The following is a 55,507-nucleotide window of genomic DNA, read 5'->3' on the forward strand; positions in this document are numbered from 1 at the left end:
GCATGCGCTGAAGACGCTCTGGGCCGAGGGGACGGCAAGGACGCTGGAGCTCTATCTCGAGGATGCTCTGGTCAGATAACGGGGTGAGGGTGGTGGAAGCAATGCGGCCGCTGGTGATTTTCGATTGCGATGGGGTGCTGGTCGACAGCGAGCCTCTTTCGGTTCAGGTCCTGGTGGAGGCGCTCAGCCGCCGCGGCGTCGTCGTCAGTGAGGACGAGGCCTATGAACGGTTCCTCGGCCGAAGCCTATCGACGGTGGCGCAGATCCTGCACGACGATTTCGACCACAGTATCGATGCGGCCTTCCTCGAGGATCTTCGCCATCACCTTTACGAACGCTTTCGCCGTGAGCTGCAGCCGGTGGCGGGTATCGCCGATGTGCTGGACGCCCTTGACTGCGAAAAATGCGTGGCATCCTCCAGCCAGCCCGAGCGCATTCGGCTTTCGCTTTCGCTGACGGGGCTCCTGCAGCGGTTCGAGCCGCACATCTTCAGCGCCTCGATGGTGGCACAGGGCAAGCCGGCACCGGACCTTTTCCTGCATGCGGCCAGTTCGATGGGGGTGGATCCTTCCTCCTGTATCGTGATCGAGGACAGTCCTGCCGGCATCGAGGCGGCGCAGCGGGCCGGCATGGCCGTCTTCGCCTTTGTCGGCGGATCGCATGCCACAGCCCCAGGGTACAGCGAGCGCGTGACGGCGCTTGCACCGGACGTCGTATTTGACGCCATGCCGGAATTGCTCCACCTTGTCCGCAAACACAGAGAGGGGTCCAAAGGGCGCCGTGCCCATCGCGCCGTGTGAGGCGGGCGGGAACGGTCACAAGGGCACCAGGCGGGCAGGGGAAACACGTCCTGATGCGAGATCACGTCGTTGCGGTCGATATCGGCACGGCCAGCGCCCGCGCCGGCGTGTTTGACCGCAGCGGTCGGCTTCTTGCGCGTGCCAAGCACTCGATCGTAATGCAGAGGCCGGCGACGAACCATGCGGAGCATGACTCGGAAGACATCTGGCGCTCGGCCTGCCAGGCCGTCCGTGAGGCGCGCTCGGATGCAGGGATCGCGGCGGAGCAGGTGGCTGCCATCGGCTTCGACGCCACCTGTTCCTTGGTTGCACGCGACCGGGAAGGGCGGCAGCTGACCGTCTCGACCACCGGTGAAGATCGCTTCGATACGGTGGTGTGGCTGGACCATCGTGCGATTGCCGAGGCCGGGGAGCTTTCGGCGCACGGACATCCTGTACTGGACTTCTCCGGTGGCTCGCTCTCTCCGGAAATGGAGATGCCGAAGCTGATGTGGCTGAAGCGCCACCTGCCGCAGACATGGGCGCGCGCCGGCTACTTCTTCGATCTTGCGGATTTCATGACCTGGAAGGCCACCGGCTCGTCCGCCCGCTCCCGCTGCACTGTGACCGCCAAATGGAATTATCTGGCGCATGAGACGCCGGGCTGGCGACCGGATTACCTGGCACAGGCAGGGCTCGAAGACCTGCTGGAGCGGGCAAGCCTGCCTGCCGGCACAATCAATGCCGGCGACAGCATCGGGACGCTCTCGCTGGAGGCGGCGCGTGACCTCGGCCTGGATACCGAGTGCCGGGTGTCCGCCGGACTCATTGATGCCTATGCCGGTGCCTTCGGCGTTCTGGCCGGCGCCGGCGAGGGTAAGTCTCTGGAGCGCTCCGTTGCTCTGATCGGCGGCACCTCCAGCTGCATTGTCTCCTTTTCGTCGGAGGCAAAATCCGGCCGAAGCCTCTGGGGACCGTATTATGAGGCCGTTCTCCCAGGACACTGGCTCGTCGAGGGCGGTCAGTCCGCGACGGGTGCACTTCTCGATTACATCGTCCGGATGCATGCGGCGGGCGGTGAGCCCTCCGCCGAGCTGCTCGCACGTGTCGTCAAGCGTGTTCAGGAGTTGCGGGCGCAGCATGGCCCGAACCCGGCGTCCGACCTGCTCATCCTGCCGGATTTCCATGGCAACCGCTCACCGCTTGCCGATCCTCATGCCATGGGCGTTGTCAGCGGCCTGACGCTCGATACCTCCTTCGACGGTCTCTGCCGCCTTTACTGGCGCACCTGCGTCGCCATCGCGCTCGGCATCCGGCATATCCTGGAGACCATGAGCGGCTACGGCTATCGCTTCGAGGCGCTGCACCTGACCGGCGGGCATGTGCACAATCCACTGCTCGTCGAGCTCTATGCCGACGTGACCGGCTGCACGGTGGTGATCCCCGAAACGGAAGACGCCGTGCTGCTCGGCACGGCGATGACCGCTGCCGCCGCCGGCGGGCTCTACGATAGCGTCGCTGCTGCCGGCGAGGGAATGGCGGCGAGTGACCGCGGGAGACAGCCCGATGCCGAGGCCGCTAAGCTCTATGAGCGGGATTACCGCCGCTTCCTTGCGATGATCCGCCATCGTGCAGAGCTGCAGGCGATCTGCTAGCGCTTGTTCCATCCGGTTCCTGCCCCTACATCCTGCCCGCCCACCAGGAGACGTCTATGATCATCGAGGCCGCACGGCTTTCGCTTCTCAACCTTTTCGCCGCTGAAACGCGGGCCGTGTTCTGGAAGGTCTTAGGATTGACGATCCTGGTGCTCGTCGGTCTGTGGCTGGCGCTGCGCCAGACCTTCGTCTCGGTCATCTGGCCCTGGTTCGCTATCTATCTGCCGGACGTGCCGGACTGGGCGGGGTGGCTGACCTTCCTTACGGCGATCCTGGCGGGCGTGGGGCTGGCACTGGCGCTTGCGCTGCTGATTGCGCCCATCACGGCACTTATTGCCGGACTCTTCCTCGACGATGTCGCCGAGGTGGTGGAAAAGCGCGATTACCCGAACGAGACGCCGGGCAGGGCGATGCCGCTTGGCCAGGCGATCATTGGCTCTCTGCAGTTCCTCGGCGTCGTTATCGTCGGCAACATCGTTGCGCTGCTGCTCCTCTTCATTCCCGGCATCAACCTCGTCGCCTTCTTCCTGGTGAATGGTTATCTCCTCGGGCGAGAATTCTTCGAGTTCGCCGCCATGCGGTTCCGCCCGCCGCCGGAGGCGCGCGCCTTTCGCGCCAAGCACCGCTCGACGGTGTTTCTCGCTGGCCTGCTGATTGCCGGCTTCCTGGCGATCCCGATCGTCAACCTGCTGACGCCGCTCTTTGCCGCCGGGCTGATGGTGCACCTGCACAAGTTGATCTCAAGGCGCGACCCGGCTTTCGCCTCGATGCGGTGAAGGCGCGGTAGCCGAGGGGCGATGATCTGTTGATGCCGGGCGCTGCGGCTCCCGGAATAGCGTTGCATGGGGTATGGATGCGGATCGCTCCGCTTAGAAAGAGACCTATGCCTTCATTCACCAACACCACCGCGGCCCTGTTTGACGGTGAGCGGCCGAAGGATCCGCGAGCGGTCCTGAAGCAGGTGTATGGCTATGATGGCTTCCGCGGAAAACAGGCCGCCGTGGTCGAGCGTGTCGTTGCCGGTGGCGATGCGGTTGTTCTCTTTCCCACGGGCGCCGGCAAGTCTCTTTGCTATCAAATCCCGGCACTTTGCCGCGACGGCGTCGGTATCGTCGTTTCGCCGCTTATTGCGCTGATGCGCGACCAGGTGGAGGCCTTGAAGCAGCTCGGGGTGCAGGCTGCGGCGCTGAACTCTTCGCTGTCGACCGAGGAGTTCGCCGAGGTCCGTCAGTCGCTTCGGCAGGGCACCCTCGATCTTCTCTATGTGACGCCGGAGCGCATCGTGACGCCGGGCTTCCGGGAGCTGATTGGTGGGGTAAAGATCGCGTTGTTCGCCATCGACGAAGCGCACTGCGTCAGCCAGTGGGGTCATGACTTCCGCCCTGAATACCGGGAGCTTGGCCGGCTGGCGGAGCTTTATCCCGGCGTGCCGCGCATGGCGCTGACGGCGACGGCCGATCCGCACACCCGCGACGACATCATCGACCGGCTGGGACTGCATTCGGCCGAGGCGTTCACCACCTCCTTCGACCGGCCGAACATCGCCTACGAGATCGTCGAGCGTGACCAGCCGCGCCAGCAGCTGCTGCGGTTTCTCTCCCGTCACAAGGGGTCGAGCGGCATAGTCTACTGCCTGTCGCGCGCCAAGGTGGAGGAAACTGCGGAGTGGCTGGATGCCCAAGGCATACGAGCGCTCGCCTATCATGCCGGCATGGATCGCGCCGTCCGCGATGCCAACCAGGATGCCTTCCTGAAAGAGGAGGGTCTCTGCCTCGTGGCCACCGTGGCGTTCGGCATGGGCATCGACAAGCCGAACGTCCGTTACGTCGCTCACCTCGACCTCCCGGGTTCCGTCGAGGCCTATTACCAGGAGACGGGACGGGCGGGGCGCGACGGCCTGCCGTCAGAAGTCTGGATGGCCTATGGGATGACCGACGTCATCCAGCGCGGGCGAATGATCGATGGCGGCCAGTCGAGTGAGGAGGTGAAGCGCGTCGAGCGCGCGAAGCTGAATGCGCTCCTCGGCATCTGCGAAACCGCCGGCTGCCGGCGGCAGGCGATCCTCTCGCATTTCGGCGAGGCGCATCCCGGCAACTGCGGCAATTGCGACACCTGTCTGAAGCCGGTGGAGACGTGGGATGGAACGGAAGCGGCGATCAAAGCGCTCGCCGCGATCTATCGCACCGGCGAGCGGTTCGGCACCGGCCACCTGATCGACGTGCTGACCGGCAACGAAAACGAGAAGACCATCCGCTTCAGCCATGTCGACATGCCGGTGTTCGGCGCGGGCAAAGACCATCCGCCGAAGACATGGCAGTCCGTTTATCGGCAGTTGCTGGCGGCCGGCCTCGTCAGCGTTGACCACGAGGCCTTCGGCGCGTTGAAGCTCGGGCCGGATGCGCGATCGGTGTTCCGGCGCGAGCGGGAGGTTCGCTTTCGCAAGGATCGGCCCAAGGCGAGCAAGTCATCAAGAGGGGCGTCTTCCTCTGCCGGCGCAAGTCGCTCTGCATTGGAGGGGGCGGACGCGGAGCTTTTCGAGGCACTGCGGCGGACGCGGCTGGAGATTGCGAAGTCCCTGGAGGTTCCGCCCTACGTGGTCTTTCCCGACACCACGCTCGTGGCCTTCGCCACCAGCCGGCCGACATCCCGCGACGCACTGCTCGGCATCTCCGGCGTCGGGCAGTCGAAGCTCGAGCGCTATGGCGACGATTTTCTCGAGGTCATCCGCTCATTTGAGCGGTAACCGGCGGGACTGCTATTCGGCGGCATCGCCAATCCGCTGCGGCGGTAGTTCAACCAGCGGCGCTGGTACGTCGCAGGTCTTCTCCGGTGATTTACACAGGTCGGCGATGACGCAGTGCTCGCATTCAGGCTTGCGCGCCTTGCAGGTGTAGCGGCCGTGCAGGATCAGCCAGTGATGCGCATGGAAGAGGTAGGGCTTCGGAATGACCTTCAGGAACCGCTCCTCCACCTCGTCCGGCGTCTTGCCTGGCGCCATCAGAAGGCGGTTGCCGATACGGAAGACGTGGGTGTCGACGGCAAGCGTCGGGATGCCGAAGGCCATGGACATTACCACGTTGGCCGTCTTGCGCCCCACACCCGGCAGCGTCACCAGTTCCTCTCGCGTCTTCGGAACCTCGCCGCCGAAATCGGAGATCAGCTTCTCCGACAGGGCGATGACGTTTTTTGCCTTGTTGCGGTAGAGCCCGATTGTCTTGATGTATTGCGTGACCCCTTCCTCGCCGAGCGCCAGCATCTTCTCCGGCGTATCGGCGATCTTGAACAGCGCCCGGGTCGCCTTGTTGACGCCGGCATCGGTTGCCTGGGCCGAAAGCGCCACGGCAACAAGCAGGGTGAAGGGATTGCTGTGCTCCAGTTCCCCCTTCGGCTCCGGCCGCTGGGCAGAAAAGCGGCGGAAGATCCCCTCCATTTCCGCCTTCGAATAGCGGCTGCGGATATGCCTGCGGGCGCGGCTTCCCGCCGCATTTGACTTTTGTGAAGAAGCGGTGCTGGATTTGCTTTTCGGAATGGCCATATGGCTTCTATAGCCAGCCCCTGCCAAGGAAAGCAACGTGGAGATGTCCGAGGATCAGACGGTCTTTGCGGCCGAGCTCACACCTTATCGTTCGCTTGGACGGAAGGGCTTTCATGTTCTGCTGGCGCTTTCCGGCGCCGTTTGCCTCCTCTACGGCATCTTCTTCATAGCCACCGGCGCTTGGCCGGTGGGCTTCTTCTTCGGGCTGGATTTCCTGCTGCTCTATATCGCCTTCCGCGTAAGCTACCGCTCCGGCCGTGCACGGGAAGAGGTGACCGTTTCGCGCACCCGACTCTCCATCCGCAAATTCTCCCCGGCGGGGCGGATGGTGGAGCACCGCTTCAACCCCTTCTGGGCCCGCTTCCGGGTCAACTGGCACGACGAGTTCGGCATCACGGCAATGTATGTGACCGGCGAGGGGCGCTTTACCGATATCGGCTCGTTCCTCAACCCCGATGATCGCGAAAGCTTTGCCAAGGCATTCCGCAGTGCTCTCGCGACGGTCACTCAAAGGCTTTGACGGCTGCAAGAAACGGGTGGCGCGGCGGGCTTCTCCGTATCATTCTCCCGGGCAAAGGAGAGACGCGATGAACGCACTTGCCCAGATCGCAGAACCTGCACTCGATGTAACGCCGGAAGGCAGCGATTACGAGATCGTGCGCCAGGTGATCGAGCTCATCACGCTCGACTACCGTGCGCAGCCGTCGCTGGAAAGCATCGCGGCCGAACTCGGTCGGTCGCCGACACAGTTGCAGAAGGTCTTCACCCGGTGGGCGGGACTGTCGCCCAAGGCGTTCCTGCAGGCGGTCACCATCGACCATGCTAAGCGGCTACTGCTCAAGGAAGGCCTCCCGCTACTCGAGGCGTCTTATGAAGTCGGTCTCTCTGGTCCCGGACGACTGCACGATCTTTTCGTAACCCATGAAGCCATGTCGCCCGGTGAATGGAAGGCCCGTGGCGGCGGGCTCACCATCCGTTACGGCTTCCACCCATCGCCCTTCGGGATTGCGCTGGTGATGGCGACGGATAGAGGGCTCGCCGGTCTCGCCTTCTCGGATCTTGGCGGCGAACGTGCCGCCCTTGACGACATGACCTGCCGCTGGCCAAATGCCGCCTATGTTGAGGATCTTGAAGCCACCGCACCCTATGTCCGCCGTATCTTCGATCGTGCCCAATGGTCGTCTGAGCAGCCGCTGAAGGTCGTGCTCATCGGCTCGGACTTCCAGGTGCGCGTCTGGCAGAGCCTGTTGAAGATCCCCTTCGGCAAGGCGGTGACTTACTCCGACGTCGCCCGCGAGATTGGTCAGCCAACTGCCAGCCGCGCCGTCGGCGCCGCCATCGGCCGCAACCCCATCTCCTTCGTTGTCCCCTGCCACCGGGCGCTCGGCAAGAGCGGCGCACTGACGGGTTACCATTGGGGGCTGACGCGCAAGCGGGCGATACTGGGGTGGGAGTCGGGGGCGGCTGAGATGCGCTAGCGGCGCTTACCCCTTTGTGCCAAGATGAGATCATGAAAAGCAGCTTCGATCTTTCTGACGATTTGGCGCGCCGTATCGACCTCTTGGCCGAGCGGACGCGGCTGACTCGCGGGCAGATCATAGAAGAAGCGCTGTCCCATGGCCGCTCGCTTGCTTGGCAGGAAAAGTGGATCAGCGGTGTACGAGTTGGGGTCTCTGACGCCGATGGCCGCAATTTTGCCACGGATGAGGATATCGCTGCGGTGCTGAACAAATATAGTCCTGGATAGTTTCGGTGCAGGTTCTCTGGACCCGCCGCTATCTCGAAGAGCTTGAAGCTATCGGCGACTATACCGCTGAACGAAATCCCAGTGCGGCTGGTCGCATCGTGAGGGAGATCCACTCAAAGACAGCTTCACTCCTTGCGGGTCCATTGGAAGACCGGGCGACATCGATGGAACGCACGAACTTGTTGTGCCCGGCACAACTTACGTCGTTGCGTATCGGGTCGTTGATGATCGTGTCGAAGTCCTGTTTGTTCAGCATGGCGCTCGGCTGTGGGCAGATGAAATCTAGCCAGCCATCCGCAGCAATTCCCGCGCCGCCGTCTCGTCCGTGATTAGCGTGTTGCAGCCGATGCGGCGGATGGTGGCGCGGATTGCAACGGCCCGGTGGGCGCCACCGGAGGAGAGCACGATGTGCTTTGCCTTCTTCAGCGTGTCCAGGTCGACGGACATGACGCGCTCGTTGATCGGGTGGCGTACGGAGCAGCCCTCTGTGTCCAGGAAGTTGAACATCGTATCGCAGACGCAGCCGGCGGCGGTCAATTCATCCAGTTCCGTCTTCGAAATGAACCCCTCTGATAGGGATGTAGACTGCGGGCCGATGTCGCCGCAGCTCACCACGGCAAGATCCATGGCTTCGGCCAGTTCATAGATGGTTTTCAGGCCGCATTCCTCGATCAGCGCCCGTTTCGTCTTGACGGAGTCCACCAGCAGCGGTGCCAGGAACATGTAGCACTCGGCGCCGAACTGGCTTGCCAGCCGCCAGGTGTAGTCGATGGGGTTCGTCTGGTGCACGGCGACGATCCCGCCCAACAGCGAGACCACCTTGCAGCCCTGGCGTCGCGGCGGACGGAAACTGGAAAGAGACGCGGTCATCGTCCGTCCCCAGCCAACGCCGATCGTCATGTTGTCCTGAATCACCTCTGACAGGAATTTGCCCAGCGCCAGCCCGACAGCGCCGGCAAGCGCTTCGGCACTCGTGTCGCGCGCTTCCGGCACCACGATCGCCTCGTCCAGCCCGTAAGCCTCTTCCAGTTGCGTCGCGAGCGCCAGGCAATCGTCGACGCCGGCATCGATCCAGATTTGCACCTCTGAGCGCTTCACCGCCTCGTCGAGCATGCGGATGACGGTCGAGCGGCTGATGCCTAGTCGTTCCGCCACATCCTTCTGCGTCAGGCCCTGATTGTAATAAAGCCACGCCGCCCGCAGGCGGAGCGAGGAGGCTTCGGAAATGCTCGGACGAGTCTCGCGTCTCAGTTTTGCCAATTGGATCTCGGGGTTGCGCCATGCGATGGTCGATATGATACTTATGTCGACCCAAATGCGCAAATGTCTTGACTTTGCCATGATCGGCTGCTGATAGTCGATCATCGTTGAACTCCCGTTCCGCGCATGGGCGTTGAACACTCACCACACCACTCTCTCAAGGGAAATGCCGGGATGACCTCCAAACTCGAACAGCTCCGTTCCATGACCACGGTCGTCGCCGATACCGGCGATATCGACGCGGTGACCCGCTTGAAGCCTGTGGATTGCACAACCAACCCCACGATCGTCCTGAAGGCGCTCGGAACGCCGATGTTCGCGGATGCGGTCAAGGAAGCTATCACCTGGGGCAAGACGCAGAATGGCGGGTCTGATGCGGTCATCGCGGCTGTCGCGGATCGTCTGGCGATCTCCGTCGGTGCGGCGCTTGCCAACATCGTTCCGGGTCGCGTTTCGACCGAAGTCGATGCCGACCTCTCTTTTGATACGGAAGCCTCCATCGCCAAAGCACGCGGCATCATCGCAGCCTACAAGGAGCGGGGCATCGATCGCGAGCGCATCTTGATCAAGCTCGCGTCCACGTGGGAAGGCATCAAGGCCGCGGAAGTTCTGCAGACGGAAGGCATCGACTGCAACCTGACGCTGCTCTTCTCCAAGGCACAGGCGATTGCCTGTGCGGATGCAAAGGTCTTCCTGATCTCGCCCTTCGTCGGCCGCATCCTCGACTGGTACAAGAAGTCGACCGGGCAGGAGTACACCGCCGAAACGGATCCGGGCGTCGTTTCGGTTCGCCAGATCTACAACTACTACAAGGCCAATGGCATCGATACGATCGTCATGGGCGCCTCCTTCCGCAATGCCGGTGAAATCGAAGCGCTCGCCGGCTGCGACCGCCTGACGATCAGCCCGGCGCTGCTTGACGAACTGGACAAGGATCAGGGGACGCTGGAGCGGAAGCTTTCGCCGGACAACATCACCGAAGACGCCTTCCAGCCGATCGACGAGAAGAAGTTCCGCTGGATGCTGAACGAGGATGCCATGGCAACGGAAAAGCTCGCCGAAGGCATCCGCTCCTTCGCCAAGGATCTCGTGGCGCTGCGCGAGATGGTGAAGAAGGAATTGGCTACCGCCTGATCCCTCAGGTCCAGCAGATTCAAAACGGCTCGTCATCCGGCGGGTCGTTTTTCGTTTCTGGGATCAAGTTGCGGCTGGCTTGCCGCGGCTTTCCAGCATGGTCTTGACGAAGGCGAAGATGAAGAGCGCCGTCATCAGAAGCACGATGGTCGGTGCCGGGGCACTGTCGAGGAAGAAACTGATGTAGATGCCGAGGACAGAGCTTCCTGCCGCCACTGCGACGGCGACCACGAGCATCGGCCCAAACCTCCGCGTCAGGAGAAAGGCGATTGCGCCCGGCGCCACAACCATCGCCACCGAGAGGATGATGCCAACGGCCTTCAGCGCCCCCACCACCGTCAGCGACAGCACCGTCAGCAGGCCGTAATGCAGCAGCCGCGTCGGCAGGCCGATCGCCTTGGCGTGCTGCTCGTCAAAGGCCTGGACCAGCAGATCCCTGCGCCAGCCGACAAGGAATAGCGTGGCGAAGAGAGCGAGCAACGCTGTCTCGATCAGGTCGCGCGGCATGATGCCGAGCATGTCTCCGAACAGGATGTGGTCGAGATGAACGTCGCTCTGCACTTTGACGTAGAGCACCAGCCCCAAGCCGAACATGCCGGAAAAGACGATGCCGAGGACGGTGTCCTCCTTGATCCGGCTGTTCTCCTTCAGAAACCCTGTCGCGACAGCACAGAACATGCCGGCGGCGAAGGCGCCGATCGCCAGTGGAATTGAGAAGATGTAGGCTAGCACGATGCCGGGAAAGACGGCGTGGGATACGGCATCCCCCATCAGCGACCACCCCTTCAGCACGAGGAAGCAGGAGAGGATCGCCATCGGGATCGCGATCAGCAGCGTGACGATGAACGCGCGCTGCATGAAGTCGATCTGGAAAGGGAACGTCGCGAGATCAACGAAATCGAGAAAACCGCTCATGCTGTTTCCTCCAGGTTCTGCCGCAGGCGGTGGCGAGAGGCCAGCATGCCGTGCTTGGGCGCGAAAACGAACGCTACGAGGAAGATCAGCGTCTGCAGCACGACGATGATGCCGCCGGTTGCGCCATCGAGGAAATAGCTGAGGTAGGCGCCGATGAAGCTCGTCCCGGCCCCGATGACGAGGCCAAGCAGGATCACCCGCTGGAAGCGGTCCGTCAGCAGGTAGCCGGTGGCACCTGGCGTTACGACCATGGCGATCACGAGAAAGGCACCGACGGTTTGCAGTGCTGCAACCGTGGACGCGGCAAGCAGGGTGAAGAACAGCACCTTCAGGCGATCGGGCTTCAGCCCGATCGAACGGGCGTGGTTCTCGTCGAAGAAGGCGACCATCAGGTCCTTCCACTTGGCGGTAAGAATTGCGAGGCTGACGCCGCCGATGATCACCAGCTGCAGCGTGTCTTCCGGCGTAATAGCGAGGATGTTGCCGAGCACGATGGTCTGGATGTTCACCGAGGTCGGCGACAGCGACACCATGAAGAGTCCGAGGCCAAAAAAGGAGGTGAAGATCAGCCCGATGATGGCGTCCTCGCGCAGCCGCGTGCGCTGGTTGAGGAACAGCATGGCACCGGCCGCAAGCCCCCCTGAGATGAAGGCGCCGAGGGCGAAGGGCAGGCCCAGCATGTAGGCGCCGGCAACGCCCGGCACGATGGAATGGGAGAGCGCGTCGCCGATCAGCGACCAGCCCTTCAGCATCAAGTAAGAGGACAGGAAGCCGCAGACGCCGCCGACCAGCGCGCTCACCCAGATCGCGTTCAGCATATAGTCGTAGGTGAACGGCTCAAGAAGCGTCTGGAGCACCGATCGTCTCCTTCTTCTTCTGTGCGCCGTTGCCATAGGTCACGTAAGGCCGCTCGTCGTCGGTGATGACGCGGACATGGCGTGCGTCTTCATCGTCGTGCAGTTCGGGCCCGCCCAGAATGAAGTGGCGTAGCACGCCGCCGAAGGCCTTCTCCAGGTTCTTCTCGTTGAAGGTGTCTTCGGTCTTGCCGTAGGCGAGTACGGTGCCCTTGACGAAGACGGTACGGTCGCAAAAGTCCGGCACGCTGCCGAGATTATGGGTCGAGACCAACATCACCCGCCCTTCATCCCGCAGGCTGCGCAGAAGCGCGATGATCTGCTCTTCCGTCGTCACGTCGACGCCGGTGAAGGGCTCGTCGAGCAGGATTACCTGGCCCTCCTGCGCCAACGCGCGCGCCAAGAAAACCCGCTTACGCTGGCCGCCGGAAAGCTCGCCGATCTGACGCTTGCGGAACTCCTCCATGTTCACCCGCTTCAGCGCCTCGGTCACCATCTCGTGGTCGCGGCGGGAGGGGATGCGCAGAAAGTTCATGTGGCCGTAGCGGCCCATCATCACCACGTCCTCGACAAGGACCGGAAAGTTCCAGTCCACTTCCTCGGACTGCGGGACATAGGCGACGAGGTTCTTCTTCAGTGCCTCGCGCGCCGGCATGCCGAGGATCTGGACGGTGCCTTCGGCGAGCGCGACGAAGCCCATGATGGCCTTGAAGAGAGTCGACTTGCCGGCGCCGTTGACGCCGACAAGTGCGGTGATCGTCCCCTTCGGCACCGAGAAGCTTGCGTGGCGCAGGGCCGTCAATCCGCTTCGGTAGGCGACCGTGATGTCGTCGACGACGAGACCGCCTTCCTGCGGCCGCTTCTTGCCCATGATCATCCTGCGAGACCTTCGGCAATCCTGCTGGCGGTGACGCGCAAGAGGTCAAGATATGTCGGCACCGCGCCGTCCGCTTCGCTCAGCGAGTCGACGAAAAGAACGCCGCCGTAACGCGCCTCGGTTTCGCGCGCCACCTGTTCGGCCGGATCGGGAGAGACCGTGCTTTCGCTGAAGATCACCTCGATGTCGTGCTTGTTCATGGCGTCGATGACGGAGCGGACCTGCTGCGGGGTTCCCTGGCTGTCGGCGTTCACGGGCCAGAGATAGAGCTCCTTAAGGCCGAAATCGCGAGCGAGATAGGAGAAGGCACCCTCGCTCGTCACCAGCCAGCGCTTCTCTTCCGGCAGCGCGCCAAGCTCCGCGCGAATGGGGTCAACGGCCGCACGGATCGTGTCGGTATAGGCCTTGGCGTTGGCTTCGTATGTCGCCGCATTCTCTGGATCGATCTCCGTCAGTCCCTTGCGGATGTTTTCGACGTAGATGATCGCGTTGTCCGGCGACATCCAGGCATGGGGGTTGGGCTTGCCCTCATAGGCGCCGCCCGCAATCGCCATCGGCTCGACGCCGTCCGAGACCGTCACGCTCGGCACGTCGCCGAGATTGGCGAGGAACTTCTCGAACCACAGCTCGAGGTTCAGACCGTTGCGCAGCACCAGGTCAGCGTCGCGGGCGCGCAGCAGATCGCGGGGCGTGGGCTGGTAGTTGTGGATCTCGGCGCCTGGCTTAGTGATGCTTTCCACCTCGGCGGCGTCGCCTGCAACATTTCGCGCCATGTCGGCAATCACCGTGAAGGTGGTGACGACCTTTGGTTTGTCTTGTGCCCAGGAGATAGCGGGCCAAGCAAAAAGTACGGCGCTGGCGATGATCGTCAGTCGGGGGAGGCGTAACACCACTGTCAATCCTTCTTGCAATTCATCTGCAATCCAACTTAGCGACGATTTAAGGCCTGTCAACGCTATTGCAAATCATTCGCAAAAACCTGTGCCGCCAGCTCTCTTAAACATTTCTAAAGGCGATTGACGGAAGCTCCGTTTCGGATTCCATCGGTAGTGCGTGAAGTGGGGTTGGCATGTCGGAGTTCGGCGCGTGAAGGGTTTCAAGATCCGGCTGTCGCGGACATTTCTCCTCATCATCGGCGGTGTGACAGTGCTCGGCGGCGGAAGCGGCGCTGCGGCAGTCTATATCGGTGCCGACAAGCTGCTCGGCCCGTCCTACGCGGACATCAACGGCCTGGACTGCACCACCGTCGAAACGATCAAGATCAAGAAGGCGGATCGTTACTGGATCCGCAAATACGTCACCACCAATGAGCCGGGCGATGGTGTCGCACGCCTGAAGACTGCGCTGCGCGTTGCCCGTAAGGTTCAGGAGGCGGAGCATTCGGACCTCGTCCAGGTGACCGTCCTCGACAAGGCGGGGCCGACGGATCGGGCGAGCATGCGCGGTCGGGCGATCGGTGCTCAGGTGGTCTATATGCCTGATGTCAGCAAGGCGCCGGATGGGCTCGCGGTCCAGCCGCTGACTGCCTATTACGTCGATGGCATGCCGGACGATACCGGCGAATTCTGGGGGCTACGGATCGATCTGCCGCAGGAGGACGCCGAGCACCTGTCGGCCGCATTGACTGACACTGCCGACTGTCTCGACCCGGTGCTTGAAGGCGCAGACGGTCACGGTTCTTCGGGCGGCCATGGTGCAGACAAGGGCCACGGCGCAGAGAAGCGACACGATGTGCCATCAGGTCACGGAGAAACTGCCGGTGACGGGGAACAAAAGACAGACGGTGATGCCCATGGCGGGGGCGCTCATGGCAGCGAGCCCGCGGCTGACGGCCACGGCGCACCCGCCGAAGGTCATGGCGAAGAGGTTCCGGTCGCCGAACACGGCGGTGAGGAAAAGCCCGGCATGTTGGCTTCGTTGATCGGCATGGTGGGCCTTGGTGGTGCCGAGCCCGCTGCCGATGCCCATGGCGACGCCGCATCCGCCGGTCACGAGCCGACGGCGGACGAACCTCTTGAGCCCGGACACGGTGCTGAGGCAAAGCATACTTCGAAGCCGGCGCAACATGCCTCGGCCGAGCCTCATGCGGCGCAGGAAAAGGCCGTCCATGCCGCAGAAGTAGCTCCGGCCGAGGAGGGCTGGCTTGATACCGTCAAGGGCTTTGTCGGTCTGGGAACCAGCGAGCACCAGGCTGAGGGATCCAAAGCGCCCGAACATGCCGCTGACCCGGCTGAGCAATCCGATGCCGCCGAGCCGCCTCATGCGGCGGCGGCGGCCGCTCATGCGCCGCCCGAAGAGACTAATGCCGATGATCATGGAGCAGCATGGCTTGCCAAGATGCGCGCCCAGCCGCTGAAGCCGGAGAGCCAGTCGGAAGTGGGTGTGGGTGCGAAGCCGGAGGCCAGCCACAGCGACAAAGAAGCGGCCCTTGGCGACACAGCCGCCCATGCAGTGTCCGCCCATGCACAGCCAGCCCATGCGCCCGCCGTTGCCGAGGAGGACGATCCCGAGCAGCACCGCCGCAAGCCGGACGCCCATGCGGAAACGCATTAAGCGGGCGTAGACTTGGACAAGTAAAAGGCGGCTCCTGGGCCGCCTTTTTTCTGGGTCAATCCGCCTTGTTGCGGCGGGCGGGGAAGAGGATCACGTCGCGTATGGAGGGCGCGTCGGTCAGCAGCATGATCAGGCGATCGACGCCGATGCCGAGGCCGCCGGCGGGCGGCATGCCCTGGTCGATCGCATCGAGGAATTCCTCGTCGAGCTGCTTTTCCTTCTCGCCGCGCGCATGCGCCTGCTCGAGCTGCTCGACCATGCGGGCCCGCTGCTCTTCCGGATCGTTCAGTTCGGAGAATGCGTTGCCGATTTCCCAGGTGTTGCAATAGGTCTCGAAGCGCTCGACGAGGCGCGGCTCGCCCGGCACTTCCTTGGCAAACGGCGAAATATCCTTCGGGAAGTGGGTCACGTGGGAGGGCTGGATCAGCGTCGCCTCGACCTCTTCCTCGAAGAGGAAGGCAAGGCACTCGCCCCAGGTCCAGTCCTTCTCGACCTCGAAGCCGGCGGCCTTGGCGGCGGTGCGCGCCTCCTCGTCGGTCTTGATCGCGAGGAAGTCGATGCCGGTGACCTCCTTGACGGCGTCGGGCATGGGAACGCGGCGGAACGGGCCCTTGAAGGAGATCTCCGTGTCGCCGTACTTGAACTCCGTGGAGCCGTGGATGGTCATCGCCAGGCGCGCGAAGAGGCGCTCGACGAGGTCCATGATGTCCTCGTAGTCGGCATAGGCCCAGTAGCACTCCATCATCGTGAACTCAGGATTGTGCCGGGTCGAGACGCCTTCGTTGCGGAAGTTGCGGTTGATCTCGAAGACCTTGTCCGAAAGGCCGGAGACCAGCGTGCGCTTCAGGAACAGTTCCGGCGCAATGCGCAGGTACATGTCCATCTTCAGCGTGTTGTGATGGGTCTTGAACGGATCAGCCGAAGCGCCGCCGTAAACGGTCTGCAGCATCGGCGTCTCCACTTCCATGAAGCCATCGTCTTCCATGAAGCGGCGGATGCCCGACACGATACGTGAACGCTGCTGGAAGCGGAGCTTGGATTCCTCGTTGGTCAGGATGTCGAGGTGACGCTTGCGGTAGCGCAGCTCGATGTCGGAGAGACCGTGATACTTCTCCGGCATCGGCAGAAGCGTCTTGGTCAGCATGGTGATCTCTTGCGCATTGATCGTCAGCTCGCCGCGCTTGGTGCGACGCACGACGCCCGTGACGCCGATGATGTCGCCGAGATCGATCATCGGCAGCATGTCGCGCGCTTCCTCGGGCGTGGTGTCCTTGTGGCTGAAGATCTGGATCTTGCCGGAGGCGTCGCGCAGGTCGATGAACATGCCGGAATTGCGCGAGGAATAGACGCGGCCGGCGACCGTCACCACGTCCTGCGTCTCGACGTCCGCTTCGAGGTTCTTGTACTTCTCGGCGAGATCGGCATTCGTCATCGTCCGATGGAAGTGCGCCGGATAGACGTCGCCGATCTTCTCGCGCAGTAGCTTCAGCTTCTGGGCGCGGACTTCCGTGGCATCGGACGAGAGAGCGGTTTCGTTCTGGTTATCGGCCATTCTGCGGGACCCTTCTTGTTCTTTATTCGCTGCCGACCATCGACGCCACGACCGTGGCTGCGATCTTCAGGCGCTGGCGCACGACCGAGCGGCCGAGCAAAGCCATGGAATCGAACAGCGGCAGGGAGCGCGACGATCCGGACATGGCAACGAAGAGCGGCGGCGTGACGACGCGCAGTTTCTTGCCGAGCTTGTCGGCCACGGCGCGGAGTTCCTGGTCGATTGCCTCGACGTTCCACTCGACAAGCTTCTCAAGGTCCGCCTGGACTGTATTGATGATCTCCAGCGTCTCACCCGGGGTTGTCTTCAGGCCGGAGAAGGAAGCAGGCGTCACCCCGACATCGTTGGACAGCAGGAAGCCTGCCAGCTGCGGCAGTTCGCCGAGCTTGGAGATACGGCTCTGCGACAGCTTCAGACCTTCCGTCAGCCGCTCGTTTTCCGACGCCCATTCGAGCGTCCGGGCGATGAATTGTTCCGGCGTCAGCTTTTCGCGGATCCAGCGGCCGTTCAGCCAGTCGAGCTTCTGGACGTCGAAGATCGCGCCGGCCTTGGAGAGGTTGTCCGGATCGAACTTATCCGCCAGCTCGTCCATGCTGAGCAGCTCTTCGCCCTCGGCGATCTGAATGAAGAACAGGCCGAGGAAGTTCATCAGCGCTTCCGGCAGATAGCCGAGCGCAGAGTAGTAGGAGATCGAGGTCGGGTTTTTGCGCTTCGACAGCTTCGACTTGTCGGCATTGCGCATCAGCGACAGGTGCATCCAAACGGGCTCCTGCCAGCCGAAATACCGGTAGAGCAGAATGTGCTTCGGCACCGAGGCCAGCCATTCCTCGCCGCGCGCCACATGGGTGATCTTCATCAGGTGGTCGTCGATGACGTTTGCCATGTGGTAGGTCGGCATGCCGTCGCCCTTGATCAGCACCTGCATGTCGACCGAATCCCACGGAATCGAGACGTCGCCATAGACCCCATCGTGGAAATCGCAGGAGCCTTCAGTCGGGATCTTCATGCGGATCACTGAGGCTTCGCCTGCTTCCATGCGGGCCGTAACCTCCTCGGCCTTCAGGTTGAGGCAGTGCCCGTCATATTTCGGCGGCTTGCCGGCGGCGCGCTGTGCCTCGCGCATCTGCTCCAGGCGTTCCGGCGTGCAGAAGCAGCGGAAGGCGTGGCCCTTGTCCAGCAGTTCCTGGCCGTAGGGCTGGTACATCGCCTTGCGGTCGGACTGGCGATACGGGCCGTGAGGTCCTCCTACGTCGGGGCCTTCCGCCCAGGTGAGGCCGGTCCACTTCAGCGCATCCAGCACCTTCTGCTCGAATTCCGGTGTCGAGCGCGTCGCATCGGTATCCTCGATGCGCAGGATGAACTCGCCACCCATCTTCTTGGCGAAGAGGTAGTTGAACAGCGCGATGTAGACGGTGCCGACATGCGGCTCGCCGGTCGGCGAGGGGGCGATGCGGACGCGGGGGCCGGAAGTGCTCATGGATAATGCTCGATTTGGCGCCTGATGGCGCGGGACCTGCGTGTCTTGGGATTGCAGGCCTTAGGGCATATTCAGGACCAAGCGTCAAGGCTTAGTGGGCCGGCCGCCTCAGCTGACCGGCCAGATCCAGAGCAGGGTCGGGACGCTGACGAGCACGATGAGGACCGACAGCGGGAAGCCGAGGCGCGGATAGTCGCTGAACCTGTAGCCGCCCGGCCCCATGACCAGCGTGTTGCACTGGTGCCCGACAGGCGTCAGGAAGTCGCAACCGGCGCCGATCGCAACCGCCATCAGGAACGCTTCCGGACGGAACTGCAGGGCGGTGGCAAAGCTTGCCGCGATCGGTCCCATCACCAGCACGGTAGCGGCGTTGTTGAGGAAGGGTGTCACAGCCATCGCCGTGACCAGGATCATTGCCAGGGCAGCATAGGGCGGGAGCCCGCTCGCGATGCTGCCCAGCCAGTCGGCAATCAGTTCACTGGCGCCGGAGGTGCGCAAGGTGTCAGAAACCGGGATCAGCGCCGCGAGCATGATCAGGATCGGCCCATCGACCGCCTTGTAGACATCGGTGAGCGGGATGGCGCGGAAAACGGCCATCCCGAGGGCGGCGGCGAAAAAGGCAACGGCAACCGGGGCCCAGCCGAGGGCCGTCGAAATCATCGCGGCTGCCAGAATGACGAGCGGGATGAAGGCCTTTCGCTTGGTGCCGAGCATGACCTCGCGCTGGGCGAGCGGCAACAGGGCAAAGTCCTGCATGACACCCGGCAGCGCATTGCGGTTGCCCTGCAGCACGATGACGTCGCCCGCCATCAGCGTCAGGTCCCGCAAGCGTTCGCTCAGACGCTGGCCGCGCCGGCTCACGGCCAAGAGGTTGACGCCGCGGGTATAGGAGAGCGCCAGTTCCCGTGCCGAAAGACCGGAAAGCGGGGACTCGCGGGAGATGATCGCTTCAATTGAGATCAGGTCTTCCACCTGCTGCCCACGGCCCTTCAGCGGCTTGCCGGAAAGCTGCAGCTTGGCGTTCGACACCACACGGTCAATGGCGCTGGAGCGGCCCTCTAGGATGACAGTGTCGTTTTCGCGCAGGTTCAAGTCCGGGAACGGCGACATGCGGGTCGCGCCGCGCAGCACTGCGGTGGCAATCACTTCGCCGTCACCGAGCTTCAGCAGCTCTGCAAGCGCCTTGCCGGCCATGTTCGATTGTGGCGGTACCGTTGCTTCGGAGGTGTAGTTGGCAATTTCCACCGCTTCTTCGAGCGACGTGTTCTGGCGGGTGCGCGATGGCACGAGCCAATGAAAAAACATCAGGAAGGTCACGCCGACGAGCGTGAGGATGCCGCCGACAGGGGTGAAGTCGAACATCGTGAAGGGAGCGCCGGTGAGGTCGGCGCGCAGTTGCGACACGACGATGTTCGGCGAGGTGCCGATCTGCGTCATCAGGCCGCCGAGGAGTGCCGAGAACGCCATCGGCATAAGGTATTTCGACGGCGAGACGCCGGTGCGCTTGGAGAACTGGAAGGCAACCGGCATCATGATCGCCAGCGCACCGATGTTCTTGATGAAGGCCGACATCACGGCCACGACGATCATCAGCAGCGCCAATTGCGCGCGCACCGATGTAAGGTTGGGGAAGAACTTCTTGATGGCGATATCGACGATGCCGGATCGGGCAACTGCGGCGCTGACCACCAGCGCACTGCCGACAATGATGACGATATCATCGGAGAAGCCGGAAAAGGCCTCGTCCACCGGCACGATACCGACTGCGACCGCTGCGATGAGGGCGCAGCAGGCGACGATGTCGTAACGAATTCGGTCCCAGATGAAGACGGCCATCATGATGCCGATGACCGTGAAGGCGAGGATCTGCTCTGTCGTCATGGGACCCCGAATGAACGTGAAGCGCGACGCTTCACCCGCGCGGATGCGCCGGAAGAGTTGCACAACGCGGCTGTCCGGAAAAGGTGCCTGCGCGTCGCAAAAATAAAACGGCCCGACGAGCGGGCCATTTTCGATCGTCCGTCAGTGGACGGTGGTGTCCGCTTTCTTTCGCCGCCGGGCATTGCGCGCAAACATGTTGAGCACCTCCACCAGCGCGGAGAAGGCCATCGCCGCGTAGATGTAGCCCTTGGGGACATGGAAGCCCATGCCGTCGGCGATCAGCGTCGTGCCGATCATCAGCAGGAAGCCGAGCGCCAGCATGACGATCGTCGGGTTCTTCTCGATGAAGTTGGCAAGCGGGGTGGCGGCAAGCAGCATCACCGTCACGGCGGCGATCACCGCGATGATCATGATGATCAGATGCTCCGTCATGCCAACTGCGGTGATGATGCTGTCGATCGAGAAGACGAGGTCGAGCAGCAGGATCTGGCCGATTGCAGAGCTGAAGGTGATGGATGCGGTGGTGCCGACCATGTCTTCCTTGTGATCGACGGGATCGACCGAATGGTGAATTTCCTTCGTCGCCTTCCAGACGAGGAAGAGGCCGCCCGCGATCAGGATCAGGTCCTTCCAAGAGAAGGCGTGGCCGAGGACCTCGAAGAGCGGATTGGTCAGCTGCACGATCCAGGCAACCGTGCCGAGAAGGCCAAGCCGCATCACCAGCGCCAGACCGATACCGATCTTGCGAGCGCGTTCGCGGTGCTCTGGGGGCAGCTTGTTGGTCAGGATGGAGATGAAGATCAGGTTGTCGATGCCGAGCACGACCTCCATGACCACGAGCGTGACAAGCGCCACCCACGCGGCAGGATCCTGAACGAGCGTAAAAATGCCTTCCATCCGATGTTTCCCTATCTGGCCGCACCCGCGGCTGCGGGCGATGATTTAAACGTTGTTCCGGCGATGGCAAGAGGTGGGGCCGTGGTTGGCTCTGCGGAGATTTCTGATTTACGTACCTCAAATTTTGTTCTAACACATCCGCGGGAGGACGCATGAAGCCCACGGTTCACGACATAGCGCGCTTTGCGGGCGTCAGCCTTGCCACGGTGGACCGTGTCCTCAACGGACGTCCCGGGGTACGCGGGGTAACGCGCGACAAGGTCGAGCAGGCGATCGCGCAGCTCGGATATGTGCGTGACCTCGCCGCTGCGAACCTCGCCAAGAGCCGTACCTACAATCTCTGTTTCATCCTACCAGCCAACGACAACTCGTTCATGATCCGGCTTCGCGAGGAGGTTGAGGAGGCGATCGCACGCTCGGCCGTCGAGCGAGCGCGGATCGAGATTGTCGAGGTTCCAGCCTTCGATCCTGGGGCGCTGGTCTCAGCGATGGACGAGGTCGCCGATCGCAAGCCGGACGGCGTGGCGCTGGTGGCGATCGATGCGCCGGAGGTGCGCGCGGCGGCCGATCGTCTACGTGCCGAGGGCATTGCGGTTGCGACGCTCGTCTCGGATGTTGGTGCTTCCAGCCGCGATCACTTCTGCGGCATAGACAATAGCGCGGCGGGGCGCACGGCCGCCAACCTGATGGGCCGCTTCCTCAGCAAGGTGGACGGGCGGGTCGCCATTCTTGCCGGCTCTCTGCTTGTGCGCGACCATCGCGAGCGGCTGGAAGGGTTCCTATCGGTCCTGGCGGAAGATTTTCCGCGGGTGGCCATCCTTCCGGTGATTGAAGCGCTCGACGATCCGGCAATGGTCGAGAAGACGGTGCGTGATGCGCTCCGCCGCCACCCGGATCTTTCGGGCATCTACAGCCTGGGGGCGGGTAATCGCGGCTTGATCCGCGTGTTGAAGGAGCTCGATCCGGCGCGGCGCCCGGTGGTGATCGCGCATGAGCTGACCCGCTCAACGCGTGAGGCGCTGCACTCGGACCTCATCGACGCCGTGCTGAACCAGGATCCGGGCCATGAGGTGCGCAGCGCCGTCCGTGTCCTAAAGGCGAAGGCCGACGGACTGCCGGTGCTGACCGCTCAGGAGCGGATCCGCATTGACATCTTCTTGAAGGATAACCTGCCCTGAAGGGCGAAGGAAGGAACACAATGTATCTCGGTCTGGATCTCGGAACCTCCGGCGTCAAAGCCATGTTGATCGACGGCGACCAGCGCATCATCGGCTCGGCCAGCGGCTCGCTCGATGTTTCGCGTCCGCATCCGGGCTGGTCGGAGCAGGATCCGGCACACTGGATCCGGGCGACGGAAGAGGCGGTCGCCGGATTGAAGGCGAAGTTCCCTCACGAGCTTGCGGCGGTGAAGGGGGTCGGACTTTCCGGCCAGATGCACGGTGCCACCCTGCTCGATGCCGAGAACAAGGTTCTGCGACCCTGCATCCTGTGGAACGATACGCGGTCCTATCATGAGGCGGCGGAACTCGACGGGGACCCGCGCTTCCGCAATATCACCGGCAATATCGTTTTCCCGGGCTTCACCGCACCGAAGCTCGTTTGGGTCAAGAACAACGAACCGGAAATCTTCGCGAAGGTCGCGAAAGTGCTGCTGCCCAAAGACTACCTGCGCTTCTGGCTGACGGGCGAGCATATTTCGGAGATGTCGGATTCGGCCGGCACCTCCTGGCTCGACACCGGCGCCCGCAAATGGTCGCCGGAACTTCTGGCAGCGACGGATCTGTCGGAAGATCACATGCCCACGTTGGTCGAGGGGACGGAGCAGGGCGGAAGCCTGCGTGGGGAGCTGGCCTCGCAATGGGGCATGGGCCAAGGCGTTGTCGTGGCCGGCGGGGCAGGGGACAATGCCGCCTCTGCCTGCGGCATGGGAACCGTAGCGGAAGGCAATGCCTTCGTTTCGCTCGGCACCTCGGGGGTGCTATTCGCCGCCAACGGCTCCTATCTGCCGAAGCCGGAAAGTGCGGTGCATGCCTTCTGCCACGCGCTGCCGAACACCTGGCACCAGATGGGCGTCATCCTTTCGGCCACCGATGCGCTGAACTGGCATTCGCATCTCACGGGCAAGAGTGCCGCCGAACTCGCTGCGGAGCTTGGCGAGACGCTGAAGGCGCCAACGGGCGTCACCTTCCTTCCCTATCTTTCCGGCGAACGCACCCCGCACAATGACGCACAGATCCGCGGCGCCTTCATCGGCCTCGGCCACGAGTCCGATCGTGCCGTGCTGACGCAGGCGGTCATCGAGGGCGTGACCTTCGCCATCCGCGACAACCTGGAGGCACTGAAATCCGCCGGTACCTCGACCTCCCGCGTCACCGCCATCGGCGGCGGCTCGCGGTCGCGCTACTGGCTCGCTTCGATTGCAACCTCGCTTGGCGTTGCCGTCGATATTCCGGCGGATGGCGATTTTGGCGCAGCCTTCGGTGCGGCCCGTCTGGGTCTGATCGCCGCAACGGGCGCGGATCCGGTAGCCGTCTGCACACCGCCGAAGACGGCCGAAACCGTCGAGCCGGTCGCCGCGCTGTCTCAAGCCTACGAGGCTGCCTACGAGCGCTACCGGGCGACCTATCCAGCCGTCCGGTCGATCGCACACTAAAACACAACCTTTAGCTCCCAGGAGGAAACACGATGAGCACAGGCTTTTTCGGAGACATCCAGAAGATCAAGTTTGAAGGCCCGGACAGCACCAATCCGCTCGCCTTCCGCCACTACAACCCGGACGAAGTCGTCGCCGGCAAGCGGATGGAGGACCATCTGCGGTTTGCGGTCGCTTATTGGCACACCTTCACCTGGCCGGGTGGCGACCCCTTCGGCGGCCAGACCTTCCAGCGTCCGTGGTTCGAAGACACCATGCAGGCGGCGAAGATGAAGGCCGATGTCGCCTTCGAATTCTACCAGCTGCTCGGCGCGCCCTTCTACTGCTTCCATGATGCCGACGTGCGCCCGGAAGGCAATTCCTTCGCGGAAAACACCAAGAACCTCAACGAGATCGTCGACTATTTCGAGCAGAAGCAGGCCGAAACCGGCGTGAAACTCCTCTGGGGCACGGCGAACCTCTTCTCGCACCGCCGGTTCATGGGCGGCGCCTCCACCAATCCGGATCCGGATGTCTTCGCCTTCTCGGCAGCGACCGTGAAGACCTGCATGGACGCGACCAAGAAGCTCGGCGGCTCCAACTACGTCCTCTGGGGCGGCCGCGAAGGCTATGAGACGCTGCTCAACACCGATGTCGGCCGGGAGCTCGACCAGATGGGCCGCTTCCTCAACCTCGTCGTCGAATACAAGTACAAGATCGGCTTCGAAGGCACGATCCTGATCGAGCCGAAGCCGCAGGAGCCGACCAAACACCAGTACGACTACGACGTCGCGACCGTCTACGCCTTCCTGCAGAAGCACGGGCTGGACAAGGAAGTGAAGGTCAATATCGAGCAGGGCCACGCGATCCTTGCCGGCCATTCCTTTGAGCACGAGATCGCCATGGCGAACGCCTTCGGCATCTTCGGTTCGATCGACATGAACCGCAACGATTACCAGTCCGGCTGGGATACCGACCAGTTCCCTAACAACGTGCCGGAAATGGCGCTGGCCTACTACCACATCCTGCAGGGCGGCGGCTTCGAGAACGGCGGCACCAACTTCGATGCCAAGCTGCGCCGCCAGTCGCTCGATCCGCAGGATCTCTTGATCGGCCATATCGGCGGCATGGATTGCTGCGCCCGTGGTCTCAAGGCTGCGGCGAGGATGGTCGAGGACCGGGCGCTGTCGAAGCCGCTGGAAGAGCGCTATGCCGGCTGGGACGGCCCGGAAGCGCAGAAGATGCTGCGCGGGGAATACAAGCTGGATGACATCGCCGCCATGGTAGAACGGGAGAACATCAACCCCGAGCCCCGCTCCGGCCGCCAGGAATATCTGGAAAACGTCGTCAACCGCTACGTTTGATCTTAAATGGGGCCGCGAAAGCGGCCCCCAGACTGCTGACAAAGTCCTCTTTGCCTTTGCTGGCGCTACTTCGACTCCGATCCGTTCTCTTTTCGATTCAGAGACGTTCCGTGAATCTTGGTCCTTGAGAAGGTGGGGCGGGGGTTTGTCATCAAGCTGGGGGCCGCGAAAGCGGCCCCTTATTTCGTTCAGCTGGCCGCAGCGATGCGATCCAGTTGTGCCACAGCCTCTTGCGGCAGTTCGAGTTCGGCTGCCGCAAGGTTTTCTTGCAGGTGGGCGACCGATGAGGTGCCGGGGATCAGCAGGATGTTCGGCGACCTTTGCAGAAGCCAGGCCAGCGCCACCTGCATCGGCGTTGCCTGAAGCTGGGTTGCGACATCATTGACTGTCGCAGACTGCAGCGGCGAAAAGCCGCCGAGCGGAAAGAAGGGCACATAGGCAATCCCGTCACCCGCCAGCATGTCGATCAGCGCATCGTCCTTCCGATGGGCGATGTTGTACATGTTCTGCACGCAGACGATGTCGCATATCCTGCGGGCTTCTTCTATCTGTCTTGGCGTCACGTTCGAAAGACCGATGTGACGGATGAGCCCCTGGTATTGCAGCTCGGCAAGCGTCGTGACCTGTTCCTCGATCGATCCTTCCGCCGGGCCGTGCACATCGAACATGATACGCAGGTTGACGACGTCCATCGTCTCGCGCTGAAGATTGCGCAGGTTGTCATGTACCGCCTGGGTCAGCTGATCCTCGGAAAAAGCAGGATCCCAGGAACCCTCGGCGCCTCGGGTTGCGCCGATCTTGGTGACGATCGTCAGGTCATCCGGATAGGGATGAAGTGCTTCGCGGATGATCTGGTTGGTGATGTGCGGCCCGTAGAAGTCGCTGGTGTCGATGTGGTTGACACCGGCTTCGATGGCGGCACGAAGCACCGCGATCGCCTGGTCGCGATCTTTCGGCGGACCGGAGACGCCCGGCCCTGCGAGTCGCATGGCGCCATAACCCAGGCGCTTTACCTGCCGGCTGCCAAGCTGGAAGGCGCCTGATTTTCCGATGTCAACCATTGTCTTTCTCCTTTTGGGTGAGGATGTGAAGTGCTGGTCCAGAGATACGCGCTGGCGCTTCGTCTGATAATCCGGCACAATCGGCACGGGTTGTACGGAGAAGCGAACAATGGATGTGGAACTGGGGGATCTCGGCGCCTTCGTCACCGTGGCGCGGGCAAAGGGTTTTCGCGAAGGAGCGCGCATCAGCGGAGCGAGTCCCTCCGCCTTGAGCGAAGCGGTGCGGCGGCTTGAAGCGGAGCTCGGCGTGCGTCTTCTGAACCGCACGACGCGTTCGGTGGCTCCCACCGAAGCTGGAGAAATGCTGCTTGCCCGGCTGGCGCCGGCGCTCGGCGAGGTTGAAGCAGCCCTGGATGCCGTCAATGGCTTTCGTGACCGGCCGGCCGGAACGCTGAAGCTGAACGTCCCGATCAGCGCCGCCCGGCTAGTTTTGCCTCGCACCGTGCCGGCATTCCTTGCCGCCTATCCTGACATCCGGCTGGAGGTGATGACGGACGAGAGCTTCGTCGATGTACTTGCGGCCGGTTGCGATGCCGGCATCCGCTATGGTGAGCGGCTGGAGCAGGACATGATTGCGGTGCCGATCGGGCCACCCACTCAAGTTTACGGCTTCGCAGCTTCGCCCGCCTATCTCGACCGCCATGGCCGCCCGGAGCATCCGCGCGATCTCCTGAACCACTCCTGTCTGCGACATCGCTTCCCGAGCGGCAACATGCCGAACTGGGAATTCGAAAAGAATGGCGAAGTGGTGGTGGTCGAGCCGAAGGGGCCGCTGATCGTCCAGGCCGGAGGGGCAATCGATCTGGCGATTGAAGCCGCGGCCGCAGGGATCGGCATCATTGCGCTGTTCGAGGAATGGCTGCGTCCGCATCTTGAAAGTGGCGCGCTCGAGCCGGTATTGCAGCCGTGGTGGCAGGAATTCCCCGGACCATTCCTGTACTATCCCGGTCGGCGTCTGGTGCCGGCGCCGCTGCGCGCGTTCGTGGATTTCGTCAAATCGCATCCGATTGAGGCATGATGTGTCGGTGATCGGCTGTTGAAGAGGCTTTTGTTCGCTGAAAGCTGCTTTACGTACCTCAAAATCTTGGCTAGCCTGAAATCGGGAGGAAGTTCAGGTGCATCTAACAAAATCATTGCGAACTGGCGCTTGCCGCGCGGGTGGGGCTGCGATCGCTCCGCCGTCATGGGCTGCGGGTGGCACACGATGACGTCCGAAGCTGCGGAGAACGTGCCGGCGATCCTCGCCGCGCGTGCGCTGTCGAAGAGCTTTGGTCCCGTCGAAGTTCTGCACGACGTTGGCCTGACGGTACGGCCGGGCGAAGTCCACGCCATCATCGGCGAAAACGGGGCCGGCAAGTCGACGCTGATGAAGATCCTCGCCGGCAACCATGAGCCGACGCGTGGCGAAATCCTGATCGATGGCGAGCCAGTCCACCTGTCCGGACCCGTGGACGCGGAGAAGCGTGGCATCGTGCTGGTCCACCAGGAAATCCTGCTCGCCCCCGATCTCACCGTCGCGCAGAACATCTATCTCGGCCGCGAGCTGCCGAAGGGCATCTCCGTCGACGACAAAGCGATGAACGAAGGCGCTGCCAAGGCGCTTCACGATCTCGGCGCCGAGATCGATCCGAAGACCGTCGTTCGCAGCCTGTCGATCGCGCAGCGCCAGCTGGTGCAGATCGCCCGCGTGCTGCTCGTGCCACACCGGATTGTCATCTTTGACGAGCCGACCGCTTCGCTTACTCCTTTCGAGACCGAAGCACTTCTCAAGGTGATCACGGACATTCGCGCCAAGGGCGTCGGCGTGCTCTACATTTCCCACCGCCTGCCGGAGGTGAAGGAAATTGCCGACCGCGTCACCGTGCTTCGCGACGGACATGTCGTCGCCGCTCATGACGTTTCGGAGCTGGAGCCCGCGGACATGGCGCGCCTGATGGTAGGGCGCGACGTGACGAAGCTTTATCCGGATCGCCATGCCACCGGCCAGGTCCGGGAGACGGTACTGGAGGTCAAGGACTTTACCGTTCCCGGCTATGCACGCAACGGGAGCTTCGAGCTCCGCAAGGGCGAAATCCTCGGGTTTGCCGGGCTGGTCGGTGCCGGCCGCACTGAGTTGATGGAAGGCGTGGTGGGTCTGCGGCGCGGCCATGGATCGGTTCGCCACAACGGCACCGCCGTCACCTTTGCCGATGCGCAGGCCAGCTTGAAGGCCGGGATCGCTTATCTTTCCGAAGATAGGAAGGGCAAGGGGCTGCTGCTCCTCAAGGACCTTGCGACGAACCTGACGCTCGCATCGATCGGCAAGTTCCTGCGCGGCGGGCAGATCGATCGCAAGAAGGAAGACGCTGCACTCGACGAGGCGATCGGCGAGTTCGACATTCGAACGGGCCGCAAGGATCTGCTGGCCGGCCAGCTTTCGGGCGGCAACCAGCAGAAGCTCTTGATCGCCAAGATGATGCTGCTCGACCCGTCCATCGTCATTATCGATGAGCCGACGCGCGGGATCGACATCGGCACGAAGGAACAGATCTACAAATTCATTGCCCGGCTTGCAGAGGAGGGACGGTCGATCATCGTCGTCTCGTCCGAGATGCCGGAGCTGATCGGCATCTGCGATCGCATCCTTGTCATGCGCTCGGGCGAGATTGTCGGCGAAGTTACAGGGGAACACATGAACGAAAACGAGATCGTGGTGCTCGCCACCGGCGTGAAGACCGGGGAGGCAGCCTGAAGCCATGAGCACTGCCGCAACCGAAACGCCAAAGGCTAAGACGTCGCGTGACTGGGACCTGAGGGCGGTGGCGCCCTTCGTGGCGCTTGCCCTGCTGCTTGTGCTGGGCGCGATCGCAAACGAGAACTTCATCTCGGTGGCGAACCTCTCCAACGTCATCACCCGCAGCGCCTTCATCGCCATCATCGCCCTTGGCGCCACCTATGTGATCTCTTCGGGCGGGCTCGACCTGTCGGTCGGCGCCATGGTGGCCTTCGTCGCAAGCCTCATGATCATGTTCATGAATTCCGCGCTGATCGCGGATCCGATGCTGATGCTGGTGACGGCCATGCTCGTCGCCGTCGCGATCGGCGCCGCCTGCGGCCTGTTCAACGGGCTGATTACCACCGTCGGGCAGATTGAGCCGTTCATCGCCACGCTCGGCACTATGGGCATCTATCGCGGCCTCACCACCTGGCTGTCCCAGGGCGGCGCCATCACGCTGCGCGACCGCGAGCTTCAGTCGCTCTACCGCCCGGTCTATTTCGGCGAACTCCTGGGCGTGCCGGTGCCGATCATCGTGATCTTCGTCACTGCCGCAATTGCCGCCTTCGTGCTCTACCGCACGCGCTACGGCCGTCACCTGATCGCGGTCGGTTCGAACGAAGACGTTGCCCGCTATTCCGGCATTTCGGTCAAGCGGGTCCGCACCATCGCCTACATCGTGCAGGGACTGTGCGTTGCGCTTGCCGTGCTCCTCTACGTGCCGCGCCTCGGGTCGACATCGGCCACCACGGGCATCCTGTGGGAACTGCAGGCGATCACCGCCGTGGTGGTCGGGGGGACGGCCCTGCGCGGCGGCGTCGGGCGTATCTGGGGCACACTCTGCGGCGCCTTCATCCTGGAGATTGTCGGCAACATCATGCTGCTGTCGAACTTCGTCAGCGAATACCTCATCGGCGCCATCCAGGGCGCGATCATCATCATCGCCATGCTCGTGCAGCGTTCGCTGTCGCGGCGGTCGTGAGAACCGGCCGGGCTCATGGGTCGCGCCCGACCGAAGTCAAAGACCCATAACTGGGAGAGAGAACATGCGTAGAAGAACATTCGGTCTTGCCGTCGCAGCGCTTGCAGCCTCGGTCGCCATGGGCCCGAGCCTCGGCTGGGCGCAGGAGGAGAAGAAGGTCACCATCGGCGTTTCCATTCCGGCCGCCGACCACGGCTGGACGGCGGGCGTCGTCTACCACGCCGAGCGCGTCGCCAATCTTCTCATGGAAGAGCATCCGGGCCTCAACGTCATCGTCAAAACGTCGCCGGATCCGGCAACCCAGGCGAATGCCGTACAGGATCTCGCCGTGCAGGGCATCGACGCGCTCGTCATCCTGCCGACTGATCCGGATCCGCTGGTCAACGCCATCCAGCAGGTCAAGGATGCCGGCACCTTCGTCGCCCTCGTCGACCGCGCACCGTCCAACAACGACAATACGATCCGTGACCTTTACGTCGCCGGCAACAACCCGGCCCTTGGCCGCGTCGCTGGCGAATACATTGCGGAAACGACACCGGATGCGAAGGTCGTGGTCATCCGTGGCCTTCCGATCCCGATCGATCAGCAGCGCCAGGACGGCTTCGACCAGGGCATCGAGGGCTCCAATGTCGAGGTGCTGGAGCGCCAATACGGCAACTGGAACCGCGACGATGCCTTCCGCGTGATGCAGGACTACCTGACCAAGTATCCGGAAATCGACGTGGTCTGGGCACAGGACGATGACATGGTCGTCGGCGTTCTGGAAGCGATCGAGCAGGCTAACCGTGACGACATCCAGTATGTCGTCGGCGGTGCCGGTTCCAAGGACATGGTCAAGCGCGTCATGGACGGCGACAAGATGGTGCCGGTCGACGTGCTTTATCCGCCGGCGATGATTGCGACCGCCATGCAGCTGACGGCCGACGGTCTGTACGATCAGGTTCCCGTCAGCGGCGAGTACATCCTCGACGCGACGCTCGTCACCAAGGAGAACGCCGAGCAGTTCTACTTCCCGGACTCCCCGTTCTGATCAACCACCAGCGCGCGCGATCCCTCGCGCGCGCTTTTTCATGTCCGCCACACACAGAGACCATCGGAGGAGCAAGCTCATGAAGACCATCAAGGGACCGGCCATCTTTCTCGGCCAGTTCGCGGGCGACGAGGCGCCGTTCAACTCCTGGGACGGGATCACCAAATGGGCGGCGGAAAAGGGCTATATCGGCGTACAGGTGCCGACCTGGGCTGCACAGCTGATCGACCTGAAGAAGGCGGCCGAATCTAAGGATTATTGCGACGAGTTCGCCGGCATTGCGCGCCAGAACGGCATCGAAGTGACGGAACTCTCTACGCACCTGCAGGGCCAGCTGGTTGCCGTTCATCCGGCCTACGACGAGGCCTTCGACGGTTTCGCCGTGCCGGAAGTGCGCGGAAACCCGAAGGCGCGCCAGGAATGGGCGGTCGAGCAGGTGAAGATGGCGCTGTCGGCGTCGAAGAACCTCGGGATCAAGGCGCACGCAACCTTCTCGGGTGCGCTTGCGTGGCCGTTCATCTATCCCTGGCCGCAACGCCCCGCCGGCCTGATCGAGACCGCCTTCGAGGAACTCGCCCGCCGCTGGACGCCGATCCTCGACCATGCCGATTCCTGCGGCGTCGACGTCTGCTACGAAATCCATCCGGGCGAAGACCTGCATGACGGGGTCACATTCGAGATGTTCCTGGAGCGGGTGAAGAACCATCCGCGCGCCAACATGCTCTACGACCCGTCGCACTACGTGCTGCAGTGCCTGGATTATCTGGACAACATCGACATCTACAAGGACCGGATCAAGATGTTCCACGTCAAGGACGCGGAGTTCAATCCGACCGGCCGCCAGGGCGTCTATGGCGGCTACCAGGGCTGGGTGCAGCGCGCCGGCCGCTTCCGGTCGCTGGGTGACGGACAGGTCGATTTCGGCGCCGTCTTCTCAAAGCTGACCGCGAACGACTTCGATGGCTGGGCTGTCGTGGAGTGGGAATGCGCTCTGAAGAATTCCGAGGACGGCGCGCGTGAAGGCGCCGAATTCGTCAAGCACCACATCATTCGCGTCACTGAGAAAGCTTTCGACGACTTCGCCGCCGGCGGCACGGACGAAGCGGCCAACCGCCGGATGTTGGGACTGTAAGGGAGAAACGACGATGGCTATCGAAGGCAAGGACGAACAGGCGCGCGAGCCGCGCATCCGGCTCGGCATGGTGGGCGGTGGCGCGGGCGCCTTCATCGGTGCCGTCCATCGCATGGCTGCCCGCCTCGACGACCAGTTCGATCTAGTCGCAGGCGCCCTCTCCTCGACGCCGGAAAAGGCGATGCAGTCGGGACGCGACCTCGGGCTCGACCCGGCGCGCACCTATGGCTCCTACAAGGAAATGGCGATCCGCGAGGCGCGGCTGAAGAACGGCATCGAAGCCGTCTCGATCGTGACGCCGAACCACGTGCATTACGAGGCGGCCAAGGAGTTCCTGCGCCGCGGCATCCATGTGATCTGCGACAAGCCGCTGACGTCGAACCTTTCGGACGCGAAGAAGCTGAAGAAAGTGGCGGACGAGAGCGATGCGCTTTTCATCCTCACCCACAACTACACCGGCTATCCGATGGTGCGGCAGGCGCGCGAGATGATCCAGAACGGCGATCTCGGCACGCTCCGCATCGTGCAGGTCGAGTATCCGCAGGACTGGCTGACGGAAGCGGTCGAGCAGACCGGCGCCAAACAGGCGGTCTGGCGTACCGACCCGGCGCAATCCGGCGCTGGCGGTTCCACCGGCGATATCGGCACGCATGCCTACAACCTTGCCTCCTTCATCACCGGCCTGACGCTGGAAAGCCTGGCGGCCGACCTCGACAGCTTCGTCGAAGGGCGGCGGCTTGATGACAATGCCCACGTGATGCTGCGTTTCGAGGGCGGTGCCAAGGGCATGCTCTGGTGCAGTCAGGTGGCGCCGGGCCATGAGAACGGCCTCAAGATTCGCGTCTACGGCACCAAGGGCGGCATCGAATGGGTGCAGGCTGACCCGAACTATCTGTGGTTTACCCCATTCGGCGAACCGAAGCGGCTGATCACCCGCAACGGCGCCGGTGCAGGGAGCGCTGCCGGCCGCGCCAGCCGCATCCCGTCAGGTCATCCGGAAGGTTATCTCGAAGCCTTCGCGACGATCTACACGGAGGCAGCCCACGCCATCAACGCCAGGAAGAAGGGTGCTACCGTCGACAACGCGGTCATCTACCCGACGGTCGACGACGGCGTGAAGGGCGTCGCCTTCGTGGAGGCTTGTGTGGCTTCGTCGAAGAAGAATGGCGCCTGGGTGAAGCTGCCCGCTTGAGGTCCGCATTACCGATGAGCCTGGCTGGCTCCTCGGTACGACCGTTGCTGCCGCAGATGTCGCTATTGCCGGACGGTGTTGAAGCCCTAGCTAGGCGTCGTCTTCAACGCGAAAGGGCGGCAGGGAAATGAACAGCAGAAGTGGCCTCTACATGATCATCGGTGCTCTGGTGGTCGTCGTGATCGGGCTTGGCATTTATGTCTATCAGGAAGAGTCGGAGCCATCGGGCGTCGAGATCACGATCGGCGAAGACGGGGTTTCGGTCGAGGGAAACCAAATCTCTACCCTGTTGGAGCCTACGATCTCAGCCGCTGAAACGTTGCAGTAATCGGCATGGCCGGATGTACAAGCCTCCGTTGCTTGGCTAAATCGACTTCCATCAAGATGCTGACTAACACCCTACACGGATGCCTGCCATGACCGACCCGAAGACCCTCGCCTCTCGCTTCCCCGGCGACTTCACCTTTGGTGTCGCCACGGCCTCATTCCAAATCGAAGGGGCGACGAAGGAGGGCGGGCGCAAGCCGTCCATCTGGGACGCCTTCTCCAACATGCCGGGCCGCGTTTTCGGCCGCCACAACGGCGACGTTGCCTGCGATCATTATCATCGGCTGGAGCAGGATCTTGACCTGATCAAGGAGATGGGCGTTTCCTCCTATCGGTTCTCGATCGCCTGGCCGCGGATCATCCCGGAAGGTGTGGGCTGGGTCAACGAGAAGGGGCTGGACTTCTATGACAGGCTGCTCGACGGCTGCAAGGCGCGCGGCATCAAGACCTTCGCCACGCTCTACCACTGGGACCTGCCGCTGGCCCTTTTGGGGGACGGTGGCTGGACCGCTCGCTCTACTGCCTATGCCTTCCAGCGCTATGCCAAGGTCGTGATGGCACGGCTCGGAGACCGGCTGGATGCGGTTGCCACCTTCAACGAGCCGTGGTGCTCCGTCTGGCTCGGTCATCTCTACGGCGTCCACGCGCCGGGCGAGCGCAACATGGAGGCGGCCCTCCATGCCATGCACTACACCAACCTGGCGCACGGGCTTGGGGTGGAGGCGATCCGCGACGTCAGCCCCAATGTTCCCGTTGGGCTGGTGCTGAACGCGCATTCAGTCATTGCCGGTTCCGAAAGCACCGAGGACAAGGCCGCCACCGAGCGCGCCTTCGATTTCCACAACGGCTCCTTCTTCGGGCCGGTGTTCAAGGGCGAATATCCAGCCTCGCTGCTGGACGCTCTCGGCGACCGCATGCCGGAGGTGGAGGAGGGGGATCTCGCCGCGATCAGCCAGAAGCTCGACTGGTGGGGCCTCAACTACTACACGCCGATGCGCGTCCTGGCGGATGCGTCCGAGGAGGCCGAATTCCCGGCCACCAAGCCCGCGCCGTTCGTTGGCGAGACCGTGACGGATATCGGCTGGGAAATCTGGTCGGCAGCGATGAAGTCGCTCGTCATGGACCTCTACGATCGCTATGACTTGCCGGAGATGTATGTCACCGAAAATGGCGCCTGCTACAACATGGGTGTTGGCGCCGATGGTGAGGTGGATGACCAGCCGCGTCTCGATTACTACGCCGATCACCTTTCGGTCTGCGCCGACCTCGTCAGCGAGGGTTATCCGCTACGCGGCTATTTCGCCTGGAGCCTGATGGACAATTTCGAATGGGCAGAGGGCTATCGCATGCGCTTCGGGCTTGTCCATGTCGATTACGAGACGCAGGAGCGGACTGTTAAGAAAAGCGGCAAGTGGTATCGTGACCTCGCCCTGAACTTCCCGCACGGTAATCACAAGACGGCGTGATCGCAGGAAATTTTTCCTGCAGGCCGGGTTTTCCGGATTCTCATTCCTATCTTTTTCACGGCGGACGATGCATCTAGGCGCCAACGGCAAGCCGGTGGCTGCCGCTAGGAAGGCACGAAGAGAATGTCCGCGACGGTCTGGTTCAAACGAATGTGTGGCATGGCGTCCTGACCTGCAGCGGGCATGGCTGCCCGCACGTAAACAGACCTTAATCCCGTGAGCTTTCCACATGTCCCATGAAAATTCCGCGCCTGCTGCCGGACCCACCGGCGCCATGGTCGCTTTCGAGAATGCCACCAAGCGCTTCGGCGGCACCAAGGGCGAGCCTGCCTTCACCGCGCTTGACGGCGTGGACCTGACGGTTCCCCGTGGCGCCATCACCGGCATCATTGGCCGCTCGGGCGCCGGCAAGTCGACGCTTATTCGGCTCGTCAACGGCCTGGAGAAGGCAAGTTCCGGCAGGGTCGTGGTCGATGGCGTCGAGGTTGGCGCGCTCGGTGAAACTGGCCTGCGCGACCTGCGCCGCCAGGTCGGCATGATCTTCCAGCACTTCAACCTCCTTTCGTCGCGCACCGCCTTTGATAACATCGCGCTGCCGCTCGAGATCGCCGGCATGGATCGCAAGGCAATCCGGGACCGCGTGGCACCGCTGGTGGATCTCGTCGGCCTTGGTGACAAGGCCGGCCGGTATCCTGCGGAACTCTCCGGCGGTCAGAAGCAGCGCATCGGCATCGCCCGCGCACTCGCCACCGAGCCGAAGCTGCTTCTCTCGGACGAGGCCACCTCGGCGCTTGATCCAGAGACGACGCAGTCGATCCTGAAACTGCTGAAGGACATCAATCGCGACCTCGGCCTTACGGTGCTGCTGATCACCCATGAGATGGAGGTGGTGAAGACGATCGCCTCGCAGGTGGCGGTAATCGACAAGGGCAAGATCGTCGAGAACGGCCGGACCTTCGACGTCTTCACTGCGCCGAAACACGAGACCACGCAGTCGCTTCTGGCGGTCGCGATTGGCGCAAAGCTGCCGGAATGGATCCGTACGGACCTTAAGCCGGTACCCGCACCCGGGGACCGGGCGCTGGTGCGCCTGGTGTTCTTTGGTGAAACGGCCTTCCAGCCGCTGACGGCGCGGCTCGTTGCCGAGATAGGCCCGGACGTAAACATCCTTGCCGGGGCCATCGACGAGATCGCTGGCGAACCTTTCGGCTCTCTGGTTGTTTCCTATGCAGCCGATCCGCAGACGCTGGAGCGCGCCCGCAGCTTCTTTCAGCAAACCCGACTGACGACGGAGGTGCTTGGCTATGGCGCCTGACATGCTTTTTTCGCTGCTCTGGAAGGCACTCCTGCAGACGGTGCATATGGTTGCCGTCGCGGGTGTCATTGGCTCGCTGATCGGCCTGCCAATCGGCATCTTCCTTGCCACGAGCGGTCGCGGCGAACTCTTTCCGGCGCCGACTGTCAACAAAATCGTTGGTGCTATCGTCAACGCCACCCGCTCGACGCCCTTCATCATTCTTGTGGTGGCCATCATTCCATTCACGCGGCTGGTGACCGGCACCTCCATCGGGACGGCTGCCGCGATCGTGCCGCTGACGATTGCGACAATTCCCTTCGTCGCACGGCTGGCGGAATCGGCGATCCGCGAGGTCGACAAGGGACTGATAGAGGCTGCCCGTGCCATGGGTGCGACGCCGCTGCAGATTGTCTTCAAGGTGCTGCTGGCCGAGGCAAAGCCTGGCTTGACGCTGGCGCTCACGCTGACGCTCGTCAGCTTGGTCGGCTACTCCGCCATGGTCGGCGCCGTGGGTGGCGGTGGGCTCGGCGATCTCGGGATCCGCTATGGCTATCAGCGTTTCATGCCGGAGGTGATGTTCGCCGTCGTAGTCGTGCTGATCGTGCTGGTGCAGGCGATCCAAACGAGCGGCGACATGCTCGCGCGGCGCTTCGACAAGAAAGCCCGCAAGAACTAGAACACCAACATCTGAAAGGGAGATATCCATGAAGAAGTTCATCCTGGCGGCTGCCATCGCCGCCTTCGCCGCAGGTTCCGCGGCTGCCGAGACCATCAAGGTTGGCGTCACCCCTGGTCCGCACGCTCAGATCATGGAGAAGGTCAAGGAAGTTGCCGCGACGAAAGGCCTCGACATCGAGATCCTCGAGTTCTCCGACTATGTCGTGCCTAACCAGGCGCTCAACGACGGTGAGTTGAACGCGAACTCGTTCCAGCACCAGCCCTATCTCGACAACCAGGTCGCCGACCGGGGCTTCGACCTCGTGAGCGTCGCCAAGAACGTCAACTTCCCGATGGGCGTCTATTCCAAGAAGGTGAAGAGCCTCGACGAACTGGAAAATGGCGCGACGATTTCGATCCCTAATGACCCGACCAATGGCGGCCGTGCACTGCTGGTGCTCGCTGACCAGGGCCTGATCAAGGTCGACCCGGAAAAGGGTCTGAAGATCGGTCCGGCCGACGTCACCGAAAACCCGAAGAATATACAGTTCGTTGAACTCGATGCCGCACAGCTGCCGCGCTCGCTCGATGACGTTGCCGCTGCCGTCATCAACACCAACTATGCGCTGGAAGCCGGTCTCAACCCGAAGACGGATTCGATCGCCATCGAAGGCGAGAAGGCTCCATACGTCAACGTCATCGCCGTGCGCTCTGCCGACAAGGACGCGCCGTGGGTGAAGACGCTGGTTGAGTCCTACCAGAACGACGAGGTAAAGGCCTTCGTCAACGAAGAGTTCAAGGGCGCTGTCGTCACCGGCTGGTAAGCTCTTGCGCGGAGCCTGTAACAAAGCAGGCTCCGCCAGACAATTTCTTCCGGCATCGGCATGTGATAAGGAGACACCTGTCGCTGTTGACCGTTCGCCGAAGGGACGACCATGAAACACGCTTCGATCATTATCCGTGCGATCTGGGACGAGGACGCCGAAGTCTGGGTTGCGGCCAGCGGGGACATCGACGGACTTGCCGTCGAGGCCGAGACACTCGAAAAGCTCGAGAAGAAGGTGATTGCTGCGGTTGGCGACCTGCTGGAGACGAACGGATAGGTGTTCGAGCTCCCGGAGATCCCAGTCCACATCATGTCTGAACATGTCGCCAAGATACCGAACCCGCGTTTCTGGCCGATGGGCGCCCTACTTGCGGGAACTGAAGGAGCTGCTAACAGCAGCAGGCTGCAAATTTTTTGTTCGTCCCGGAAAGGGAGACCACGAGATCTGGTTCAGCCCTATCACCAGCCGCCACTTCACTGTCGATCACGGCGTGAAGTCCCGCCATACCGCCAATGAAACGCTGAAACAGGCGGGCCTTCCAAAGTCTCTCTGATCAGCTGCCGATGTGCTTCTGTCCGCGCTTCTTCGCCAGCGCGATCTGCTGCTGGCGCTGGCGGTAGCGCTGCCGATCCGCTTCGGTGCGCGTCTCATAGCAATGGCTGCAAGACACGCCTTCCTCGTAATAAGGCGAGGTGACTTCTTCGGCGGTGATCGGGTTGCGGCAGGCGTGGCAGAGGCGGTGCGAGCCTTCCTTCAGGCCGTGCTCGACCGAGACGCGCTCGTCGAAGACGAAGCAGGCGCCTTCCCAGAGGCTTTCTTCCGCCGGGACCTCTTCCAGATATTTCAGGATGCCGCCCTTGAGGTGGTAGACCTCGTCGAAACCCTGCTCCTTCATGAAGGCGGTCGCCTTCTCGCAGCGGATGCCGCCGGTGCAGTACATAGCGATCTTCGGCTTGTTGTGCAGGCCTGTGTTGTTCTTCACCCAGTCGGGAAACTCGCGGAAGGTCTTCGTCTTCGGGTCAACCGCGCCCTTGAAGATGCCGATGGCCGTCTCGTAGTCGTTGCGGGTGTCAATGACGATGGTCTCTGGATCGGAGATCAGTGCGTTCCAGTCCTTTGGGTCGACATAGGTGCCGACGATCTTATTGGGGTCGATGGCCTCGACGCCCATCGTCACGATCTCCTTCTTCAGTCGCACCTTCATGCGCAGGAACGGCATCTTGGAGGCCCGGCTTGCCTTGTGCTCCAGCGCCGCAAACTCCGGCTGCGCCCGCAGGTGCGCCAGCACCGCGGCAATGCCGGCGTCAGGGCCGGCAATCGTGCCGTTGATGCCTTCATGCGCGAGCAGCAGCGTGCCCTTCACGCCGTTTGCCTCGCAGAGCGCCTGCAGCGGCTCGCGGAATTCAGCAAAGCGCGGGAAGCTTGCGAAGTGGTAGAGCGCCGCCACGCAAGTGGAGCCGGACTTGTCCAGCGTCTGGAGTACAGGGTTTTCGGTCATGGCGGGGGAATACTACCAGACGCGACACCGCGCAACGCGCTTTCTGTCGCTGGTCTCACCGGCATTTGGGACACTACTTGCGAGATGCCGCTTCCTTCCAGAGCAGCGCGATCCGTGCCGCCTCGGTGTCTGCATCATCGGCGAACACGAGCTTCGCCTGCTCGAGCGACTCTTGCCGCAGCTCCTGCTGGTGGGCGATGATCGCGCCGATGACACGGGCGAGCGTCTCGCTGTCGCCAAAGAGGTCGGGATTTTCGTTCACCACCTGCGTCAGCACCGAAAGGTCGTGCTCGTGGCCAAGTAGGTCCACAAGCGCCTTCGCCTCGCGCTGCTTGGCCCGCATGGCCGAGGCCCAGAGATCGGAGAGCAGCGCCAGGTACATCCAGTAGGTCTGGCCGACCTTGCGCAGGTCGTGGAAATGCTCCGCATCGCCACCTTCCTCGCAGGCAACCAGGTCCGCCGCTGCCCGCGACAGCTGCTTGCGCCAGGCCTTGGCGAGACGATTGGCGGTGCGGCGCGGGCTGTTGTCCAGGTGGAGCTCTTGCAGCGCGCCGATCGCCTCATGGCAGGACTGCACCGCAGCCGCCATCTTGGCAGGAAGATCGCTTTCCTCATGCGCGATGCGATCGCGCCGCTCAATCAGGGTTTTGGCGGCAAATTTCAACGCCGCCGATTCTTCCGGCGAACCGGCCTGGGCAGCGAGATAATCCACCGTCTCCACCAGCGCCGCCGCGTCACGCACCACAGACAGCGTCTTCGCCGTATCGCGAATGCGCGCGTTCTCCCGCGCCCTGAACTCCTTGGCGTCCGACTGGATCAGGCGGTAGAGAGCGCGGACCCGCTTGAACCTCTTGCGCGCGTCGTGAACCGCCTCGTGCGGTCCCTCCGGCTGGTCTTCCAGAAAGCGTATGGCTTGCCGAAGCTGATGCTCGGCGACGGACCGGAATTCTTGCGTAAAAGGCCGGTCAGGCCGGATGCGAAACGCCATCACAAAGCTCCGCGCTCAAATCTTCGGTCGCCATTAACTGGTTGGAGTAGCGGCGGTCTCCGGTCACTTCCGCTCCAAGCCAAGGTGGCAAAGGCGGCTCCTGTTCTTCGTCCTCCATCTCCACCTCAGCGACGACCAGACCATCATAGGCGCCGGCATAGACATCGACTTCCCATGTAAAGCCCTCGTGCTCGACCTCGTGACGGGTCTTTTCCAGGACGATGCCGAGGGCGCTGGCGGCCAGCTCCTTCGCATCGGCGACGGGGATGGAGTATTCAAATTCGTCGCGGCTGATCAACTGGCGGCCGATCTTCAGCGTCAGGGTCGCGCGCTCGTCATCCATGATGCGGATGCGCAGCGAGCGATCGTCCATCGTGACGATGTAGGCCTGGACGAAATCGGAAGAAGACGTGGCTTCGGGCCGCCAGCCGTCATCCTTCACCAGAAACTTCCGCTCAATTTCCTTGGCCATTACTATTCCACCCGTCCTTCTCAAGAGCCTACTGCAACGGCAGTGTCTCGCAAAGGTTCCGATTGCCACGGGGCTGATTTTTCCTCGACAATCCAAGGCGAGGGGGCTATTTCCAACCCAACTTCAATCGTTTGAAAAACGGGAGCGTCCCATGGCCGGCAAGACTGAAAACCTTCTCGCGATCCTTCGGGCGCAGCCCGTGGTGCCGGTGCTGATCGTGGAAGACGCGAAGTCTGCCGTACCGCTGGCGCGGGCGCTCGTCGAAGGCGGTCTGAACGCGATCGAGATCACCATGCGTACGCCGGCAGCGCTCGATGCGGTCCAGGCGGTGGCCGCCGAGGTCGAAGGCGCCAATGTCGGTGCGGGCACCATCCTCAGCGCGAAGGACTTCGATGCGGCGGTGGCAGCAGGATCCACCTTCATCGTCAGCCCTGGTGCAACACGGGGCATTCTGGAAGCCGCGAAGAACTCGAGCGTGCCGCTCCTGCCGGGTGCTGCAACGGCAAGCGAAGTCATGGCGTTGCGCGAGGAAGGTCTTGAAGTTCTCAAGTTCTTCCCGGCGGAACAGGCCGGCGGCGCTGCCTATCTCAAGTCGCTGTCGTCGCCGCTTGCCGGCACGCTTTTCTGCCCGACCGGCGGCATTTCGCTGAAGAACGCCAAGGACTACCTGTCGCTGCCGAACGTCGTCTGCGTCGGCGGGTCCTGGGTGGCGCCGAAGGAGATGGTGGCCGCAGGCGATTGGGCGGGCATCAGCAAGCTGGCCCGCGAGGCGGCGGCACTGAAGGCCTGACATCTGCGTGACCAGATGGCGCCGTGTCCATCCGGCGCCTTTGCAATCCGTGGTTCCGTTCCTATCTCCTGTAAGTGTTTCACAATGGGAGATTGCGATGTTCGACGCCAAGAAGCTTCTGGACCAGTTCCTCGGGCCGCAGATGGGCAGCAGGGCCGGAGGCATGCTGGGCTCCGGAGGAATGCTGGACAAGGCAGGGCAGTTCGGCGACATCGCAAAGAACAACCCGCTGAAGACGGCTGGTATCGCCGCAGCCCTTCTTGGAACGAAGACCGGCCGCAAGCTTGTCGGCAACGTCGCGACGGTCGGTGGCATCGCCGCAATCGCCGGCCTCGGCTACATGGCCTACAAGAACTACCAGTCTGGCCAGTCGCCGCAGACGGTGGCGCAGAAGGAACCGGAGATCCTGCTGCCGCCCAGCAATTCGGGCTTCGACCTGCAGTCCCCGGCGCTCAGCAATGATTTTGCTTTGACGCTCGTGCGCGCGATGATTGCCGCCGCCAAGGCGGATGGGCACATCGACGCAAATGAGCGCGCCAACATCATGGACAAGGTGCATGCGGTCGATCTGGGTTCGGAAGCGGAGGCGTTCATCGCGGACGAGCTCGCCAATCCGGTCGATATCGACGATCTCGTTGCCGCGGCGCGGACGGAAGAGCAGAAGGTCGAGCTCTACACCGCCACCCGCATCACTATCGATCCGGACACGCGCGCGGAGCGGGGCTACCTCGACCTGCTCGCCGGCCGCCTCGGGCTCCCCGACGCCCTGATCGACCACATCGACGCGACGGTCTCTGCGGCAAAAGTGCAGGCGTGAGGCGAACGCGGCCAGTTGCCTTTGCCGGGCGGCTGGCCTAAGCCTCGGCTCCACTGCAAGAGGCTGACCGATGCGCGATCTCAGGAACTACAAGGTACCGGCACCCGCTCCCGTGACGCTTCAGGGGCGTTATGTTACGCTGGAGCCTTACGACCGCTCCGAGCATCTGGAGCCGCTGTGGCAGGCGCTCGGCGGTGCGGATGCGGTCAATGAATTGCTTCGTTATTTCCCTCAGGATGCATTTTCCGAAGCCGGGCCGTTCGGAGACTGGCTGGAGGCCGCCGGCCGCGATTTCGGCTGGATCACCCTCGTCTTCCGCGAGAATGCCAGCGGCAAGATCGTCGGCATGGCGAGCTACATGCGGCCCGATCCGAAGAATGGCGCGGTCGAGGTAGGGTCGGTGGCCCATGGCCCCGGCATCCAGCGGTCGCCGCTGACGACCGAGGCCCATTACCTCATGGCCCGGCACGTCTTCGAAGAGCTGGGCTACCGTCGCTACGAGTGGAAGTGCCACAACGAGAACGAGCCGAGCAAACGCTCTGCCGCCCGCTACGGCTTCACCTTCGAAGGTATCTTCCGCCAGCACATGATCTCCAGGGGAGCCAACCGCGATACGGCCTGGTTCTCGATGATCGATGGCGAATGGCCCGTGCTGAAACAGGCGTTCGAGACCTGGCTCGCGCCGGAGAATTTTGACGAACAGGGCCGGCAGCGCCGGCGGCTGGAGGATATTCGTGCAGAGATCAGTCAGGGAGCAGCAGCATGAGCGGTGACAGCAGGCGAGGCCCGATCATCGCGGCAGGGCTCATCCTTGTCGGTTTTCTCGCGCTTTTCTTCGTGATGCCGCCGATCATGCTCTGGCTGGCCGAGCGCTTCTCGCCCTATGCCGCGGCCGTGTTCGCGGTTCTGGCCGTCCTGTCCTTCTTCCTGATCTTCTGGCTGCGGGCGCGACACCAGCGCAAGCGGGACGGTCAGCGCTGAGCCGTCAGGCCTGCAGCGAGGCGCCCAGCAGGGACAACCCGATCAACAGGATGAACAGCGCACCGGCGATCTCGAAGGTCGAGGTGACACGGCGGCCGGTTGCCGTGCTGGGGCCGGCAAAACGCAAGGCAACGTCCTTGGCGGCAACGGCGAGGATCGCCAAGAGCGAGACCGTGATTGCGGTGCCGAGCGACATCGCCAGCACGGACAGCATGCCGCCGAGATAAAGGCCGTTCAGCAGCGAGAAACTCATCACCAGAATGGCTCCGGAACAGGGGCGCAGACCCACAGCAACGATTGCCGACCAGGCTTCCTTCGTGCGAAAGCGGCTGCCGCCGAGAAGGCGTGGATCAGGCGCGTGGCTCACGCCGCAGGTCTCGCAATGGTCGCCGCTGCCGGAATATGCGTGGTCCGTCACCTCGACGGCCTGAAACCGTGAAACCGGTGCGGCCGACGCAGCGCTCAGTGAGCGAGGAGAGGGAAGGGGCGCTGCTGCTGCCGACGATATCGAAGGCCGTGGGCGCAGCGACATCAGCTTGCGGGCCAGAAGCCAGGCGCCGAAGACCGCGATCAGCGCGAAGCTTGCGACTTCCATCGCCCAGGTGGCGGCGGTCATCGTAATGCCCGTCCCGCGCAGAGCGAAGAAGGCGACGCCGACCAGAAGGATTGCGGTCAGTCCCTGCAAAATGGCAGACACGAAGGAGATGACGACGCCCCGCCGCAACTCCACCTCATTGGCGATCATGTAGGAGGAAATTACCGCTTTGCCATGTCCGGGGCCGGCGGCGTGGAAAATGCCGTAGGCGAAGGAGAGTCCGATGAGGCCGGCCAGCGCGAAGGGATCCTCGCGCATCGCCTTCAGCGCGGCGGTCAACGATCGATAGAAGGCTTGCTGATAGCTGTTGACCCAGGAAAAGAAGCCGCCGAGCGGCCCGCCGATGCTGAAGGCTGGCTCTGCCGACCCGACGCCGAGCGGCGATTGCGCATGGGCGACGCCCGCAACCAAGACGGCAAGAGCCAGCACCGCAACGGATGTCTTGGCCAGCCGCATCAGCAGGTCAGCTCCAGGCGTGTGGCAAACAGCTTGGACATGTCGGTGCCCGTTGGATCATTGAAGAAGGCGTCGGTCAGCGTGGCGCTGTTTTCTGCAATGATCTCATCGGGATCCGGCCGCACCACCTCCCGCTTGCAGGCCTCCGCCGCCTTCCCCTGTGCAACAAGATCCTCGTCCGTCGGAAAGTCGATTGCTGTATACATCGACCGATCGTAGATCCCGAAGGTGAGCTTGCCCTTCAGCGGCAGCGTCTTTTCCGGCTTCACCGCAAAGAAGACCATGACCTGGTTCTGGTCGTAGGAAACGTGGATTACGTCCGGCTTCTGTACCTTCTCCGACTTTCCGTCGGCCGTGACGGTGGTGAAATAGTCGAAGTCGGCGAGCGAGGTGCGCATCACCTCGCCGAGTTCGGCCAGTTCCTTCTCGTCCAGCTTCAGATCGGTGTTGGCATCGAAGTCGAGCAGCACGCTGGAGGAAAACACCTCGTCGAAGCGCCAGACATTGCGCAGTTCCTGAATGTTGCCGTCATCACCGGCGATAACTTCGAGTCGCGCCTCGGCAAAGATGTGCGGATGGGCGAGCGCCAGGCTCGGCACCGAAAGCGCAAGCGCCGTCAGCAGGGGTAGGGCATGCTTCATGCGGGGCCGCGACTCTCGTTGGAACATTCGGCGGTTCTGCGGGGGAAATGGGTCAGAAATTCGACGTTGTCTCAGTGGCGGCGACGGAACCAGACGGCAAGATAGTCGACGAAGCTGCGGACCTTTGCCGGCAGATACCGGCGATGCGGGTAGACGGCATATATCCCGCGGTCCTTGGCGATATAATCCTCCAGAAGCGTCACGAGGTCACCGGACTGTATCGACGGGCCGGCAATGAAGTCTGGGATGATGGCAACACCCAGACCGGCTTTGGCCGCACGAAGCGTTGCCTGCGGACTATTGACTTCCAGCGGTCCTGTGACTGGGACTGAGATCGTATTTCCGTCCGGTCCGGAGAAGCGGACGTTGTTGTGCCAGCGGGAATTGGTGTCAATGATGAAGGGGATTCGGGACAGATCCTGCGGCGTCTCGATCGGACCGTGTCGGGCGACGAAATCGGCGGAGGCGCAGGCATAGACGCGGAAGTCGGACACCTTGCGGGCGATCAGGCCGGAATCTTCGAGTTTCGTAATTCGGATGGCGAGGTCGAAGCTTTCCTCGATCAGGTCGACGAAACGGTCCTCTGCGACGATCTCCAGCGAGACTTCTGGATGTTCCTTAGCAAAATCGATTAGCGACTGGCCGACCTCGGCATCGACGAAGGTCCGCGGTACCGACACCCGCAGGCGACCCTTGAGATCAGCGTTGTTCTCCCGCACCAGGTCGGAGAGGTTGTCGATCTCCTTCAGGATGTCGGCGGCGGTGCGATAGTAGGTGTGGCCTGCTTCGGTCATGGAGAACTGGCGGGTGGTGCGGTTCAGAAGCAGCGCCCCCAGGTCGTCTTCCAGTTCCTTCACATACTTGGAAAGCAGTGCCTTGGAGCGGCCGGTGCGGCGCGCGGCTGCCGAAAAACCTTCGGCCTCCACCACGTCGATAAAGGCGCGCATGCGCGTCAAAGTATCCAAAGTTGTCGTCCCTTCCTAAGCCCCGTCGCCTAGTTGGGATTTCTCGTGTTCCGACGCAATGTGAAATCTATGAGATGGGCCAAAAAATCTCTTGATTGTGAAGGCGAATGTTCTTATCTCCCGTGCTGCCCAAAGTCGCACGTGCCTGTGGGTGTCCGCCGACCCTCGAACTGGGATTTATCCCTAAGGTGAGGTCATCGGTAAGGTACCTGGAACTAACCCCTCCAGTCGCTATTCCGGCCAACCGGGAAATGCGAGGACATCTTGAAGCAACGACGGTGCGGGCCTTTCTAGTCTCTGCCGGCTTTCCATCAGCCGGCAATACTGAAGAGGCACACCATCATTGCCGGAAGTGCGGTAGGGTCTCCCTCCAATCCATGGCAGACAAAGCCGGATCGAAGCCCTTGGCAGGGCGTTGGTCCAATGTTTGCGCGTATGAGCGTAGTGCGGTACCGGGGTCTCCATCGGCTGGTACTATTGCATATTCTCATCCGCCCTTTGTCCTCCGGTCCGCCGGAGCCTGAGATCGTAAGGGACTGCAAGATGACGACCGCTCGTATTCTCGATTTCATAAAGACCCGACGTCCGGAAGGCCCGTGCCTCGTGGTCGACCTCGATGTCGTGCGCGACAATTACCACGCGTTCCGTCATGCCCTGCCGGACAGCGCGATCTACTACGCCGTCAAGGCGAACCCGGCTCCGGAGATCCTGAAGCTCCTGGCTTCGCTCGGCTCGAACTTCGACTGCGCATCGGTTGCCGAAATCCAGATGGCGCTCGACGCCGGCGCGTCGCCGGAGCACATCTCCTACGGCAACACGATCAAGAAGGAGCGTGACATTGCTCGTGCACACGCGCTCGGCATCGCACTCTTTGCCGTCGACAGCCATGAGGAAGTCGAGAAGATCTCGCGTGCCGCTCCCGGCGCCCGCGTGTTCTGCCGCGTCCTGACGGATGGCGAAGGTGCCGAATGGCCGCTCAGCCGCAAGTTCGGCTGCGTGCCGCAGATGGCCGTCGACGTGCTCGTCTATGCGCACCAGTTGGGCCTGGAATCCTACGGCGTGTCCTTCCACGTCGGCTCGCAGATGACCAAGGTCGATGCCTGGGATTCAGCGCTCGCCGACGCCAAGCGCGTCTTCGCACAGCTGGCCAAGCAGGGCATCCACCTGCAGATGGTCAACATGGGCGGCGGCTTCCCGACCAAGTACCTGCGTGACATCCCGTCGGCGGAAGCCTACGGCCAGGCGATCTTTGCCGCACTTCGTGCGCACTTCGGCAACAACCTGCCGAGGACGATCATCGAGCCGGGCCGCGGCATGGTTGGCAATGCGGGTGTGATCAAAGCGGAAGTCGTTCTCGTGTCGAAGAAGTCCGACAACGACAACCACCGCTGGGTCTATCTCGACATCGGCAAGTTCGGCGGTCTCGCCGAGACGATGGACGAGGCAATTCGTTACCCGATCCGCACCGAGCGCGATGCGGACGAGATGGAGCCATGCGTGCTCGCCGGCCCGACCTGCGATTCAGCCGACGTGCTCTACGAGAAGAACATGTACCCGCTGCCCGTGTCCCTCACGATCGGCGACGAGGTTCTGATCGAAGGCACCGGCGCCTATACGACGACCTATTCGGCGGTTGCCTTCAACGGCTTCGATCCGCTGAAAAGCTACGTCATCTGATCCGATCCGCGGTTCCCGTTCCTCCAGGCGGGACCCGCACCTTCACAATCTTCCTTCATCGCCGCTGATAACGGTATTGGGTACGGGAGGCCGCCATGGCCGCTGTTCTTGACACTGTGCGCGCATTCTTTGCGCCATCCACCTACACCATCGACGCGGAGACGCCGGCGGATGTCGTCGCGCGAGAGAACCTGCTCGACCGAGTCATGGGGCCTGAGCGCCGCAAGAAGTCGTCGGAGAAGATCCGCCGCGGCCGGCTTCCTGCCAAAGGACTGGCGCTGGTTGCCCGCGACGAAGACGGCCATGTGATCGGCACCGTCCGGCTGTGGAACATCGAGGCAGGCGTCAGCCAGCAGGGAACGCCGGTCGAGGCGCTGCTGCTCGGGCCTCTCGCCGTCGACTGCACGCACGAAGGTCGCGGCATCGGCGGCGCCTTGATGCGCACTGCGATTTCGGAAGCCGCACAGCGCAGCCACGGGGCCGTGCTGCTGGTCGGTGATGCGGCCTATTACGAGCGGTTCGGCTTCTTTGCCGACAAGACCCAGCACCTCGTCATGCCCGGCCCGTTCGAGCGTTCGCGCTTCCTTGCGCTAGAGCTCAAGGATGGCTGGCTGGACGGTGCAGCGGGCATGATCGTTGCGAGCGGGCGCAAGCTGGCCTGACGCTTCGAGCGCGGCGTTCTCGTGGCCTCGCGTCTTCCCGATCTGCCCGACCCCGCTCCCTTGAACAGGGGAAGCGGTTTTTTTTGCCTTCGATCCGGTTGATCCGAAGCGCCGCCTTGGCCTCGTCAACCGAGGTTGATCTCGCGCAGGTGGCTGATCTCGCAAAAGAATAGATCTCTCTGCGTCAATCACATTCCATGATTCAGGAGAGGTTCAATGAAAAGCAACAGCGTGCGCCTTGCCGGCCTTCCTGCAGGCCTTGCGATGTTGGGTGCAACGGCTGCGGGTGCCGCCGAGCTGGCGCCGATCACGGAGGCGCCGGTCGCGGATGTTCCTCCGGCGTCCAGCCCGTGGCAGATCCGCGTGCGTTGCGTCGGCGTCATCACCGAGGACGATGGCTCGGTCAACGGCGTCCCTGGCTCCAACCTTTCCTATTCCGACTCCGTGATTCCCGAGTTGGACATCAGCTATTACTTCACCGACAACATCGCCGCCGAACTGATCCTCGGCACAACCTATGCCAATATCGAGGAAGATGGCGCTGTCGGAGTGCCGGTCGGGCGCGCCTGGCTGCTGCCGCCGACCTTACCCCTGGAGTATCACTTCGCCGCTTTTGGCGCCTTCAAGCCCTTTGTCGGCGCCGGCGTGACCTACTCGATGTTTCACAATCAGAACGAAAAGCCCGGCTTCCACGATCTGGACGTGGACAATGCCTTCGGCGTCGCTCTGCAGGCGGGCTTCGATTACATGCTCGACGAACACTGAGGCGTGAACTTCAATTGTGAAGAAGATCTTCCTGGAAACCGACTGGTCGGCTGATTACGATACGCTTGGCCCGCTGAGCGGCAAGGCAATGATCGACCCCTGGCTGATCGGTGGGGGCGTTACCTACCGGTTCTAAGGGAGAGGGCAGCCGGCTTCCGGGGAGGGTGGAAGCGGGCTGCACATCTCAAAGGCGATGTTCCGCGCCGCCTGTCTGGGGCCGGGGCAGTGCCTTGACCTCCGGCTCCGGCTCACGATTGTCCCGCTCGGCCTGGGTACGGGCAGCGTTCACTCCCTTCGGAAAGCCGCTGCGGTCGCTGTAATCGCGGATGTCATCCTCGTCCCGCAGGCGCTGCTGCCGGGTTCCCAGCGCTGCGGCGACATCGAGCAGCGTCACCCCTGCCACCATCGCAAGAGCGATCGCGGCATTGCCCCGCTTCGGATTGTCGTCCTTGACCGCCGTGCTCAACACCGCGAGGTCCAGAGCATCGCCAGCGACGCGACTGTAGAGGCCGGCCTTCCGCTCCACCGAAAGAGTCAGCATTCCGCTTGCGACCTCGCGAGCACCGAAGGCGCGGATCAGATTTTCTGACCCTTCCATACCGATGGCGCGGCTGATGCTGCGGGCGGCGAACATCTCGGCCAGACCGAGGCCGATGCTGAACCAGCCGAGGTTGCGGGCGAGACGATCCGTCGAGCTGAGCGAGCTCGGACCGGTCGAGATGATCTCGGGGCTGTCCTCGTAGCGGGTCGCGTTTGCTATAAAGCTCATCACTCTCTCCAATCCTTATGGTTTCAGCACGACCTTGATGCAGCCGTCCTGCTTGTTGCGGAACACCTTGTACATCTCCGGTCCGTCCTCGAGCTTTGCCGTGTGGGTGATGACGAAGGAGGGGTCGATCTGTCCTTCGTCGATGCGGCGGACGAGATCGTCGGTCCAGCGGTTGACGTGGGTCTGGCCCATTCGGAAGGTGAGGCTCTTGTTCATCGCCGGACCCATGGGGATCTTGTCGACGAGGCCGCCATAGACGCCGGCAATCGAGATGATGCCGCCCGGGCGGCAGACATAGATCATCTCGCGCAGCACATGCGGACGGTCACTTTCCAGCATGGTCATCTGCTTGGCACGGTCGAGCAGCGTGTCCGGCTGGCCCATCGAGACATGCGATTCCAGACCGACCGCGTCGATGCATTTGTCCGGACCCTTGCCAGAGGTTAGGTCGTTCAGCCGCTCCACGACGCTTTCGGTGTCGAAGTTAATGGTGATCGCCCCACCGGCTTCCGCCATCGAGAGGCGCTCCGGGATGCGGTCGATCGCCACGACCTGCATTGCGCCGAGGAGAACGGCACTGCGGATCGCCATCTGGCCAACCGGCCCACAGCCCCAGATCGCCACCGTGTCCGTCGGCTCAATCTCGCAATGGACAGCCGCCTGCCACCCGGTTGGGAAGATGTCGCCAAGGAAGAGCACCTGCTCGTCCGTCAGGCTGTCCGGCACCTTGATATGCGTCTTGTCGGCAAGGGGAACTCGCAGGTACTCGGCCTGTCCGCCGGGGTAGCCGCCGGTCAGGTGCGTATAGCCGAAGAGGCCCGCCGTGGTGTGGCCGAAGACCTTGTCGGCCATTTCCTTGTTGCGGTTGGAGCGCTCGCAGACGGAGAAGTTGCCGCGCTTGCACTGGTCGCATTCGCCGCAGAAGATGGTGAAGGGCACGACGATGCGGTCACCCTTCTTCAGCGCACCCTTTGCAGAGGGCCCGACGTCGACGACTTCGCCCATCATCTCGTGGCCGATGATGTCGCCGGGCTTCATCGCCGGAATGTAATTGTGAAAGAGGTGAAGGTCGGAGCCGCAAATCGCGCAGCTCGTGACCTTGATGATCGCATCGCGTGCGTCTTCGATCTCCGGATCGGACACCGTATCGCAACGAATGTCCTCTTTTCCGTGCCAGACCAGAGCTTTCACAGTCCTCTCCTTTCAGTGCGGCGCAAGTACCCGCCTTGGTGCCGCCAAGGCGGGTCGTCGGGCACCACAACCTTTGAAAGGGCCGGAGGTTTCAGATTTTCTTGCTCATCTCCAGTACGACTGACCTTGCGCTCCGGTGAGATAGCAGACGCCCATGTCCTCCCAGCGAAGGAGATCACAGATGTTGCGCCGCTCACGCCCCATCACCTTGATGTGAGTCGGCGGTGCCGCCATGGTCTGACGCCGGGTGGCACACTAGCTTCGGCAGATGATTACACGCCGCGCAATCCTCGCCACCGTTCCCGTCCTGCTCGCGTCCAGCCGGTTGTCCGCCCAGGAAGCGTCGCCAGGAGACGGTGGAGCGGCGTCACTCGACGATGTGCTTGCCGATGCCCAGGAGCTCGAGCCGCTGAAAGTAGTGCTGGTGTCGCGCGAGGGGGAGCTGTTGGCGGAACGCGGCTTCAACGGCCATGCGGTCGACGAGTCCACCAACATCAAGTCTGCGTCGAAGTCGATCGTCTCGGCGATGGTCGGCATTGCGATCGGCAAGGGGCTGCTGGAAGGCGTCGACCAGAAGATCGCGCCGCTGCTTGAGAGCGATCTGCCGTCCGATCCGGATCCGCGGATGAGCGAGATCACCATCGGCAACCTGCTGTCTATGCAGGGAGGCCTCGCCCGCATGTCGGGTCCGAATTACGGGCGCTGGGTGTCGAGCGGCAACTGGGTGCGAACTGCGCTTTCCGAACCGTTCGATGGCGAGCCGGGCGGGCGAATGCTGTATTCCACCGCCTCCACCCATCTGCTTTCCGCCATCCTTACCCGGGTTGGAGAAAAGTCGACGCTTGCGCTCGCGCGCGAGTGGTTCGAACCGGTAGAGGGCTTCCGCATCGGCTCGTGGGAGCGCGATCCGCAAGGCGTCTATCTCGGCGGCAACCAGATGGCGATGACGGCGGCGTCGCTGTTGTCCTTCGGCCAGCTCTACCGAAACGGCGGCAAGACGAAGGACGGCGTGCAGGTGATCCCGGAGGACTGGATCCGGCAGTCCTGGACGCCGCGCACCAATTCCCGCTTCTCCGGCGACGGCTATGGCTATGGCTGGTTCCTGCGGCGGATCGGCGGCGAGGAGGTGAAGTTCGGCTGGGGTTACGGTGGCCAGATGCTCTACATCGTGCCGTCGCTCGGACTGACGGTGGTGATGACCTCGAACGAAAAATCACCATCGGCGCGAACCGGTTATCGGGACGATCTCCACGCGCTGCTGGCGGACATCATCGCAGCCGTCCGGTCCGTGTGAGGGTGGACGGAGATATTTGCACAAGAATAAATCGTTGAGCCATTTCAACAGTCCAGCGATTTTCTTCGCCTTTACGTCCCCGCCCTAACAGCATGCGCGACAATGGCTGCGTCATCGGGCAGGGGCCGGGTTCGCAAAACCGATTGCCTCCCCCGGGAGCGCCCGGCGTCCGGTGATCGTTGCAGACGGTGGCGGGCCGGCGTGAGGCCGGTCCCCACCCGAAGCCCCGGTGAGGGAACTGACACGTCCTTCTCAGGTGCTTCGGAGAGAGCCGGAAGCAAGCGGGCAGGCGGAACGCCTAACACGACATACGAAACTGCAAACGCCGCCTGCCCACCCACGAGGATCAGGCCGCGGCGGGCAAGGCCTGCCGCGGCTCTCCGTGCTGGCCGCAAGTTCGTGTCGTCGAGAAGGTCAGCGACCTGGCTTCACGGCAACCCAGATCATGTGCTTTGCACCACGTCCTTTGGTGCTCGCACGTGTGGGCACTTCTTCCACGGTGAAGCCTGCAGACCGCAGCTGACGCGTGAACCGGCTTTCAGGCGTGGATGACCAGAACGAGAGCACGCCGCTAGGGCGAAGCGCAGCCTTCGCCGCGCCAAGACCACGTGCGTCATAGATGCGGTCATTCTCTTCGCGGGTCAGCGCTTCCGGTCCATTGTCGACGTCCAGCAGGATGGCATCGTAGCTGGCCTTTTCCCGTCGGATCAGCTCTCCGACATCCGCCTCGACGATTGTGACGCGAGGGTCGTCGAGGCAGCCATTGAACACCTCCGCCATCTCGTTTCTCGCCCAGCGGATGACGGCGGAAACAAGCTCCGCCACCACGACCTCGGCGCCTTCAGGCAGTTCCGCCAGTGCCGCCCGCAGGGTGAAGCCCATGCCAAGCCCGCCGATCAGAACTTTCGGGCGCGGGCGGTCGCGGATCTTGTCTATGGAGAGGTGCGCTAGCGCTTCCTCCGAACCGGAAAGACGGCTGTTCATCAGCTCATTGGTGCCGAGCATGATGGAGAATTCCGTGCCGCGCTGCTTCAGCCGCAGTTCGTCATTGCCGCCCGGCACCTTGGCTGTGTCGATCAGCGTCCAGGGGATCATGCGGAGATGTCGATCACGCCGCAGTCGCCGGCGTCTGACGCGAAGGCTAGGAGCTTGCCGTTTCCGCTCCAGCCCATGCCGGTGATCGCACCCTTGCCGGGCCGGCGCAGCAGGGCCTCCTTGCCGTCGGCAACCCTGACGCCGAGGATCATGCCGTCGACGAAGCCGATCGCCAGCACTTCCTCCGCCGGGTGGAAGGCGACCTGCGTGACCATGATGTTGGCGCGGGTGCCGAGCTCCAGCGGCGCCTTGCCCATCGGGCCGTCCTTCGAGGCAAATGGCCAGACGATTGCCGCCGGTGCGCCTGAGGAGGCAAGCCACTTGCCCTTCACCGACCAGGAAAGCGATTTCACCTTCGCGGGATAGCCGGTCATGCGCATATGGCGCGCTTCGCCCGGCTTGCCGTCGAGCTTCCAGCCGTGCAGGGCATTTTCCTGCATCATGGTGACGAGGAAGCGGCCGTCGGGCGAGAAGGTGACGCCGGTATGGGCGCCCTTCCAGTCGAGATCCTGCGGAGGCGCATTCGTTCCCACCCAGTGGAGCGAGACGCCGTTGTAACGCGCGGCGGCGATGCGCAGACCCTTGGGCGCGAAGGCAAGACCTTCGACGCTCCGCTCTTCAGCAAACTCCTTCGTGGTGCCGTCGGAAAGGCGCACGAAGCTCGAACGGCCATGCGCGTAGGCAACCGCGCCCTGCGGGCCGCCCGCGACCACATTGATCCACTTGCGCGGCGCGTGGGCGAGTTCCGTCACGGCCCCGTCCTGCCCAATCCGCAGCACCTTGCCGTCTTCGCCGCCGGTGATCAGCGACGGGCTATGAGGATCGCGAATGCAGGTCAGCAGGCCTTCATGCGCTTGCGTGACCTTCTCGCCGCCATCCAGGCGGTGAATGGTGCCGGCGGCGGTGGCAAAGAAGGGGACGTCGCCGAGAAAACGCGCGGCGACGACGTGGCCTTCCAGATCAAGCGGTGCGACTGTCGGCATCAGGCAGCGGTGGTCTGCGTTGCCTGGCAGGCGAGGAAACTCTTCTCGATCTTCTCGACATCGAGGTCGCGGCCAATGAAGACGAGGCGGCTTTCGCGCTTTTCGCCATCCTTCCACGGCCGCTGATGATCGCCTTCGACGATCATGTGAACGCCCTGGACCACGTAACGCTCTGCGTCATCCTTGAAGGCGATGATGCCCTTGAGGCGCAGGATGTTCGGCCCCTCCGTCTGCGTCACCTTTTGGATCCACGGGAAGAAGCGCTCTGGGTTCATCTCGCCGCCGCGCAGCGAGATCGACTTCACCGTCACGTCGTGGATGGCGGAGGGCGCGTGGTGATGGCGGTCGTGCCCATGCCCATGATGGTGGTCGTGATCATGATCGTGGTGGTGATAATGGTCATGGCCGCAGTCCGGCCCGCAGACGTGGTCTTCGTGGCCATGTTCGAGGAAGTGCGGATCGTTTTCGAGAGCGCGCTCCAGGTTGAAGGCACCCTGGTCCAGGACCTTGGCGAGATCAACCCCCGAGCGGCTGGTCTTGTAGATGCGGGCGGAAGGATTGATGGCACGAACGACATCCTCGATCTGTGCCAGTTCTTCCTGCGTGACGAGGTCGGTCTTGTTGATGACGACGACATCGGCAAAGGCGATCTGGTCTTCGGCCTCGCGGCTGTCCTTCAGCCGCAGCGGCAGGTGCTTGGCGTCGACCAGTGCCACGACCGCATCGAGCTCGGTCTTGGAGCGCACGTCGTCGTCCATGAAGAAGGTCTGGGCGACCGGCACCGGGTCGGCAAGGCCGGTGGTTTCAACGATGATGCCGTCGAAGCGGCCGGGGCGGCGCATCAGGCCTTCGACGACGCGGATCAGGTCGCCGCGCACCGTGCAGCAGACGCAGCCATTGTTCATCTCGTAGATTTCTTCGTCCGACTCAACGATCAGGTCGTTGTCGATGCCGATCTCGCCGAACTCGTTGACGATGACCGCGTATTTCTTGCCGTGGCTTTCGGAGAGAATGCGGTTCAGAAGCGTAG

The 55,507-nt window shown here is 62.8% G+C and carries 55 protein-coding genes and 1 pseudogene (1 of these 56 cut by a window edge); 34 read left to right on the forward strand and 22 right to left on the reverse strand.

Annotated elements, in window-relative coordinates; all coding sequences use genetic code 11:
* Window positions 1–89: 89 nt before the first annotated feature.
* The 4 genes from MUU54_RS21550 (at window position 90) to recQ (ending at window position 5,177) form a co-directional block, all read left to right on the forward strand.
* On the forward strand, window positions 90–800 hold the full coding sequence (locus MUU54_RS21550) for an HAD family hydrolase (RefSeq protein ID WP_376742240.1): 711 nt from the start codon (window positions 90–92) through the stop codon (window positions 798–800).
* A gap of 53 nt (window positions 801–853) precedes the next feature.
* Window positions 854–2,434, forward strand: a complete 1,581-nt coding sequence (locus MUU54_RS21555) for an FGGY-family carbohydrate kinase (protein WP_247246019.1) — start codon at window positions 854–856, stop codon at window positions 2,432–2,434.
* 56 nt (window positions 2,435–2,490) lie between these two features.
* Entirely contained in the window at window positions 2,491–3,210 is a 720-nt protein-coding gene (locus tag MUU54_RS21560) for a sulfate transporter family protein (protein WP_247246020.1), read from the forward strand.
* Between the two features lie 107 nt (window positions 3,211–3,317).
* On the forward strand, window positions 3,318–5,177 hold the full coding sequence (recQ, locus tag MUU54_RS21565) for a DNA helicase RecQ (RefSeq protein WP_247246021.1): 1,860 nt from the start codon (window positions 3,318–3,320) through the stop codon (window positions 5,175–5,177).
* Window positions 5,178–5,189: 12 nt separating this feature from the next.
* On the opposite strand, the gene nth is transcribed toward recQ, so the two are convergent.
* Window positions 5,190–5,969 (reverse strand): endonuclease III, encoded by a 780-nt coding sequence (nth, locus tag MUU54_RS21570; RefSeq protein ID WP_247246022.1) that lies wholly within the window; start codon window positions 5,967–5,969, stop codon window positions 5,190–5,192.
* A 43-nt stretch (window positions 5,970–6,012) separates the two neighbouring features.
* Here nth and MUU54_RS21575 point away from each other — a divergent pair, with 43 nt between their 5' ends.
* The 4 genes from MUU54_RS21575 (at window position 6,013) to MUU54_RS25100 (ending at window position 8,045) form a co-directional block, all read left to right on the forward strand.
* On the forward strand, window positions 6,013–6,489 hold the full coding sequence (locus MUU54_RS21575; protein ID WP_247246074.1) for a DUF2244 domain-containing protein: 477 nt from the start codon (window positions 6,013–6,015) through the stop codon (window positions 6,487–6,489).
* A 67-nt stretch (window positions 6,490–6,556) separates the two neighbouring features.
* Window positions 6,557–7,447 carry a methylated-DNA--[protein]-cysteine S-methyltransferase gene (locus MUU54_RS21580; protein ID WP_247246023.1) on the forward strand — a complete coding sequence of 297 codons (891 nt, stop codon included), beginning with the start codon at window positions 6,557–6,559 and terminating at the stop codon, window positions 7,445–7,447.
* 32 nt (window positions 7,448–7,479) lie between these two features.
* A complete protein-coding gene (locus MUU54_RS21585) occupies window positions 7,480–7,716 on the forward strand; it encodes a CopG family ribbon-helix-helix protein (RefSeq protein ID WP_247246024.1) in 237 nt (78 codons plus the stop codon).
* 5 nt (window positions 7,717–7,721) lie between these two features.
* On the forward strand, window positions 7,722–8,045 hold the full coding sequence (locus MUU54_RS25100; protein WP_354532466.1) for a type II toxin-antitoxin system RelE/ParE family toxin: 324 nt from the start codon (window positions 7,722–7,724) through the stop codon (window positions 8,043–8,045).
* Here the strand turns inward: MUU54_RS25100 and MUU54_RS21595 are convergent.
* Window positions 7,999–8,976, reverse strand: a complete 978-nt coding sequence (locus MUU54_RS21595) for a sugar-binding transcriptional regulator (protein ID WP_247246075.1) — start codon at window positions 8,974–8,976, stop codon at window positions 7,999–8,001. The genes MUU54_RS25100 and MUU54_RS21595 overlap by 47 nt on opposite strands.
* 174 nt (window positions 8,977–9,150) lie before the next feature.
* Between MUU54_RS21595 and tal the strand changes: the two genes are divergently transcribed.
* Entirely contained in the window at window positions 9,151–10,110 is a 960-nt protein-coding gene (gene tal / locus MUU54_RS21600) for a transaldolase (RefSeq protein WP_247246025.1), read from the forward strand.
* A gap of 63 nt (window positions 10,111–10,173) precedes the next feature.
* Here the strand turns inward: tal and MUU54_RS21605 are convergent, their stop codons facing one another.
* From MUU54_RS21605 to MUU54_RS21620, 4 genes are read right to left on the reverse strand one after another with little or no spacing between them, the layout of a single operon-like run.
* Window positions 10,174–11,025, reverse strand: a complete 852-nt coding sequence (locus MUU54_RS21605; protein ID WP_247246026.1) for a metal ABC transporter permease — start codon at window positions 11,023–11,025, stop codon at window positions 10,174–10,176.
* Entirely contained in the window at window positions 11,022–11,882 is an 861-nt protein-coding gene (locus tag MUU54_RS21610) for a metal ABC transporter permease (protein ID WP_312038858.1), read from the reverse strand. The genes MUU54_RS21605 and MUU54_RS21610 overlap by 4 nt, the downstream gene beginning before the upstream one ends.
* Window positions 11,863–12,756, reverse strand: coding sequence for a manganese/iron ABC transporter ATP-binding protein (locus MUU54_RS21615; protein WP_247246027.1), 894 nt, complete (start codon window positions 12,754–12,756; stop codon window positions 11,863–11,865). The genes MUU54_RS21610 and MUU54_RS21615 overlap by 20 nt, the downstream gene beginning before the upstream one ends.
* A complete protein-coding gene (locus MUU54_RS21620) occupies window positions 12,753–13,628 on the reverse strand; it encodes a metal ABC transporter substrate-binding protein (RefSeq protein ID WP_281433431.1) in 876 nt (291 codons plus the stop codon). The genes MUU54_RS21615 and MUU54_RS21620 overlap by 4 nt, the downstream gene beginning before the upstream one ends.
* 214 nt (window positions 13,629–13,842) lie before the next feature.
* Between MUU54_RS21620 and MUU54_RS21625 the strand changes: the two genes are divergently transcribed.
* A complete protein-coding gene (locus MUU54_RS21625) occupies window positions 13,843–15,309 on the forward strand; it encodes a hypothetical protein (protein ID WP_247246028.1) in 1,467 nt (488 codons plus the stop codon).
* A gap of 55 nt (window positions 15,310–15,364) precedes the next feature.
* Here MUU54_RS21625 and lysS read toward each other — a convergent pair whose 3' ends face one another.
* The 4 genes from lysS to MUU54_RS21645 form a co-directional block, all read right to left on the reverse strand.
* A complete protein-coding gene (gene lysS, locus MUU54_RS21630; protein ID WP_247246029.1) occupies window positions 15,365–16,861 on the reverse strand; it encodes a lysine--tRNA ligase in 1,497 nt (498 codons plus the stop codon).
* Window positions 16,862–16,883: 22 nt separating this feature from the next.
* Window positions 16,884–18,338, reverse strand: a complete 1,455-nt coding sequence (gltX, locus tag MUU54_RS21635; RefSeq protein ID WP_247246030.1) for a glutamate--tRNA ligase — start codon at window positions 18,336–18,338, stop codon at window positions 16,884–16,886.
* 108 nt (window positions 18,339–18,446) lie between these two features.
* Complete coding sequence (locus tag MUU54_RS21640; protein WP_247246031.1) at window positions 18,447–20,219, reverse strand: SLC13 family permease; 1,773 nt, start codon at window positions 20,217–20,219, stop codon at window positions 18,447–18,449.
* 141 nt (window positions 20,220–20,360) lie between these two features.
* Window positions 20,361–21,116 (reverse strand): TerC family protein, encoded by a 756-nt coding sequence (locus MUU54_RS21645; protein WP_247246032.1) that lies wholly within the window; start codon window positions 21,114–21,116, stop codon window positions 20,361–20,363.
* Between the two features lie 152 nt (window positions 21,117–21,268).
* Between MUU54_RS21645 and MUU54_RS21650 the strand changes: the two genes are divergently transcribed.
* The 3 genes from MUU54_RS21650 to xylA are packed head-to-tail and all read left to right on the forward strand — an operon-like array spanning window position 21,269 to window position 25,112.
* Window positions 21,269–22,294 carry a LacI family DNA-binding transcriptional regulator gene (locus MUU54_RS21650; protein WP_247246033.1) on the forward strand — a complete coding sequence of 342 codons (1,026 nt, stop codon included), beginning with the start codon at window positions 21,269–21,271 and terminating at the stop codon, window positions 22,292–22,294.
* A gap of 20 nt (window positions 22,295–22,314) precedes the next feature.
* The gene (xylB, locus tag MUU54_RS21655; protein WP_247246034.1) at window positions 22,315–23,769 is read left to right on the forward strand and encodes a xylulokinase; all 1,455 of its coding nucleotides are present in this window, start codon (window positions 22,315–22,317) and stop codon (window positions 23,767–23,769) included.
* Window positions 23,770–23,801: 32 nt separating this feature from the next.
* Window positions 23,802–25,112, forward strand: a complete 1,311-nt coding sequence (gene xylA, locus MUU54_RS21660; protein WP_247246035.1) for a xylose isomerase — start codon at window positions 23,802–23,804, stop codon at window positions 25,110–25,112.
* 188 nt (window positions 25,113–25,300) lie between these two features.
* Here xylA and MUU54_RS21665 read toward each other — a convergent pair whose 3' ends face one another.
* Entirely contained in the window at window positions 25,301–26,173 is an 873-nt protein-coding gene (locus MUU54_RS21665; RefSeq protein WP_247246036.1) for an aldo/keto reductase family oxidoreductase, read from the reverse strand.
* 109 nt (window positions 26,174–26,282) lie between these two features.
* On the opposite strand from MUU54_RS21665, the gene MUU54_RS21670 reads away from it, so the two are divergent.
* The 13 genes from MUU54_RS21670 (at window position 26,283) to MUU54_RS21730 (ending at window position 38,391) form a co-directional block, all read left to right on the forward strand.
* Window positions 26,283–27,191, forward strand: coding sequence for a LysR substrate-binding domain-containing protein (locus MUU54_RS21670; RefSeq protein ID WP_247246037.1), 909 nt, complete (start codon window positions 26,283–26,285; stop codon window positions 27,189–27,191).
* Window positions 27,192–27,377: 186 nt separating this feature from the next.
* The gene (locus MUU54_RS21675; RefSeq protein ID WP_247246038.1) at window positions 27,378–28,904 is read left to right on the forward strand and encodes a sugar ABC transporter ATP-binding protein; all 1,527 of its coding nucleotides are present in this window, start codon (window positions 27,378–27,380) and stop codon (window positions 28,902–28,904) included.
* A gap of 4 nt (window positions 28,905–28,908) precedes the next feature.
* Window positions 28,909–29,910, forward strand: coding sequence for an ABC transporter permease (locus MUU54_RS21680; protein WP_247246039.1), 1,002 nt, complete (start codon window positions 28,909–28,911; stop codon window positions 29,908–29,910).
* Window positions 29,911–29,974: 64 nt separating this feature from the next.
* Entirely contained in the window at window positions 29,975–30,940 is a 966-nt protein-coding gene (locus MUU54_RS21685; protein ID WP_247246040.1) for a substrate-binding domain-containing protein, read from the forward strand.
* Window positions 30,941–31,019: 79 nt separating this feature from the next.
* Window positions 31,020–32,072 carry a sugar phosphate isomerase/epimerase family protein gene (locus tag MUU54_RS21690; RefSeq protein ID WP_247246041.1) on the forward strand — a complete coding sequence of 351 codons (1,053 nt, stop codon included), beginning with the start codon at window positions 31,020–31,022 and terminating at the stop codon, window positions 32,070–32,072.
* 13 nt (window positions 32,073–32,085) lie between these two features.
* Complete coding sequence (locus tag MUU54_RS21695) at window positions 32,086–33,264, forward strand: Gfo/Idh/MocA family protein (RefSeq protein WP_247246042.1); 1,179 nt, start codon at window positions 32,086–32,088, stop codon at window positions 33,262–33,264.
* A gap of 127 nt (window positions 33,265–33,391) precedes the next feature.
* Window positions 33,392–33,592 (forward strand): hypothetical protein, encoded by a 201-nt coding sequence (locus tag MUU54_RS21700; RefSeq protein ID WP_247246079.1) that lies wholly within the window; start codon window positions 33,392–33,394, stop codon window positions 33,590–33,592.
* A gap of 88 nt (window positions 33,593–33,680) precedes the next feature.
* Window positions 33,681–35,057 (forward strand): GH1 family beta-glucosidase, encoded by a 1,377-nt coding sequence (locus MUU54_RS21705; protein ID WP_247246043.1) that lies wholly within the window; start codon window positions 33,681–33,683, stop codon window positions 35,055–35,057.
* A 274-nt stretch (window positions 35,058–35,331) separates the two neighbouring features.
* Complete coding sequence (locus MUU54_RS21710) at window positions 35,332–36,372, forward strand: methionine ABC transporter ATP-binding protein (RefSeq protein ID WP_247246078.1); 1,041 nt, start codon at window positions 35,332–35,334, stop codon at window positions 36,370–36,372.
* Window positions 36,362–37,030, forward strand: coding sequence for a methionine ABC transporter permease (locus tag MUU54_RS21715; RefSeq protein ID WP_247246044.1), 669 nt, complete (start codon window positions 36,362–36,364; stop codon window positions 37,028–37,030). The genes MUU54_RS21710 and MUU54_RS21715 overlap by 11 nt, the downstream gene beginning before the upstream one ends.
* 28 nt (window positions 37,031–37,058) lie before the next feature.
* Window positions 37,059–37,835: a MetQ/NlpA family ABC transporter substrate-binding protein gene (locus MUU54_RS21720; protein WP_247246045.1), complete on the forward strand. Its 777-nt coding sequence runs from the start codon at window positions 37,059–37,061 to the stop codon at window positions 37,833–37,835.
* A 111-nt stretch (window positions 37,836–37,946) separates the two neighbouring features.
* Window positions 37,947–38,114 (forward strand): DUF1902 domain-containing protein, encoded by a 168-nt coding sequence (locus MUU54_RS21725; RefSeq protein ID WP_247246046.1) that lies wholly within the window; start codon window positions 37,947–37,949, stop codon window positions 38,112–38,114.
* A 43-nt stretch (window positions 38,115–38,157) separates the two neighbouring features.
* Entirely contained in the window at window positions 38,158–38,391 is a 234-nt protein-coding gene (locus tag MUU54_RS21730; RefSeq protein ID WP_247246047.1) for a type II toxin-antitoxin system HicA family toxin, read from the forward strand.
* Here the strand turns inward: MUU54_RS21730 and trhO are convergent, their stop codons facing one another.
* The 3 genes from trhO to MUU54_RS21745 form a co-directional block, all read right to left on the reverse strand.
* Window positions 38,392–39,336, reverse strand: coding sequence for an oxygen-dependent tRNA uridine(34) hydroxylase TrhO (gene trhO / locus MUU54_RS21735; RefSeq protein ID WP_247246048.1), 945 nt, complete (start codon window positions 39,334–39,336; stop codon window positions 38,392–38,394).
* Window positions 39,337–39,409: 73 nt separating this feature from the next.
* Window positions 39,410–40,324 carry a CHAD domain-containing protein gene (locus tag MUU54_RS21740; RefSeq protein ID WP_247246049.1) on the reverse strand — a complete coding sequence of 305 codons (915 nt, stop codon included), beginning with the start codon at window positions 40,322–40,324 and terminating at the stop codon, window positions 39,410–39,412.
* Entirely contained in the window at window positions 40,302–40,796 is a 495-nt protein-coding gene (locus tag MUU54_RS21745; RefSeq protein ID WP_247246050.1) for a CYTH domain-containing protein, read from the reverse strand. Before MUU54_RS21745 ends, MUU54_RS21740 begins: the two co-directional genes overlap by 23 nt.
* 151 nt (window positions 40,797–40,947) lie before the next feature.
* Between MUU54_RS21745 and MUU54_RS21750 the strand changes: the two genes are divergently transcribed.
* From MUU54_RS21750 to MUU54_RS21765, 4 genes are all read left to right on the forward strand, one after another.
* Window positions 40,948–41,586, forward strand: coding sequence for a 2-dehydro-3-deoxy-phosphogluconate aldolase (locus tag MUU54_RS21750; RefSeq protein WP_247246051.1), 639 nt, complete (start codon window positions 40,948–40,950; stop codon window positions 41,584–41,586).
* A 97-nt stretch (window positions 41,587–41,683) separates the two neighbouring features.
* On the forward strand, window positions 41,684–42,403 hold the full coding sequence (locus MUU54_RS21755; protein ID WP_247246052.1) for a tellurite resistance TerB family protein: 720 nt from the start codon (window positions 41,684–41,686) through the stop codon (window positions 42,401–42,403).
* A gap of 70 nt (window positions 42,404–42,473) precedes the next feature.
* Complete coding sequence (locus MUU54_RS21760; RefSeq protein ID WP_247246053.1) at window positions 42,474–43,169, forward strand: GNAT family N-acetyltransferase; 696 nt, start codon at window positions 42,474–42,476, stop codon at window positions 43,167–43,169.
* Window positions 43,166–43,384, forward strand: a complete 219-nt coding sequence (locus tag MUU54_RS21765; protein WP_247246054.1) for a hypothetical protein — start codon at window positions 43,166–43,168, stop codon at window positions 43,382–43,384. Before MUU54_RS21760 ends, MUU54_RS21765 begins: the two co-directional genes overlap by 4 nt.
* Window positions 43,385–43,388: 4 nt before the next feature.
* Here the strand turns inward: MUU54_RS21765 and MUU54_RS21770 are convergent, their stop codons facing one another.
* The 3 genes from MUU54_RS21770 to MUU54_RS21780 all read right to left on the reverse strand — a co-directional run bounded on the left by MUU54_RS21770 (window position 43,389) and on the right by MUU54_RS21780 (window position 46,041).
* Window positions 43,389–44,435 carry a nickel/cobalt transporter gene (locus MUU54_RS21770; RefSeq protein ID WP_247246055.1) on the reverse strand — a complete coding sequence of 349 codons (1,047 nt, stop codon included), beginning with the start codon at window positions 44,433–44,435 and terminating at the stop codon, window positions 43,389–43,391.
* Window positions 44,435–45,076: a DUF1007 family protein gene (locus MUU54_RS21775; protein ID WP_247246056.1), complete on the reverse strand. Its 642-nt coding sequence runs from the start codon at window positions 45,074–45,076 to the stop codon at window positions 44,435–44,437. The genes MUU54_RS21770 and MUU54_RS21775 overlap by 1 nt, the downstream gene beginning before the upstream one ends.
* A gap of 71 nt (window positions 45,077–45,147) precedes the next feature.
* A complete protein-coding gene (locus MUU54_RS21780) occupies window positions 45,148–46,041 on the reverse strand; it encodes a LysR family transcriptional regulator (protein WP_247246057.1) in 894 nt (297 codons plus the stop codon).
* A 543-nt stretch (window positions 46,042–46,584) separates the two neighbouring features.
* Here MUU54_RS21780 and odc2 point away from each other — a divergent pair.
* The 3 genes and pseudogenes from odc2 (at window position 46,585) to MUU54_RS21795 (ending at window position 49,281) form a co-directional block, all read left to right on the forward strand.
* Entirely contained in the window at window positions 46,585–47,718 is a 1,134-nt protein-coding gene (gene odc2 / locus MUU54_RS21785) for an ornithine/lysine decarboxylase (RefSeq protein WP_247246058.1), read from the forward strand.
* 95 nt (window positions 47,719–47,813) lie between these two features.
* On the forward strand, window positions 47,814–48,380 hold the full coding sequence (locus tag MUU54_RS21790) for a GNAT family N-acetyltransferase (protein ID WP_247246059.1): 567 nt from the start codon (window positions 47,814–47,816) through the stop codon (window positions 48,378–48,380).
* Between the two features lie 216 nt (window positions 48,381–48,596).
* Window positions 48,597–49,281, forward strand: a pseudogene (locus tag MUU54_RS21795) (OmpW/AlkL family protein).
* A gap of 48 nt (window positions 49,282–49,329) precedes the next feature.
* Here the strand turns inward: MUU54_RS21795 and MUU54_RS21800 are convergent.
* Both MUU54_RS21800 and MUU54_RS21805 read right to left on the reverse strand, forming a co-directional pair.
* Window positions 49,330–49,914: a hypothetical protein gene (locus tag MUU54_RS21800; RefSeq protein ID WP_247246060.1), complete on the reverse strand. Its 585-nt coding sequence runs from the start codon at window positions 49,912–49,914 to the stop codon at window positions 49,330–49,332.
* 15 nt (window positions 49,915–49,929) lie between these two features.
* Window positions 49,930–51,105 (reverse strand): zinc-dependent alcohol dehydrogenase, encoded by a 1,176-nt coding sequence (locus MUU54_RS21805; protein ID WP_247246061.1) that lies wholly within the window; start codon window positions 51,103–51,105, stop codon window positions 49,930–49,932.
* 268 nt (window positions 51,106–51,373) lie between these two features.
* Between MUU54_RS21805 and MUU54_RS21810 the strand changes: the two genes are divergently transcribed.
* Window positions 51,374–52,399, forward strand: a complete 1,026-nt coding sequence (locus MUU54_RS21810) for a serine hydrolase domain-containing protein (protein ID WP_247246062.1) — start codon at window positions 51,374–51,376, stop codon at window positions 52,397–52,399.
* A 414-nt stretch (window positions 52,400–52,813) separates the two neighbouring features.
* On the opposite strand, the gene MUU54_RS21815 is transcribed toward MUU54_RS21810, so the two are convergent.
* The 3 genes in view from MUU54_RS21815 to MUU54_RS21825 are tightly spaced (each overlapping or abutting the next) and all read right to left on the reverse strand, a layout consistent with a single transcriptional unit that may run on beyond the window.
* A complete protein-coding gene (locus tag MUU54_RS21815) occupies window positions 52,814–53,494 on the reverse strand; it encodes a spermidine synthase (protein WP_247246063.1) in 681 nt (226 codons plus the stop codon).
* The gene (locus MUU54_RS21820) at window positions 53,491–54,477 is read right to left on the reverse strand and encodes a WD40 repeat domain-containing protein (protein ID WP_247246064.1); all 987 of its coding nucleotides are present in this window, start codon (window positions 54,475–54,477) and stop codon (window positions 53,491–53,493) included. Before MUU54_RS21820 ends, MUU54_RS21815 begins: the two co-directional genes overlap by 4 nt.
* Window positions 54,477–55,507 carry the 3' portion of a CobW family GTP-binding protein gene (locus tag MUU54_RS21825; protein ID WP_247246065.1) on the reverse strand. The gene runs 70 nt beyond the window's last position, so 1,031 of the gene's 1,101 nt are visible here — the last part of the coding sequence; the start codon falls outside the window, past its right edge; it ends in the stop codon at window positions 54,477–54,479. The genes MUU54_RS21820 and MUU54_RS21825 overlap by 1 nt, the downstream gene beginning before the upstream one ends.

Source organism: Pseudorhizobium tarimense, from assembly GCF_022968135.1.
GTDB lineage: Bacteria > Pseudomonadota > Alphaproteobacteria > Rhizobiales > Rhizobiaceae > Neorhizobium > Neorhizobium tarimense.

Bases quoted from the DNA above. Each gene is read 5' to 3' on its own strand.
- MUU54_RS21555 (WP_247246019.1), top strand. From the start codon at position 854: ATGCGAGATCACGTCGTTGCGGTCGATATCGGCACGGCCAGCGCCCGC.
- MUU54_RS21560 (WP_247246020.1), top strand. From the start codon at position 2,491: ATGATCATCGAGGCCGCACGGCTTTCGCTTCTCAACCTTTTCGCCGCT.
- recQ (WP_247246021.1), top strand. From the start codon at position 3,318: ATGCCTTCATTCACCAACACCACCGCGGCCCTGTTTGACGGTGAGCGG.
- nth (WP_247246022.1), bottom strand. From the start codon at position 5,969: ATGGCCATTCCGAAAAGCAAATCCAGCACCGCTTCTTCACAAAAGTCA.
- MUU54_RS21575 (WP_247246074.1), top strand. From the start codon at position 6,013: ATGTCCGAGGATCAGACGGTCTTTGCGGCCGAGCTCACACCTTATCGT.
- MUU54_RS21580 (WP_247246023.1), top strand. From the start codon at position 6,557: ATGAACGCACTTGCCCAGATCGCAGAACCTGCACTCGATGTAACGCCG.
- MUU54_RS21585 (WP_247246024.1), top strand. From the start codon at position 7,480: ATGAAAAGCAGCTTCGATCTTTCTGACGATTTGGCGCGCCGTATCGAC.
- tal (WP_247246025.1), top strand. From the start codon at position 9,151: ATGACCTCCAAACTCGAACAGCTCCGTTCCATGACCACGGTCGTCGCC.
- MUU54_RS21605 (WP_247246026.1), bottom strand. From the start codon at position 11,025: ATGAGCGGTTTTCTCGATTTCGTTGATCTCGCGACGTTCCCTTTCCAG.
- MUU54_RS21615 (WP_247246027.1), bottom strand. From the start codon at position 12,756: ATGATCATGGGCAAGAAGCGGCCGCAGGAAGGCGGTCTCGTCGTCGAC.
- lysS (WP_247246029.1), bottom strand. From the start codon at position 16,861: ATGGCCGATAACCAGAACGAAACCGCTCTCTCGTCCGATGCCACGGAA.
- gltX (WP_247246030.1), bottom strand. From the start codon at position 18,338: ATGAGCACTTCCGGCCCCCGCGTCCGCATCGCCCCCTCGCCGACCGGC.
- MUU54_RS21640 (WP_247246031.1), bottom strand. From the start codon at position 20,219: ATGACGACAGAGCAGATCCTCGCCTTCACGGTCATCGGCATCATGATG.
- MUU54_RS21645 (WP_247246032.1), bottom strand. From the start codon at position 21,116: ATGGAAGGCATTTTTACGCTCGTTCAGGATCCTGCCGCGTGGGTGGCG.
- MUU54_RS21650 (WP_247246033.1), top strand. From the start codon at position 21,269: ATGAAGCCCACGGTTCACGACATAGCGCGCTTTGCGGGCGTCAGCCTT.
- xylB (WP_247246034.1), top strand. From the start codon at position 22,315: ATGTATCTCGGTCTGGATCTCGGAACCTCCGGCGTCAAAGCCATGTTG.
- xylA (WP_247246035.1), top strand. From the start codon at position 23,802: ATGAGCACAGGCTTTTTCGGAGACATCCAGAAGATCAAGTTTGAAGGC.
- MUU54_RS21665 (WP_247246036.1), bottom strand. From the start codon at position 26,173: ATGGTTGACATCGGAAAATCAGGCGCCTTCCAGCTTGGCAGCCGGCAG.
- MUU54_RS21670 (WP_247246037.1), top strand. From the start codon at position 26,283: ATGGATGTGGAACTGGGGGATCTCGGCGCCTTCGTCACCGTGGCGCGG.
- MUU54_RS21675 (WP_247246038.1), top strand. From the start codon at position 27,378: ATGACGTCCGAAGCTGCGGAGAACGTGCCGGCGATCCTCGCCGCGCGT.
- MUU54_RS21680 (WP_247246039.1), top strand. From the start codon at position 28,909: ATGAGCACTGCCGCAACCGAAACGCCAAAGGCTAAGACGTCGCGTGAC.
- MUU54_RS21685 (WP_247246040.1), top strand. From the start codon at position 29,975: ATGCGTAGAAGAACATTCGGTCTTGCCGTCGCAGCGCTTGCAGCCTCG.
- MUU54_RS21690 (WP_247246041.1), top strand. From the start codon at position 31,020: ATGAAGACCATCAAGGGACCGGCCATCTTTCTCGGCCAGTTCGCGGGC.
- MUU54_RS21695 (WP_247246042.1), top strand. From the start codon at position 32,086: ATGGCTATCGAAGGCAAGGACGAACAGGCGCGCGAGCCGCGCATCCGG.
- MUU54_RS21700 (WP_247246079.1), top strand. From the start codon at position 33,392: ATGAACAGCAGAAGTGGCCTCTACATGATCATCGGTGCTCTGGTGGTC.
- MUU54_RS21705 (WP_247246043.1), top strand. From the start codon at position 33,681: ATGACCGACCCGAAGACCCTCGCCTCTCGCTTCCCCGGCGACTTCACC.
- MUU54_RS21710 (WP_247246078.1), top strand. From the start codon at position 35,332: ATGGTCGCTTTCGAGAATGCCACCAAGCGCTTCGGCGGCACCAAGGGC.
- MUU54_RS21715 (WP_247246044.1), top strand. From the start codon at position 36,362: ATGGCGCCTGACATGCTTTTTTCGCTGCTCTGGAAGGCACTCCTGCAG.
- MUU54_RS21720 (WP_247246045.1), top strand. From the start codon at position 37,059: ATGAAGAAGTTCATCCTGGCGGCTGCCATCGCCGCCTTCGCCGCAGGT.
- MUU54_RS21725 (WP_247246046.1), top strand. From the start codon at position 37,947: ATGAAACACGCTTCGATCATTATCCGTGCGATCTGGGACGAGGACGCC.
- MUU54_RS21730 (WP_247246047.1), top strand. From the start codon at position 38,158: ATGTCGCCAAGATACCGAACCCGCGTTTCTGGCCGATGGGCGCCCTAC.
- trhO (WP_247246048.1), bottom strand. From the start codon at position 39,336: ATGACCGAAAACCCTGTACTCCAGACGCTGGACAAGTCCGGCTCCACT.
- MUU54_RS21740 (WP_247246049.1), bottom strand. From the start codon at position 40,324: ATGGCGTTTCGCATCCGGCCTGACCGGCCTTTTACGCAAGAATTCCGG.
- MUU54_RS21745 (WP_247246050.1), bottom strand. From the start codon at position 40,796: ATGGCCAAGGAAATTGAGCGGAAGTTTCTGGTGAAGGATGACGGCTGG.
- MUU54_RS21750 (WP_247246051.1), top strand. From the start codon at position 40,948: ATGGCCGGCAAGACTGAAAACCTTCTCGCGATCCTTCGGGCGCAGCCC.
- MUU54_RS21755 (WP_247246052.1), top strand. From the start codon at position 41,684: ATGTTCGACGCCAAGAAGCTTCTGGACCAGTTCCTCGGGCCGCAGATG.
- MUU54_RS21760 (WP_247246053.1), top strand. From the start codon at position 42,474: ATGCGCGATCTCAGGAACTACAAGGTACCGGCACCCGCTCCCGTGACG.
- MUU54_RS21765 (WP_247246054.1), top strand. From the start codon at position 43,166: ATGAGCGGTGACAGCAGGCGAGGCCCGATCATCGCGGCAGGGCTCATC.
- MUU54_RS21770 (WP_247246055.1), bottom strand. From the start codon at position 44,435: ATGCGGCTGGCCAAGACATCCGTTGCGGTGCTGGCTCTTGCCGTCTTG.
- MUU54_RS21775 (WP_247246056.1), bottom strand. From the start codon at position 45,076: ATGAAGCATGCCCTACCCCTGCTGACGGCGCTTGCGCTTTCGGTGCCG.
- odc2 (WP_247246058.1), top strand. From the start codon at position 46,585: ATGACGACCGCTCGTATTCTCGATTTCATAAAGACCCGACGTCCGGAA.
- MUU54_RS21790 (WP_247246059.1), top strand. From the start codon at position 47,814: ATGGCCGCTGTTCTTGACACTGTGCGCGCATTCTTTGCGCCATCCACC.
- MUU54_RS21800 (WP_247246060.1), bottom strand. From the start codon at position 49,914: ATGAGCTTTATAGCAAACGCGACCCGCTACGAGGACAGCCCCGAGATC.
- MUU54_RS21810 (WP_247246062.1), top strand. From the start codon at position 51,374: ATGATTACACGCCGCGCAATCCTCGCCACCGTTCCCGTCCTGCTCGCG.
- MUU54_RS21815 (WP_247246063.1), bottom strand. From the start codon at position 53,494: ATGATCCCCTGGACGCTGATCGACACAGCCAAGGTGCCGGGCGGCAAT.
- MUU54_RS21820 (WP_247246064.1), bottom strand. From the start codon at position 54,477: ATGCCGACAGTCGCACCGCTTGATCTGGAAGGCCACGTCGTCGCCGCG.